Raw genomic sequence first — 44,902 nt, forward strand, 5'->3', positions numbered from 1 at the left:
GTCGGCGACGGCGGACCGGGGGTCGCGGCCGGTGACCAGGGACTCGCCGACCAGCACCGCGTCGGCACCCGCGTTGGCGTACGCGATCAGGTCGTGCGGGCCGCGGACACCGGATTCGGCCACCTTGACGATGTGGTTCGGGATCTCGGGGGCGACGCGCTCGAAGGTGGAGCGGTCGACCTTGAGGTCCTTGAGGTTGCGCGCGTTGACACCGATGATCTTCGCCCCGGCGTCCACGGCGCGCTCCGCCTCCTCCTCGTCGTGCACCTCGACCAGCGGCGTCAGGCCGATGGACTCGGCGCGCTCGATCAGGGAGACCAGGGCCTCCTGGTCGAGGGCGGCGACGATCAGCAGGGCGAGGTCGGCGCCGTAGGCGCGGGCCTCCCAGAGCTGGTACGAGGTGACGATGAAGTCCTTGCGCAGGACCGGGATGTCGACCTTGGCGCGGACGGCCTCCAGGTCGGCGAGCGAACCGCCGAAGCGGCGCTCCTCGGTGAGGACCGAGATGACGGACGCGCCGCCCGCCTCGTAGTCCGCGGCGAGCGCGGCCGGGTCGGCGATCGCGGCCAGGGCCCCCTTGGAGGGGCTGGAACGCTTGACCTCGCAGATGACGGTGACGCCCTCGCCGCGCAGTGCGGCGACTCCGTCCTTGGCCCCGGGAGCGCGCGCGGCGCGTTCCTTCAGCTCGTCGAGGCTGACACGCGCCTGCCGCTCCGCGAGGTCGGCGCGCACGCCGTCGATGATCTCGTCGAGCACACTCACGCGAGCGGCCCCCTTCCGGGACGGTGATGAGGTAAACAGCAGAACAGGATCAGCCATATCAATGCTATCCGCAGGAGGGCCGTCGGCCCGAATCCGGTCGGCAGATGTCCCACTACCTGGGCATTCAGGGTGCCAGAGCGGAACCGATCGGTAGGTTCCGCACCACCGAGAAGATCAGCAGCACTGACCCGATCCCCCACCAGACGGCCGGTTTCGCCGCGATGCTCATGGGCCTGCCCCGCCAGGCGCGGACCGCCCAGACCGCCCACAGGACGGCGAAGGCGGCGTAGCCGACGACGGCGAGCGCGTTGGAGCCGAGGGCGGCGGCGATGTCGCCGTGCGCGACGGCGTGGGCGCTGCGCAGTCCGCCGCAGCCCGGGCAGTAGAGCCCGGTGAACCGGAGCAGCGGGCAGAGCGGGTAGTGGCCCGGCTGGTTGGGGTCGACGGCGCCGACGTAGCCGAACGCCCCGACGACGACGGCCAGCACGCCCGCCGGGGTGGCCAGCCGCCGGATGCGCGAGGGGGGTACGGGGGCCGGGGGGAAGACCGGCGGGGACGGGCGGCCGGGAGCGGGCCCGGAGGCCGGGGCCGGCACTGCGGCGGCGGGGGTAGGCGATGCGTCCACCCGGTGATTGTCCCCGTTGACGCGTGAAGGCGCAGCCCGGGCCGGGCTGCGCCTCGTGTGCGTACGGGTCGCCCCGTGGTGTCAGGAGACCTGGGCCTGTGCGGCGCGGGCCCTGGCCCGGGCCATCTCCGCCGACTCCTTCGGCATGCCGAGGCCCGCGGCCTTCATCGCGAGGCCGACGACGCCGCCGAGGAGGACGACGGCGATTCCGGCCCAGAAGCCGACGGGGTTGGCCGCGACCATGAAGACGCCTGCGACGCAGAAGCCGATGAAGGAGATGATGACACCGGTCCAGGCGGCCGGGGTGTGTCCGTGGCTGCTGCCCGCCATGAGTTGCTCCTTGTTGGTGATGCGCTGTTGGTATCGCTGTACGCAAAGCTGGTGGCGCTGTTGGTGCCGCCGTGCTGAAAGCTCGGCTTCATTGTCCCGTACGTACGGGTAGGACGTGAGTTGGGGGTCACGTCTCGCGCGTCGGGTCCTCACCGCGGTCCAGGGCCTTCCAGAGGTCCTCGGGCCGGTCCGGGTCCGGGGTGGTGCGGGCGGCCTTGCGGGGGCGGGGGGTGCCGTCCCTTTCGTACCGTCCCGACATGGTGGGCCAGAGCTTCCCGTAGCGCAGGGCGAGCAGCCCGGCGAGCAGGATCAGCAGGCCGCCGGCCGCGGTGACGTAGGGCCACGGTGTGTGGGTGAGCGCGCCGATGGTCGCCGAGGTGTCGCCGGTCGTCTGTGCCGCCTTCTCGTCGAGCGCGGCGCTGTCGGCGGCACCGAGGCAGGCGCTCAGTCCGGCGCCGAAGCCGCTGAGGGCGAGGAGCCCGGCGACCAGCAGCCGGCCGGCGCCGCGGACCGCGAAGACGGCGACGAGGGCGGCCAGGCCGACTATGGCGAGGGCCGCCGGGAGGCCGGTGACGTCCTGGCCGTCGGCGGTCAGGGGCAGCGAGCCGCCGCCGACGGACGCCCGGCCCTCGGCCCAGGTCTGGCCGGAGGCGAGCAGGACGACGGTGGCGCCCGCCGCCCCGAGGAGCAGGCCGGCGGCCAGGCTGCGGCGGCTTCCCGAGGCGTCGGACGCGGTGGCGACTCGGGCACGGGGCTGGGGTACGGGGACAGCACTCACGTACTCCACTATCCCCTACCGCCTCAGACGCCGTGGAGCCGGTTGGCGGTATGCACCGCGCGGAGCACCGCGGCGGCCTTGTTGCGGCACTCGTTGTCCTCGGCGACCGGGTCGGAATCGGCGACCACGCCCGCTCCGGCCTGGACGTACGCCGTGCCGTCGCGGAGCAGGGCGGTGCGGATCGCGATGGCGGTGTCGGAGTCCCCGGCGAAGTCGAGATAGCCGACACAGCCCCCGTACAGGCCCCGGCGGGTCGGTTCGAGCTCCTCGATGATCTGCATCGCGCGGGGCTTGGGGGCGCCGGAGAGGGTGCCGGCGGGGAAGCAGGCGGTGAGGACGTCGAAGGCGGTGCGGCCCTCGGCGACGCGGCCGGTGACGGTGGAGACGATGTGCATCACGTGCGAGTACCGCTCGATCGACATGAAGTCCACGACCTCGACGGTGCCGGGTGCGCAGACCCGTCCCAGGTCGTTGCGGCCGAGGTCGACCAGCATCAGGTGCTCGGCGCGTTCCTTCGGGTCGGCGAGGAGTTCGTCGGCGAGCGCCTGGTCCTCCTGCGGGGTGGCGCCGCGGTGCCGGGTTCCGGCGATCGGGTGGACCATCGCGCGTCCGTCCTCGACCTTGACCAGGGCCTCCGGGCTGGAGCCGGCGACGTCGAAGCCGTCGAAGCGGAAGAGGTACATGTACGGCGACGGGTTGGTGGCGCGCAGCACCCGGTAGACGTCCAGCGCGCTTGCCGTGCACGGGGTTTCGAAGCGCTGTGAGGGGACGACCTGGAAGGCCTCGCCGGCCCGGACGCGCTCCTTCACGTCCTCGACGGCGTCCTGGTACGCCGGGCCGCCCCACAGCGCGGTGTACGGGGGCAGCTCGGAGGGCGGAAGGGCGGCGGGAGTGTTCTCGACGGGGCGGGAGAGGTCCCGTTCCATGGCGTCGAGGCGCGCGACGGCGTCCGCGTACGCCTCGTCGACGCCGGTCGTCAGGTCGTTGTGGTTGATCGCGTTGGCGATCAGCAGGACGCTGCCGTCCCAGTGGTCGAGCACCGCCAGGTCGGAGGTGAGCAGCATGGTCAGCTCGGGGACGTGCAGGTCGTCCTCGGCGCTGTCGCCGATCTTCTCCAGGCGGCGCACGATGTCGTAGCCGAGATAGCCGACCATGCCGCCGGTGAACGGGGGCAGTGCGTCGTCGACGACCAGGTCGCGCGGGGTGTGCAGGGTCTCGATGGTGGCGCGCAGGGCCTGGAGCGGGTCGCCGTCGACGGGGACGCCGACGGGTGGGACGCCCAGCCAGTGGGCCTGCCCGTCGCGTGCGGTGAGGGTGGCGGCGCTGCGTACCCCGATGAAGGAGTAGCGCGACCAGGTGCGGCCGTTCTCCGCGGACTCCAGGAGGAAGGTGCCGGTGCGCTCGCCCGCGAGTTTGCGGTAGAGCCCGACCGGGGTGTCGCCGTCCGCGAGGAGCCTGCGGCTGACGGGGATGACGCGCCGGTCGACGGCAAGCTTGCGGAAGGTGTCGAGATCCATGGCGGCTGGCCCTTTACTGCGCGAGCGGGAGGACGTCGGCGTCGAAGCAGGTGCGGTCGCCGGTGTGGCAGGCGGCACCCGTCTGGTCGACCCGGACGAGGACGGTGTCGGCGTCACAGTCGAGCGCCACGGACTTGACCTGCTGGATGTGGCCCGAGGTGTCGCCCTTGACCCAGTACTCCTGGCGGCTGCGGGACCAGTAGGTGCAGCGGCCGGTGGTGAGGGTGCGGTGCAGGGCCTCGTCGTCCATCCAGCCGAGCATCAGCACCTCGCCGGTGTCGTACTGCTGGGCGATGGCCGGGACGAGTCCGTCGGCACCGCGCTTGAGTCGGGCCGCGATGGCCGGGTCGAGGTTGCCGGACGGCGGCGGGGTGCTGGGCGTGGGCGCGCTGGTCATGCGCCCATTGTGCCGTGGCCGCGGAGCCGGTTCCGTGCGGCGTCCACTGGGCGGACCGGGTGCGGCGGTCGTACGCTGGCGACCATGTCGACCCATGCGAAGCGTGAACGACTCCTGCTCGCCGATCTGTTGGAGGCGGCGGGACCGGAGGCCCCGACCCTGTGCCACGGCTGGACGACCCGGGACCTGGCCGCCCATGTGGTGGTCCGGGAGCGCCGGCCGGACGCGGCGGGCGGGGTGGTGCTGGGCGTTCTGAAGAACCGCCTCGACCGGGTGCAGGCGGAGTACGCGGCGAAGCCGTACGAGGAGCTGATCCAGCTGATCCGTACCGGACCGCCGAGGATGTCCCCGTTCGGCCTGAAGCAGATCGACGAGGCCGCCAACACCGTCGAGTTCTACATCCATACGGAGGACGTCCGCCGGGCCCAGCCGGACTGGTCGCGGCGGGAGCTGGACCCGGTGTTCGCCGATGTGCTGTGGGCGCGCGCCGAGCGGACGGCCCGGCTGCTGGGCCGCAGGTCCCCGGTGGGTCTGGTGCTGCGCCGCCCGGACGGCCAGACGGCGGTGGCGCACAAGGGCACCCCGGTGGTGACGGTGACCGGCGAGCCGGGCGAGCTGCTGCTCTTCGCGTTCGGGCGGCAGGACGCGGCCACGGTGGGCATCGAGGGCGACAAGGAGGCGGTGGACCGGCTGCACACGGCGGAGCTGGGGATGTAGGGCGTACGGGACGGGCGTCAGCGCGGGAGCTCCGCGCGGCGCAGCCCGGTGATGGCCAGCCCCGTGACCGCCCCCGCGGCGCACACCCCGGCGCTGACGACGAAGACCGGACCCGTCCCCCAGGCGGCGACGGCCGCTCCGGTGACCGGGTAGCTGAGCGGCGCGATCGCGTGGGTGAAGAGGGTGGAGACCGAGGTGACCCGGCCGAGGTAGGCGGGCTCGGTGACGGTCTGGATCAGGGCGCCGCACAGCGTGCCGCCGAGGCCGGCGAAGAGCCCGACGCAGAAGGCCGCGACGACGGCGAGGCCCAGCGACGGGAAGTGGGCCAGGGCCCCGATGGCGACCGCGCCGGCCAGTACCGTCAGGCACATCACCAGCCCGGCGCGCGGTACCCGGCCGCGCACGGTGAGCAGCAGGGCCGACGCACCGGCCCCGATGCCGAACGCGGCGATGACCCAGCCCATGCCGGAGGCGCCCCAGCCGCGCTCCTCGGCGAGCAGGATCATCCCGAGGTTGAGCGGCCCGACGAAGCCCAGCTCGCTGAGGGCGACGACCAGCATCAGCGGACCGAGCAGCGGATGGCGGCGGATGTGGCGCAGCCCGTCGGCCAGGTCGTGCCGGGCGGTACCGGAGGGTCCTGCGGTCTCCCGGTGGGGCAGCGGGCTGATCCGCAGCGTGAGCAGCAGCGGCAGCGACACGGCGAAGAGCACTCCGGCCGCGGCGAAGGCGAGCGTCGGCCCGCCGAGGGCCACCGCGACGCCGCCGAGCGGGGCGCCGACGACATTGGCGGTACGGGTGGCCAGTCCGCGCAGTCCCTGGACCCGGGCCAGCTCTCCGGCGGCGGTGATCCGGGGCGGCAGGGCGCCGACGGCGGGCAGGAAGAGGGCGTCGACCACGCCGAAGACGAGCGCGACGGCGATCAGCATCCACAGCGCGGGCGAGGTGAACAGCAGCGCACCGGCCAGGCCGAGGACGACCAGGCAGCGGGCGGTGTCGCTGCCGATGACGACGCGGCGCGGCCCGACCCGGTCGGCGAGCACTCCCCCGCCGAGCATCAGGGCGGCCCTGGGTATGGAGCCGGCGGCGAGGACGAGGCCGGTCTGGGTGGGGCTGCCGGAGCGGGCGGCGGCCCAGGCCAGCGCCATGTAGTAGATGCTGTCGCCGATCATCGACGCGGTGTAGGCGCCGAGCCAGCGCAGGACGTTGGCGTCGCGGTGGGCGGGGCGTTCGGCGTTCCGCGCGGGTATTGCGGCGTCGGTGACGGTCATGGGTGTCGGCCTCCCGGGACGGCGGGTCAGGGGCGGAACGGGAATGTGTACAGATGTACGGCGACGTTCTCGCGGCCTTCCGTGTCCCCGGCCTCCTCGCGGGCGCGGCCGAGTTCCTCGTACCGGTCGACCACCTCGTGCATCTCGCGGCTGAGTGCGGAGAGCTCCTCGGCGGTGAGCCGGGCCAGGTACTCGGAGCTGGAGGCGGCGCTGCGCCACTGGAGCGGCCAGGTCGGGGCCGAGTCGAGGTAGCGGCGGTACAGCTCGACGTGCTGGTCGAAGGAGAGCCGGCCGACGGCGGCGTGCGTGGCGGCCTTCTCGGGGGCGTCGGTGAAGTCCTCCTCGTGGAAGTTCAGCCCCTTCGATGCGGGCTGCCACCAACGTTCACGGCCGTCCGCGCCCTGCTGCTCGGCCTCCTCGATCAGGCCGTGGTCGGCGAGCTTGCGCAGGTGGTAGCTGACGAGCGAGACCGCCTCGTCGACCTGGTCGGCCAGTTGGGACGCGGTGGCCGTGCGGGCGATGTAGAGCGCCCGGTAGAGCCGCATCCGCAGGGGGTGCCCGAACGCCTTCAGGGTCTCCAGGTCCGAGACCCGGCGTGATTCCTTGCTTGCCATGCCCCGACGGTAGATGGAAAAGAAAACTTGCGCAATCTTTATTGCGCAATAAAAGCTGCGGGATCGGGAAGGGTGGAAAAGCCCGACGCCGGGCGGGGCCGATTCCTCGGCTCCGCCCGGCGTCGGGCTCGTACGTACGGCTGCTCAGCGGACCGGGTGGCCGGCCTCCCTGAGCGCGTCCTTGACCTCGGAGATCCGCAGATCGCCGAAGTGGAAGACGGACGCGGCGAGCACCGCGTCGGCGCCCCCCGCGATTGGGGGCGGGAAGTGGGCGAGCCGGCCGGCGCCGCCCGAGGCGATGAGGGGGTCGGGGACGTGTTTCCGTACCGCCGTGATCATCTCGGTGTCGTAGCCGTCCTTGGTGCCGTCCGCGTCCATCGAGTTGAGCAGGATCTCGCCCGCGCCCAGCTCGGCGGCCCGGTGCGCCCATTCGACGGCGTCGATGCCGGTGCCCTTGCGGCCGCCGTGCGTGGTGACCTCGAAGGTGCCGGCGGGGGTGCGCCGGGCGTCCACGGAGAGCACCAGGACCTGGCGGCCGAAGCGCTCGGCGATCTCCCGGATGAGGTCGGGGCGGGCGATGGCGGCGGTGTTGACGCCGACCTTGTCCGCGCCGGCCCGCAGCAGCTTGTCGACGTCGTCGGCGGTACGGACGCCGCCGCCGACCGTGAGCGGGATGAAGACCTGCTCGGCGGTGCGGCGTACCACGTCGTAGGTGGTCTCCCGGTCGCCGCTGGACGCGGTGATGTCCAGGAAGGTCAGCTCGTCGGCGCCCTCGGCGTCGTACAGCTTCGCCATCTCGACGGGGTCGCCCGCGTCGCGCAGGTTCTGGAAGTTGACGCCCTTGACGACCCGGCCGTTGTCGACGTCCAGGCAGGGGATGACGCGTACCGCGAGGCTCACCGCGCACCTGCCAGGTAGGCCTCGACCTCGACCTCGACGACCAGGCTCGGATCCACGAAACCGGACACGATGATCATCGACGCGGCGGGGCGGATGTCGTCGAAGAGCTCTTTGTGGGCGCGGCCGACCTCGTCCACGTCCCGGGCGTGCGTGAGGTACATCCGGGTGCGGACGACGTGCTCGCGGCCCAGGCCGAACTGCTTCAGCGCGTCGAAGGCGACCTTGAAGGAGGTGACGGTCTGCTCGTACGGGCCGCCCGCGGAGATCTGTCCGTTCTCCACCGAGGTGCAGCCGGAGACCAGGACGAGCCCGTTCGGCAGCTGCACCGCGCGGGAGTAGCCGAACTTCTCCTCCCACGGGGCGCCGGAGGAGACACGGTTGACGGAGTCGCTCATCCGGAGACCACCCGCAGCGCCTCTTCGAGGGTGAACGCCTTCGCGTACAGCGCCTTGCCGACGATCGCGCCCTCGACACCGTCCGGTACGAGCGAGGCGATGGCCCGCAGATCGTCCAGCGAGGAGACGCCGCCGGAGGCGACGACGGGCTTGTCGGTGGCGGCGCAGACGTTCTTCAGGAGCTCCAGGTTGGGGCCCTGGAGCGTGCCGTCCTTCGCGATGTCGGTGACGACGTAGCGGGCGCAGCCCTCGGAGTCGAGGCGGGCGAGCGTCTCGTAGAGGTCGCCGCCGTCGCGGGTCCAGCCGCGGCCGCGCAGAGTCGTACCGCGGACGTCGAGGCCGACGGCGATCTGGTCGCCGTGCTCGGCGATGACCTTGGCGACCCACTCCGGCGTCTCCAGGGCGGCGGTGCCGAGGTTGACCCGGCGGCAGCCGGTGGCGAGGGCGGCGGCGAGCGAGGCGTCGTCGCGGATGCCGCCGGACAGCTCGACCTTGATGTCCATGGCGCCGGCCACCTCGGCGATCAGCGCCCGGTTGTCCCCGGTGCCGAAGGCGGCGTCCAGGTCGACGAGGTGCAGCCACTCGGCGCCGGCGCGCTGCCAGGCGAGGGCGGCCTCCAGCGGGGAGCCGTAGGAGGTCTCGGAGCCGGACTCGCCGTGGACGAGGCGGACGGCCTGGCCGTCGCGGACGTCGACGGCGGGGAGCAGTTCAAGCTTCGGCATTACAGCGTCTCGATCCAGTTGGTCAGCAGCTGGGCGCCGGCATCGCCGGACTTCTCGGGGTGGAACTGGGTGGCCCACAGGGCGCCGTTCTCCACGGCGGCGACGAACGGCTCGCCATGGGTGGCCCAGGTGACCCGGGGGGCGCGGATCTTGGGGTTGGTGACTTCCAGGCTCCAGTCGTGCACGGCGTAGGAGTGCACGAAGTAGAACCGGGCCTCGGGGTCGAGACCGGCGAAGAGCTGGGAGTCCTCGGGGGCCCGCACGGTGTTCCAGCCCATGTGCGGGACGACCGGGGCCTTCAGCGGGGCGACGGTGCCGGGCCATTCGTCCAGGCCCTCCGTCTCCACACCGTGCTCGATGCCCCGCTCGAAGAGGATCTGCATACCGACGCAGATGCCCATGACGGGGCGGCCTCCGGAGAGCCTGCGGCCGATGATCCATTCGCCGCGGGCCTTCTTCAGCCCGTCCATGCAGGCGGAGAACGCGCCGACGCCGGGCACCAGCAGCCCGTCGGCGTTCATCGCCTTCTCGAAGTCGCGGGTGATCTCGACGTCCGCGCCGACGTGGGCGAGCGCCCGCTCGGCGGAGCGGACGTTGCCGAAGCCGTAGTCGAGGACGACGACCTTCTTGTTGTCGCTCACAGCTCGTTCCCTCAGTCCCAGAGTCCCTGGATCCGCAGAATGCCCGCCAGCAGGCACATCACGGAGGCGAGCGAGAGCAGGACGATGACGCCCTTGGGCATCCCCTGCTTCGCGAAGGAGTAGACGCCGCCGGCCAGGAAGAGGCCGACGACGATCAGGATGGTGTTGAGGCCGGTCACAGCGCGCCCTTCGTGGAGGGAAGGATCCCGGCGGCGCGCGGGTCGTGTTCGCTGGCGTAGCGCAGGGCGCGGGCGAGCGCCTTGAACTGGCATTCCACGATGTGGTGGGCGTTGCGCCCGTACGGCACGTGGACGTGCAGGGCGATCTGCGCCTGCGCGACGAAGGACTCCAGGATGTGCCGGGTCATCGTCGTGTCGTACGCGCCGATCATCGGCGCCATGTTCTCCGGCTCGGTGTGCACCAGGTAGGGGCGGCCGGACAGGTCGACGGTGACCTGGGCGAGCGACTCGTCCAGCGGGACGGTGCAGTTGCCGAAGCGGTAGATGCCGACCTTGTCGCCGAGCGCCTGCTTGAACGCGGCGCCGAGGGCGAGTGCGGTGTCCTCGATGGTGTGGTGCGAGTCGATGTGCAGATCGCCGTCGGTCTTGACCGTCAGGTCGAAGAGTCCGTGCCTGCCGAGCTGGTCGAGCATGTGGTCGTAGAACCCGACCCCGGTCGACACATCGACCTTCCCGGTGCCGTCGAGGTTTATCTCGACCAGCACCGATGTTTCCTTCGTGGTGCGTTCCACGCGGCCTACGCGGGGGCTCATGCGTCGTGCTCCTTCTTGGCGTTCTCATTGGCAAGCGTGCGTACCGCATCGAGGAACGCGTCGTTCTCCGCCGGGGTGCCCGCGGAGACCCGCAGCCATCCCGGTACGCCGTTGTCCCGGACCAGGACGCCCCGGTCGAGGATCCGCTGCCAGGCGGTGTGGCTGTCGGCGAAGCGGCCGAACTGCACGAAGTTGGCGTCCGAGTCGGTGACGTCGAAGCCGAGGTCGCGCAGCCCGGTGACGATCCGGTCGCGCTCGTCCTTGAGCTGCGCGACGTATCCGAGCAGCGTATCGGTGTGCTCCAGGGCGGCGAGCGCGGTGGCCTGGGTGACGGAGGACAGGTGGTACGGCAGCCGCACCAGCTGGACCGCGTCGACCACGGCCGGGTCGGCGGCGAGGTAGCCCAGGCGCAGCCCGGCGGCGCCGAACGCCTTCGACATGGTGCGCGAGAGCACCATGTTCGGCCGGCCCTCGATCAGCGGGAGCAGCGATGCGTGGTGGCTGAACTCGCCGTATGCCTCGTCGACCACGACCATCGACGGCCCGGCCGCCTGCGCGGCGTCGTACAGCGCGAGCACGGTCCCGGCGTCGACGGCGGTGCCGGTGGGGTTGTTGGGGGAGGTGATGAAGACGACGTCGGGACGGTGCTCGGCGATGACCTTCTCGGCGGCGGCGACATCGATGGTGAAGTCCTCGTTGCGCGGTCCGGAGATCCATCCGGTGCCGGTGCCGCGGGCGATGAGGGCGTGCATGGAGTACGAGGGCTCGAAGCCGATCGCGGTGCGGCCGGGGCCGCCGAAGGTCTGCAGCAGCTGCTGGAGCACCTCGTTGGAGCCGTTGGCCGCCCAGACGTTGGCGAGCGAGACCTCGTGCCCGGCGGTGCGGCTGAGGTAGCGGGCCAGTTCGGTACGGAGTTCGACGGCGTCCCGGTCGGGGTAGCGGTTGAGGTCGCGGGCGGCCTCGCGGACCCGCTCGGCGATCCGGTCGACCAGCGCCTCGGGCAGCGGGTACGGGTTCTCGTTGGTGTTCAGCCGCACGGGCACGTCGAGCTGCGGCGCCCCGTAGGGGGACTTGCCGCGCAGCTCGTCGCGGATCGGGAGGTCGTCGATGCGGGTGGTCTTGCGAGGGGTGTCGCTGTTCGTCACTGCTGCGGGACCTTCCAGCCGAACCTGGCCTTGAGCGCTGCGCCGTGGGCGGGGAGGTCCTCCGCCTCGGCGAGGGTCACCACGTGGTGGGTGACCTCGGCCAGGGCGTCGCGCGTGTAGTCGACGATGTGGATGCCGCGCAGGAAGGACTGCACGGAGAGGCCCGAGGAGTGGCAGGCGCAGCCGCCGGTGGGCAGGACGTGGTTGGAGCCGGCGCAGTAGTCGCCGAGCGAGACCGGGGCCCAGGGGCCGACGAAGATCGCGCCGGCGTTGCGGACCCGGTCGGCGACGGCCGCGGCGTCGGCGGTCTGGATCTCCAGGTGCTCGGCGGCGTACGCGTCGACGACCTTGAGGCCGTCCGCCAGGTCGTTGACCAGGACGATCGCGGACTGGCGGCCGGCCAGCGCGGGCTCGATCCGGTCGGTGACGTGCTTGGTCGCGGCGATCTGCGGCTTCAGCTCGGCCTCGGTGGCCGCGGCCAGCTCCTCGGAGTCGGTGACCAGGACGGCGGCGGCCATCGGGTCGTGCTCGGCCTGGCTGATCAGGTCGGCGGCGACGTGCACCGGGTCGGCGGTGGAGTCGGCGAGGATCGCGATCTCGGTGGGGCCCGCCTCCGCGTCGATGCCGACGCGGCCCTTGAGCAGGCGCTTGGCGGCGGCGACATAGATGTTGCCGGGGCCGGTGACGAGGTCGACCGGAAGGCATTCGGCCGTTCCGTACGCGAACATCGCGATGGCCTGGGCGCCGCCGGCCGCGTACACCTCGTCGACGCCGAGCAGGGCGCAGGCGGCGAGGATCGTGGGGTGCGGCAGGCCGTCGAAGTCCTTCTGCGGCGGGGAGGCGACGGCGATGCCCTCGACGCCCGCCTCCTGGGCCGGTACGACGTTCATGACCACGGACGACGGGTAGACGGAGCGCCCGCCCGGCACGTACAGCCCGACGCGCTCGACCGGCACCCACTTCTCGGTGACGGTGCCGCCGGGGACGACCTGGGTGGTGTGCGTGGTGCGGCGCTGCTCGCGGTGGACGAGGCGGGCGCGGCGGATCGACTCCTCAAGGGCGGCCCGCACGGCCGGGTCGAGCCGCTCGACGGCCTCGGCGATCGCCTCGGCCGGAACCCGGATCGATTCGAGCCGTACGCCGTCGAATTTCTCTCCCCACTCGATCACTGCCGCGGAGCCGCGATGGCGTACGTCCTCGCAGATGGGCCGCACCGTCTCCAGGGCGGCTTCCACGTCGAACTCGGCACGGGGCAGCAGGTCGCGCAGGGCTCCACCCTCGGGGAGGGCATCGCCGCGCAGATCGATTCGAGAGATCACACCGCAATTCTCGCAGACCGGCTCCGGCGACCGGTCGCCCGTATCACTGGCTGATACATGTCCCGGATGTCACTGCTGACCAATAGCGTTCACGTCGTCACTCAGGGGGAAGAACAGCTCCGAGCGGAAGGGGCACCCGTGACCGAACCGCACGACGGCGATTTTCCGGACGGTCTGAGCGCGGCCGAGCTGGGTATGTGGCAGGCCTTCCGGAACGGCAGCACCTACGATCTGCGCGCCCGCGATCCCGCGCGCGACGATCCGTTCGCGCCGCGCGTCTGGGGACCGGAGCGCAGTGTGGACGGGCGCGTCGTCGCCCGGCTGCTGCTCTCGGGGCCGCCGCCGCGTCCCGGCCGGGTCGCGGCACTGAAGCTCCGGGGGGTGCGGATCACCGGCACACTCGATCTGGCGGGCGGGCGCGTCGCGCCGTACGTCGAGATGACCGGCTGCCGCTTCGAGAACGAGGTGGTGCTGCCGGAATGCCACTTCACGACGTTGCGGATCGTCGGCTGCGCGATGCCGCGGCTGGAGGCGGCCCGGCTGCGCACCGAGGGCGATCTGCATCTGCCGCGCTGCCGGATCCCGCGCGGGATCCGGCTCACCGACGCCCAGATCGGCACCGATCTGCTGATCAACCAGATCGAGATCGGCCCGGACCGGGGCGGGCGCGCGCTCGCCGGGGACGGGCTGGCGGTCGCCCAGGACCTGCAGGCCGAGCTGATCGAGGCGCGTGGCGAGTTGAGCCTGCGCGGGGCGAAGGTCGGTGGTTCGCTGAGCCTGCGCGGCAGCCGGCTGCGCGGCAGGGAGGGGCGGCGCGCGCTGAACGCCCCGCAGCTGACGGTGGAGCGGACGCTGTACATGAGCGAGGCGTGGGTGAGCGTCGAGACCGGAATCCAGGGCACCACTCCCCCGTACGGCATCGTCATGGCGTCGACCCCGGCGAACGGCACCCGCTCGCAGTTCTTCGACTGCCGCGGCGGGGTGCGGCTGGACGACGGACGGTTCGGCGACGCGGTCGATCTGCACAAGGCACGGTTCGTGATGGCCCGGCACGAGGAGCTGTCGCTGCGCCGGATCGTCACCCCGGAGCTGCGGTTCAACGCGGAACGGCTGGAGGAGGGCCGGGTCGTGCTGAACGGCGCGAAGGTCGTCACGCTGATCGACGTGTCGTCGAGCTGGCCGGGGCCCGGCGGTCTGGCGATGGGCGGTTTCGTGTACGAGAACCTCGTCCCGTACGGGCACTTCCCGCTCTCCCGGCGCCTGGAGTGGGTGGCGGCGGCGACCCCGGAGTACGTGCCGGAGCCGTACGAGCGCCTCGCGACGGTGCTGCGCAACTGCGGGGAGGACGCGGACGCCCGGGAGGTGCTGCTGGCCAAGCAGCGGCGGCGGCGCGAGACGCTGCCGGCGGCCGGGAAGCTCTGGGGCTTCATCCAGGACTGGACGGTGGCGTACGGCTACCGGCCGGGGCGGGCCGCGGTGTGGATGGCCCTGCTGTGGGCGGCGGGCGCGATGGCCTTCGCCCAGCACGTCCCGGCGGCGATCAAGCCGGACGAGCATCCGCAGTGGAACCCGGCGCTGTACGCGCTGGATCTGCTGATCCCGGTGATCAATCTGGGCCAGGACGGTTACTGGCGGATGGAGGACGGCTGGCAGTGGGCGGCGGCCGTGCTCGTCCTGCTGGGCTGGATATTGGCCACGACCGTGGCGGCGGGCGCCTCACGGCTGCTCCGCCGGGGCTGATCGGATCCGGCCACGGTGGACCGGGCAGCGGGCCGTTCGGCGGCTCGCGGCCCGGTCCGCCGAACGGCCGGTACGACGCCCGTACACCGTGGTCGAACGACCGCCCGAGCTGCGTCCGAAGTGCCGTACACCATCGGCCGAAACCGCAGGAACAAGCCAGATTCCGCATTTTCCTTTACTTCTTCTTGACCCGGTCCGATACAACCCATTCACTCGGCACCAAAGCTTCACAGCGAGCCTCTGGCGCCGCTCCGACCAGGGCTTTTCAATGGTCTGCACCATGCCAATCCTTCGTGCTCTGCTCCGCGCCGCGCGCACGGTCCGGCGCCCCTCGCTGGGGCCCGCCGGACTGCCCGCCGCCGACGAGGTGCTGCTCGACGCACCCGACGAGCGGCTCTCCCCGGCACTCGTCGCCGCCGCCCTCGGGGAGTACGGACCGGCCGCGAAACTCATGGCCACCACCCGGGACGGCGCCGAGTGGGAGAACCGCGACCGCTATCTCGGCCGGCTCGTCACCTTCGCCCGCAGCCGCGACGGCTGGCTGACCGACTGGCTCGCCGCCGCCCCGCACGACCCGGACGCGCTGCTCGTCAAGGCCCAGCTGGCGGTCCGCCGGGCCTGGGAGTCGCCCGCCCGGGCCGAGCAGCTGCGCGAGGTGGGGCCGCTGATCTCGGCGGCGGCCGAGAGCGATCCGCGCGACCCGGTGCCCTGGCGCCTCGCGCTCGACCACGCCCGCGGCACCCATGCCACGCACACCACGTTCGAGGCGCTGTGGGAGCAGGCGATCCAGCGCTCCTCGCACCACTACGGCTGTCATGTCGCGGCGCTGCGGTACCTCTCCGCTGCCTGGTACGGCTCGCACCGCGAGTGCTTCGACTTCGCGGAGCGGGCCGCCGAGGACTCGCTGCCCGGCTCGCTGGTGCAGGCGCTGCCGCTGCGGGCGGCCTTCGCCCTGCTGATCGAGGGGCCCGGCGCCCGGACCACCTCGGTGCAGGAGGAGCGGATCGACGCGGCGGCGGATCTGGCCATCGCGCTGTCCGCCTCGTTCGAGCCGGGCGACCCGTGGTCCGCCGAGGTCCGCAATCTGCTGGCGTTCGTGCTGGTCGGCCGGGGGCGCTGGGACGAGGCCCTGGAACAGTTCCGGCGGATCGGACCGCATGCGGCGTCGTTCCCGTGGTCGTCGGTCTCCGAGGATCCGCTCGGCCGGTTCCTGGAGGCGCGGGACGACACGCGGCTCCGGGTGGCCTGTGCGGCACCGTTCGCGGGACGGGCCGACCGGGGCGGGCCCGGCGGCCATTACGCTTGACCGTTGTGACCACCGCTCGCCTGCCTCTGTTCCCGCTGAACGCGGTGCTGTTCCCCGGCCTCGTGCTGCCGCTGAACGTCTTCGAGGAGCGATATCGCGCCATGATGCGCGAGCTCCTGAAGACCGACGAGGACGAACCCCGCCGGTTCGCCGTGGTCGCGATCCGCGACGGCCGCGAGACCGCCCCGACGGGTGCCGGAATGCCCGACGCGGTGACCGTCCCCGCCGAGCGGGGCCCCGCGGACGGCTTCGGCCCCGATCCGGTGCAGACCTTCCACCGGGTCGGCTGCGTCGCCGACGCGGCGAAGATCCGGGAACGGCCGGACGGCAGCTTCGAGGTCCTGGCGACCGGTACCACCCGGGTCAAGCTGCTCTCCGTGGAGGCGAGCGGCCCCTATCTGACGGCCGAGCTCGAAGAGCTGGACGAGGAGACCGGCGAGGAGGCGGGGGCGCTGGCCGAGGGCGTACTGCGGGCCTTCCGCAGCTACCAGAAGCGGCTGGCCGGGGCGAGCGAACGGTCCCTGACGACCGGCGCGGACCTTCCCGACGACCCCTCCGTCATCTCGTACCTGGTCGCGGCGGCGGCCGTCCTGGACGTCCCGACCAGGCAACGGCTGCTCCAGGCACCCGACACCGCGACCCGGCTGCGCGAGGAACTGACGCTGCTGCGCGCCGAGACCGCGGTCATCCGCCATCTGCCTTCGCTGCCCGCGGTGGATCTGACCCGCTCCCCGACCCACCCCAACTGATCCGACCACCGATCGACCGAGGACCCGTCCCCGTGGCGAAGAAGCCCAAGAAACAGCAACAGTCCGGCGGCACACCGGCCACGGTCGCCCTGACCGCGGCCGGCACGGCGTTCACCGTCCACGCCTACGACCACGACCCGGCCTCCGCCTCCTACGGCGAGGAGGCGGCCGAGGCCCTGGGCGTCTCGCCCGACCGGGTCTTCAAGACCCTTGTGGCGGACGTCGACGGCACGCTGACCGTGGCGGTGGTCCCGGTGGCCGGCTCACTGGACCTCAAGGCCCTGGCCGCCGCGGTGAACGGCAAACGGGCCACCATGGCCGACCCGACGGCCGCGGAACGCACCACCGGCTACGTGCGCGGCGGCATCTCCCCCCTGGGCCAGCGGAAGCGGCTGCGCACGGTGCTGGACGCGTCGGCACGGTCCCACGACACGATCTGCGTCTCGGCGGGCCGCCGCGGCCTGGAAGTGGAACTCTCCCCGACGGACCTGGCCTCATTGACGAACGCGGTATTCGCGGACATCGGCCGCGCCTGAACCCACCCGGGCCACTCCTCACGGAGCCCGGCGGGGGGGGCGCCGCCCGGCCTCCAGCTCCCTTCCACCGGTCGCTCCTCACGGAGACTGGCCGGGGGGGCACTTCCCGGCCTTCAAGCCCCCCATCCCTCGGTCGCCGCCGGCGCAGACCGGCCCGGCGGGGCGCAGCTGCCCGCACTTCTGAGCCCGTCCGGCGATTGAGGACCGGGGTCCGGGGCAGAGCCCCGGTTCGGGAAGGGGCGGGTAGGGGACAGGCCCCGCGCAGCGGCACCCCACCCACCCGCAGGCCAACCACACCCACCCACCGACCCTACGACTACGTCTGCGGCTACGAACGGCTACGGCTTCGCGGGCGGCACGGGCGGCACGGGCGGCGCACCCTCCCCCGCAGACCCCCCGGCCCCGTTCCCCGGCGCCCCAGGCGCCCCCGGCGCACCAGGAAACGGAAACGCGCCCCACTCCGGCTCCGGATCCCGCGGCCCGAACAGCGCCGTCAGCCCGAGATGCACCGCCATCGCCCCCAGCGGCCAGGCCAGCAGCGCCCCCTTCGCCCGCAGCTGGAGCGGCGCGTCGAAGACCACGCCCTTGCCGACCGCCCGCGCGTGCGCGACCACGTCCTGGGTCGGCCCGAGCCACACCCCGAGCCGCCAGGCCAGCAGCGAACCGAGCAGCCCGCCCAGCGCGAGCCCCACCACCAGCGCGATGCCGCCGCGCCGCTGGAACCAGAAGACCAGCGCCGCGGAGAGCGCCCCGAAGGCCAGCCCCAGCAGCACGAACGTACCGTCGGCGCCGATCGCCTCCTCGCCCTCGCTGTCGTTCAGGAAGACGGCGGTGCTGTCGGAGATCAGCGGAACCCTGGGCGCCAGCCACAGCCACAGGAGCCCGAGCGCGATGCCCGAGACGGTCACCAGAGCGGTGACGATCGCGGCCCGCCGCAGATCCGGCCCGAGGTCCTTCTCCTCCTGCGACTCCAGCAAGGTCCCCGGGTGGTACCCACCGGCTCCACCCGGACCACCGGGCCGACCGGGCCCGCCGGATCCCCCCGGGCCACCCCAGTTCGGCGGGGTCTGCCAGGGATCGTTGGACGAGGGCTGGTGAGGCGGCGTCAGAGGTGCGGTCACCGTGCCATCGTGCCAGGCGCCCCCGCACCGCGCCTCACCGGACCGCTGCCCTGCGGTACGCCCAGGTCGCCACGGCCAGCGAGAGGACGCCGACCACCGCGCAGACGGCGAGGTCCAGCGCGACGACCACCCAGTCCGGGTGCGCGTCGAAGGAGCGCGCGAGCGCCTCGACGCCGTAGGTGGAGGGCAGCAGATCTCGCGCCCAGCCGACCGGCGTCGGCAGCCGGTCGGCGGGCAGCACACCGAGCAGCAGCGCCGCCGACATGCCCAGCTGGCCGAGCAGCGTGGCCAGCTCCTGCCGGGGCGCGAGCAGCCCCAGCGCCGCGCCCAGCCCGGAGAGCGCCGCCCCGGAGAGCGGGATGACGGCGACGAGCACCCACAGATGCGTCAGCGGCAGCCCGAACATCACGCTGCCGGTCACGGCCGTGACGATCGTGCCGGGCACGGTGAAGGAGGCGTACGCCCCGGCCGCGCCGAGCACCACCGAGGCGGGCGGCACCGGCAGGGTCGCGTAGTGGTCGAGCCCGCCGCCGGCCCGCAGCTGCCCGAAGTACTGGGCGAGGAGATTGAGCGCCACGAAGGCCACGACGAGGACGCTGGAACCGGCGACGACGGCCCGCGCCTCGGAGCCGCCGTCGACCACCCCGCGCATCAGCACCATGATCCCGACGGACTGGAAGGTCGCGACGAAGAGCAGCGGGATACGGGCGACCCTCGCCCTGGACAGCTGCGCGCGGTAGACCGCCGCGAGCGAGGGGAACAGCCTGGCCCGCGGGGCGAGCGGCGCCGGCGCCGCCACCTCGTGGCCGGAGCCGTCGCCGAGGAGACCCGCGGGGCCGTCCTGCGCGGTCCGGACGGGTCCGGTCACCGCCTGCGCGGGAACGATGCTCGTCACCTGGCGCTGCTCCTGTTCGCTCCCTGCCCGGCCGCGCACCCGCACCCGGTCGTCCCGCTCGCCCCGGCTGCCCCGCTCGCCCCGGTCATGACTTCACCAGCCCCTTGGTCGCGTCCCCGCCGAGCGCGAGATAGACGTCCTCCAGGCTGGGCGTCGCCAGCGTGAAGTCGTCCAGTGCGGCGAAGGCCGCGCCGCCGGTCACCGCGGCGACCGCCGCCCGCGCCTCGTCGGGGCCGAGCCGCAGCACCCAGCGCCGCCCGGACTCCTGGGCGGAGCCGCGCAGCGCGGCCACCTCGGGTACGTCGAGGGGCGCCCGGTCGCGCCACACCAGCTCCACCCGGACCTCGCCCGCGACACGTTCCTTGAGCCCGGTCGGGGTGTCGCAGGCGATGACCCGGCCGCGTTCGATCACGGCGACCCGGTCGAGGACCGTCTCGGCCTCGATGACGTTGTGGGTGACGAGCAGCACCGTCGTACCCCGCTCGGCCCGGCGCCGGTCCACGGCGGCCCAGACGGCCCGCCGGGCCACGGGGTCCATGCCGGTGGTCGGCTCGTCCAGCACCAGCACCGGCCGCTCCCCGACCAGCGCGGCGGCGAAGCAGGCGAGCCGTCGCTGTCCGCCGGAAAGCTTCTTCAGGGGGCGTCCGGCGATCTCGGTGAGGCCGAGTTCGCCGAGCACGGTGTCGCGTTCGGCGCGGGCGTCCGCCGCGGTGAGGCCGCGCAGCCGTCCGGTGGTCTCGGCGGCGAGCGACACGGTCAGCTCGTCGAGGGCGGTGGACTCCTGCCCGAGGTAGCCGATCAGCCGGGAGGCGCGCTCCGGGTGGCGTACGAGGTCGTGGCCCAGCACGGTGACGCTGCCGGAGTCGGGGCGCATCAGCCCGGTGAGCTGCCGTACCAGGGTGGATTTCCCGGCGCCGTTGGGGCCGAGGAGCCCGAAGATCTCGCCACGCCGCACGTCCAGGCTGATCCCGTCGGTGGCACGCACCTCGGGTGTGGCGGGGGTACCGCGGCGGCCGCGGGCTGCGGGATAGGTCTTGACCAGATCACGCACCGCGCACACGGTCCCGGTCGCCGGCTGCGCCTGTGCTGTGCCCGTACTCACGAGGTACGAGGGTACGGGGTCGGATGCCCCGTATTGCGCCCGGGGCCACGCCGGAGGGGCCCCGGGACGGTGATCCGCGGCCGGTCGGCCCGCCCGCGGCCCAGCCCGGCCGTCAGCCGGCGGACGGGGTCGTCCGCTCCGCCGCGGGGGTGTGCTCGGCCGCGGCCCGTACATCGATCTCCCGCCAGAATCCCGCTCGGATCGCATAGCGGTCGTGTTCGTCGATCTGGTCGTCCTTGTGGGCGAGCAGGCCGAACCGGGCCGCGTAACGCAGCAGTTCGCCGTCGATGCGGTGCGGGATGCGCGGATACATGGTCGAGAGCTTCTGCAGATGGACGGTCTCCGGGAGTCGCTCCATCCAGCGACGGGCGAAGACCTGGCCGACCTCGAAGGGGTCACCGCCGACGGTGGTGATGTCCTCCTCGCGGTCCGCCCAGCGCTGCTCGGCGCTGGTGAGCTGGGCCAGTGTCGGCAGCGAGGCGGTCTCGGCGGGCTCGCCCAGCGGTCCGCCGCGCTCCGCCCAGCTCTTGTCGGAGGACCAGCGCAGGGTCGCGCCGGCGGGCGAGGGCTGCGGGAGGTGCCGGTCGGGCTGGGCGCCGGGGCCGCGCAGGCTGCCCGCCAGGTCCTTGGGGGTGGGGACGCCCCGGCCGCCGTGCCCGGGGCGGTCGGTGGCGGTGTCCTCCTCGGGCCGGGCCGAGGCGCCGCCCGCGGCGGCCGCGGCCTGGGCCTCCGAGGCACGCTCGGCGGAGGCGGCGAGGGCGGCCTCGGGCAGCGGCGCGGAGAGGATCGCGGCGATCTCCGGACGGGGCACGGGGGGCGGTGCGCAGACGCCGCCGGTCTCCTTGGCCCGTACCGCCTGGGTGATCCAGGCCCGGTCGAGCACCCTTCGTTCGTCGGCCTCGGCCACCAGGTCCTCGGACTGGTTGTAGTCGCCGTCGGCGGCCTGGACGGCCCACAGATGCACGGCGACGCCGTGTTCCTTGGCGGACATCAGGCCGGGCAGCAGATCGCCGTCGCCGGTCACCAGCACCACGTCGGAACAGGCCCGGTTCCTGGCCAGTTCGGTGAGCTCGGCGTGCATCGCGGCGTCGACGCCCTTCTGCGCCCAGCGCCCGTCACTGCGGGTGAGAGCGCCCAGCCGGACGGTGACCCGGGGCATCACGCGCAGTCTGCGGTGCTCGGGCTGCGGCACCCGGTCGGGGGCGCCGTCGAACCAGTAGATCCGCAGCAGCGGCTGCTCCGTGTCGGCCTCGGCCCGCTCGCGCAGACCCCGGATGAGGGCCGCGTGGTCGACCGTGATGCGGGAACGGGCGGGCTCTCCGGCCAGCAGGCTCGCGGCTGCGCCCAGCAAGTAGCCGGCGTCCACCAGGACGACGCAACGGTCCACGCGATCCACCCTCTTCCAGAAGTTCGGGTGCGGTCTTTGCCCAGGGTTTCCTTCGAGTCTGCCCGACCGCGCAGGGCTTGACGGCCGGAACTCGATCATCGGCGTGGCGGATCCGGAAAACGGCGCGTCACGCACCCCCGCTACGCACGGTAATGATCCAAAATGCACGCTTCATCCCGCTATGTGAATCTGAACGCGGTCCTGGCCCCGAGAGTCCCCACAGGAGGAACACCATGGCCAAGAACAAGAACCGCAAGCAGGGCAGCCAGCAGAACCGCGCGTCCGGTCCGGAGCGCGGTGCGGAAGAGGCGAAGACGACCGCGTACGAGTCCCAGATACAGCCTCAGTCGCAAGCCCAGGGCAGCCCTGCTGATGTTGCCCGTAAGCACCAGCGGCGCTTCGGTCACAACTGACCGGAGACCTTTCCGGTCCGGTCGCGGGCCGGGTGGCCGAGAGGGGCGCTCCCGCTTTCGCGGGGCGCCCCTCTCGTACGTCTGATCCCGTGCCTCAGCCGGCCAGGCAGGACGGGCCGAGCAGCACCTTCAGGTCACCGAAGAGCGCCGGGTCGGGCTTGACCCGGTGCCGGTCGAGCCGGAGCACCGTGGTCTTGCGGGGGCCCTGGAGCTTGATCCGTACCTCGGTGTCGCCGCGGTGGCTGCTGAGGACCTCGCCGAGGCGGCTGACCATGGGCGGGGTGATCTTGACGGTGGGGATGGTCAGCACCACGGGGGCATTGGTGCCGGCCGACGAGATGTCGGGCACCTGCATCTCCATGGCGACCAGCCGGGGCACGTCCTCCCGCTTGTCGAGGCGTCCCTTGACGAAGACGACGGTGTCCTCGACGAGCTGGGTGGAGACCAGCTGGTAGGTGGCCGGGAAGAACATGCACTCGATGGAACCGGCCAGGTCCTCGACGGTGGCGATGGCCCAGGCGTTGCCCTGCTTGGTCATCTTGCGCTGGAGGCCGGAGATGATGCCGCCGACGGTGACGATGGCGCCGTCGGCGTGCTCACCGCCGGTCAGCTGGGAGATCGAGGAGTCCGCCTTGTCGGACAGCACGTGCTCCAGGCCGAAGAGCGGGTGGTCGGAGACGTACAGCCCGAGCATCTCGCGCTCCTGGGCCAGCAGGTAGGACTTCTCCCACTCGATGTCGGAGAACTCCACGTCGAGCCCGAAGCCCGGCTCGTCGCTCTCCTCCTCGCCCATGCCGCCGAAGAGGTCGAACTGCCCCTCGGCTTCCTTGCGCTTGACCTGCACCACGTTGTCGATCATGGGTTCGTGGTGGGCGACCAGGCCCTTGCGGGTGTGGCCCATCTCGTCGAAGGCGCCGGCCTTGATCAGCGATTCGACGGTGCGCTTGTTGCAGACGACCGCCTCGACCTTGTCCAGGAAGTCGGGGAACGTGCTGTACTTCCCCTTCGCCTTGCGGCACCGGATGATCGAGTCGACGACGTTCTGGCCGACGTTGCGCACGGCGGTGAGGCCGAAGAGGATCACGTCGTCGCCCTGGGCGGCGAAGTTCGACAGGGACTCGTTCACATTGGGCGGCAGCACCTTGATGCCCATGCGGCGGCACTCATTGAGGTAGACCGCCGACTTGTCCTTGTCGTCCTTGACCGAGGTCAGCAGCGCCGCCATGTACTCGGCGGGGTAGTTCGCCTTGAGGTACGCGGTCCAGTAGGTGACCAGGCCGTACGCGGAGGAGTGCGCCTTGTTGAACGCGTAGCCGGCGAACGGGACCAGCACGTCCCACAGGGCCTTGATCGCGGCGTCGGAGAAGCCCTTCTCCTTGGCACCCGCCTCGAAGAGGACGAAGTTCTTCGCCAGCTCCTCGGGCTTCTTCTTGCCCATCACGCGGCGCAGGATGTCGGCCTCGCCGAGCGAGTAGCCGGCGACGATCTGGGCGGCCTTCTGCACCTGCTCCTGGTACACGATCAGGCCGTAGGTGAGGCCGAGAACCTCCTTGAGCGGCTCCTCCAGCTCCGGGTGGATCGGGGTGATCTCCTGGCGGCCGTTCTTGCGCTCGGCGTAGTTCGTGTGCGAGTTCATGCCCATCGGGCCCGGCCGGTACAGGGCCGAGACGGCGGAAATGTCCTCGAAGTTGTCGGGCTGCATCTGACGCAGCAGGGAGCGCATCGGGCCGCCGTCGAACTGGAACACGCCGAGCGTGTCACCGCGGCAGAGCATTTCGTAGGTCTTGGGGTCGTCCAGCGGGAGGCCGAGCAGGTCCAGCTTGACGCCCTTGTTGGACTCCACCATCTTCACGGCGTCGTCCATGATGGTGAGGTTTCGCAGGCCCAGGAAGTCCATCTTCAGCAGGCCGAGCGACTCGCACTGCGGGTAGTCCCACTGCGTGATGGTGACGCCGTCGGTGTGCCGCACCCAGATCGGGGCGTGGTCGACGATCGGCTCGCTGGACATGATGACGCCGGCGGCGTGCACGCCCATCTGCCGGACCAGGCCCTCGACGCCCTTCGCGGTGTCGATGACCTTCTTGACGTCCGGCTCGTTCTCGTACATCCCCCGGATCTCGCCCGCCTCGCTGTAGCGCGGGTGCTTGGGGTCGGTGATGCCGTTGAGGTCGATGCCCTTGCCGAGGACGTCGGCGGGCATGGCCTTGGTGAGCCGGTCGCCCATCGCGTACGGGTAGCCGAGGACCCGGGCGGAGTCCTTGATGGCGTTCTTCGCCTTGATCTTTCCGTACGTGCCGATCATGGCGACCTTGTCGGCGCCGTACTTCTCCGTCACGTACCTGATCACTTCGACGCGCCGACGCTCGTCGAAGTCGATGTCGACGTCGGGCATGGAGACGCGCTCGGGGTTGAGGAACCGCTCGAAGATCAGTCCGTGCTCGATCGGGTCGAGGTCGGTGATGCCCATCGCGTACGCCACGATCGAACCGGCGGCGGAGCCTCGGCCGGGGCCGACCGCGATGCCGTTGTTCTTCGCCCACATGATGAAGTCGGCGACGACCAGGAAGTACCCCGGGAACCCCATCTGGATGATGATGTCCATCTCGTACTCGACCTGCTTCTGCCGGTCCTCGGGGACACCGCCCGGGAAGCGCCGGTTCATGCCGACGCGGACCTCTTCCTGGAACCAGGTGATCTCCGTGAAGCCGTCCGGGATGTCGAACTTCGGCATCAGGTCGCGCTTCTCGAACATGCCGGTGGTGTCGATCTGCTGCGCGACCAGCAGGGTGTTGGCGCAGCCCTCCTGCCAGGCGTCGGAGGAGTCGACGGCGTACATCTCGTCGGTCGTCTTGAGGTAGTAGCCGGTGCCGTCGAAGCGGAAGCGGTCCGGGTCGGAGAGGTTCTTGCCGGTCTGGATGCAGAGCAGGGCGTCGTGCGCGGTGGCCTCGTGCGCGTAGGTGTAGTGCGAGTCGTTGGTCACCAGCGGCGGGATGTTCAGCTTCTTGCCGATTTCGAGGAGCCCGTCACGGACCCGTCGCTCGATCTCGATGCCGTGGTCCATCAGCTCCAGGAAATACTTGCCCTCGCCGAAGATGTCCTTGTAGTCGGAGGCGGCCTGGACCGCCTCGTCGAACTGGCCGAGCCGCAGCCGGGTCTGCACCTCGCCCGAGGGGCAGCCGGTGGACGCGATCAGGCCCTCGGACCACTGGGCGATGGTCTCCTTGTCCATGCGCGGCCACTTCTGCAGCCAGCCCTCGGCGTACGCGTCCGAGGACAGCTTGAAGAGGTTGTGCAGGCCCTTCGCGTTGGACGCCCAGATCGTCTTGTGGGTGTAACCGCCGGAACCCGAGACGTCGTCGCGCTTCTGGTGCGGCTGGCCCCACTGGATCTTCCGCTTGTGCTTGCGCGACTCGGGGGCGACGTACGCCTCGATGCCGATGATCGGCGTGACGCCCGCCTTCTGCGCCGAGTGGAAGAAGTCGTAGGCGCCGTGCAGGTTGCCGTGGTCCGTCATCGCGATGTGCGACATGCCCATTTCATTACAGGCAGCGAACATGTCCTTGAGCCGCGCGGCACCGTCCAGCAGCGAGTACTGGGTGTGGACGTGAAGGTGCGTGAATGGCGGCTTGGTCACGGCGCTGTGCCTCCGGGAAACGGGCGATGACGGGCTGGGGGGACAGCGTGGAAGTCTACGTCTTCGAGGTGCCGAACGACGGGCACTCCCGGGTACGGTCACGCGTTGTAGGGCTGAGACGCCCGTCCCATTTGTCATGCACGTCTGTCATTCACGTCAGGTACCAGGAGGCACCCAGAGATGTCGGAAGCGCAGACCGGCGCAGCACAGCGCGGGGAGCAGATTCTTGAGGTTTTCGACACCGCTTTCGGGGAGCTTCTGGCCGCCGATCCGGCTGCCTTCCGGGTCAAGTTCCGCAAGATGGCGGGCTCGGCCTTCGCCTTCTACCGGGGCACGGCGTGCCTGTTCTACAACGACCTGGAGCGGGAGCGGCACGGCGGCCCGTACCTGGACGAGAGGACCGGCCGGGTGTGGATCCACGGCGATCTGCACGCGGAGAATTTCGGCACCTACATGGACGCCAACGGCCGGCTGATCTTCAACGTGAACGACTTCGACGAGGCGTACGTCGGCCCGTTCACCTGGGACCTCAAGCGGTTCGCCGCCTCCGTCGCCCTGATCGGGTACGCGAAGGCACTGGGCGACGAGCAGATCAGCGAGCTGGTGCGGGTCTACGCCGCCGCCTACCGGGAGCGGATCCACGCGCTGGCGACGGGCGCGAAGAACGACGAGCTGCCGCCGTTCACGCTGGACACCGCCGAGGGTCCGCTGCTGGACGCGCTGCGTGACGCCCGCTCGCTGACCCGGTTCTCCCTGCTGGACTCGATGACGGAGATCCGGGACTTCGAGCGCCGGTTCGCCCCGGGCGGCGGCTCCATCGATCTGGACGCGGCGACGCGCTACAAGGTGCTGGCCGCCTTCGACGGCTATCTGGAGACGCTGCCGGAGTCGAGCCTGACCCGCCCGGACTCCTACCGGGTGAAGGATGTCGTCGGCCGTCGCGGCATCGGCATCGGTTCGGCCGGGCTGCCCTCGTACAACATCCTCCTGGAGGGCAACAGCGACGCCCTGGAGAACGATGTGGTGATCTACCTCAAGCAGGCGCAGACGCCCGCCGTCTCCCGGCACATCACCGACGCGGCGGTGCGCGGCTACTTCCAGCACGAGGGCCACCGAACCGTGATCTCGCAGCGTGCCCTGCAGGCGCACGCCGACCCGTGGCTGGGCTGGACCGAGCTGGACGGGGCGGGGCAGCTGGTCGCCGAGGTGTCCCCGTACGCGGTCGATCTGAACTGGTCCGACATCGACGAGCCGGAGGAGATCGCGGCGGTCGTCGCCGATCTCGGCCGGGCGACGGCGACGATGCACTCCGCGGCGGACGACGAGAGCGGTCACTCGCTGGTGCCGTTCTCCACCGAGCGGGCGATCGACGCGGCGATCGCGGCCGACGAGGAGGGCTTCGCCGACCTGCTGGTGGACTTCGCCCACAGCTACGGCGCCCGGGCCCGCGCCGACCACCAGATCTTCGTGGATCTCTTCCGCAACGGCCGCATTCCGGGCCTCTAGACCCCGCGGTCCCGTCCCTTTAGGGGTCACTTACAGGTTCGCATGCGACACTCCTCGGCGATGGACATATCCGGGACGCAGCTCAGAGTCGTTCGCGCGGCGCTTTTCACGGCGCTCGTCGTGACGCTCTCCGCTGCGTCCCATGTGCTGCTCTCCCAGGTCCCGCTGCCGCTGACCGCCGTCGCCCTGCCGGCCGGTGTGGTCTTCGCCGTGGCGTACGCGCTGGCCGGCCGGGAGCGCGGCTTCGGGGCGATCGCCGGGCTGCTGGTCCCGCTGGAGCTGGCCGCCGACACCGTCTTCACCACCGGTCAGCACGTCTGTTACGGCGCGGCCGGCGGGCCGATCGCGGGGCCGCTGCGCTCGGTCGGCGTCGATGTGCTGTGCGGCGGCATGGTCGGCACCGGCGCGGCTCGGGCCGGTGCCGAGGTCGACCCGCTCGCCTCGGTGACCGATGCCGGACACACCACGGCCGCGCTGCTGGCCTCGCCCGGTCCCGCGGTGCCGTGGCTGCTGCTCGCCGCCCATGTGTCGGTCGGCCTGCTCGCCGCGGCCTGGCTCCGGCGGGGCGAGTCCGCGCTGGCCGGTCTGCTGGAGGCGGCCGCACTCCTGGCGTTCCGGCCGCTGCTGATCGCGGTCGCCGTGGTCGGTACGGCCCGCCCGGCCCGCCGCCGGACGCGGCCCGCCGGGCACGGCCCGCATCTGCTCGTACACATCCGTCTGCTCGTGCACTCCGTGGGACGCAGGGGACCACCGCGCTCGGCCTTCGCCATCGCCTGAGCACGCACGTCCCCTACGACAGACCCCTCACACCATGGAGATACGGACATGAGCAAGCGCAACACCCAGGCCAACAAGGCGGCGGCCCGCGAGCGGCTGCGCGCCGAGCGCGAGCGCCAGGCCAAGAAGGACAAGGCCCGCCGCCAGATCATCGTCGGCGTCTCGATCGTCGGCGTGCTGGCCGTCGTGGGTGGCGTCACCTGGGGCATCATGCAGCTGAACAAGCCGTCCCACTGGGAGGCGGCCAAGGACGCGAAGAACGTGACCGCGCCGAAGAACACCTCGGGCGAGGACGGCACCACGGTCGTCATCGGCAAGTCGACCGCCAAGAAGACCCTGGAGCTGTACGAGGACTCGCGCTGCCCGGTCTGCGCCACGTTCGAGCAGACCGTCGGCGAGACGGTGCACAAGGACGTCGACGCCGGCAAGTACAAGATCAAGTACATCGGCGCCACGTTCATCGACAACGCGGCCAACGGCGAGGGCTCGAAGAACGCCCTGAGCGCGCTCGGCGCGGCGCTCGATGTCAGCCCGGAGGCCTTCCTCGACTACAAGTACGCGCTCTACTCCGCGAAGTACCACCCGGAGGAGACCGTCGACAAGTTCAAGGACGACTCCTACCTGATCAAGGTCGCCGACTCGGTGGACGCGCTGAAGGGCAACGCGGCCTTCCAGAAGAACGTCAAGGACGGCACGTTCGACAGCTGGGCGATGAAGATGTCCGAGGCGTTCGACAAGAGCGGCGTGCGGGGCACCCCGACGCTGAAGATGAACGGCAAGGCGCTCACCGACGGCCAGAGCGAGAACGCCCCGATGACGGTGGAGGCCTACAACTCCGCGATCACGGCCGCGCTGAAGGGCTGACCGGCCGGCGACATCCCGGCAGCGACTCCCCGACGGGCAGGCGAACTTCCTTCGTTCGCCTGCCCGTTCGGCTTACCGGTCAGTAGGGTGCTGCCCCGTGACCAGTCGACGCGATTCCTCGCCGTTCTCCGCCCCCAGCCGCCGCACAGTCGTCAAGGCCGCCGCCGCCACCGCCGTCGCGGCCCCGGTGCTGGGCTCCGCCACCGCCGCCCGCGCCGCGGACGGCCCCGCCTTCCTGCACGGCGTCGCCTCCGGCGATCCCCTCCCCGACGGCATCCTGCTCTGGACCCGCGTCACCCCGTCCCCCGACGCGATACCCGGTTCGGGCCGCGGCGCCGATACGGCGGTGCGCTGGGAGGTCGCCGAGGACAAGGACTTCACCCGGATCGTCGCCCACGGCACGACCGTCGCGAAGGCCGCGTCCGACCACACGGTCAAGGCCGATGTGCGGGGCCTGGCCCCCGCCACCGCGTACTGGTTCCGCTTCTCGGCGGGCGAGTTCCCGGCGGGCGAGGGCACGCGGACCGTCTCCCCGGCCGGCCGCACCCGGACGGCGCCGGCGGCCGGTGCCGCCACGCCCGGCGTGCGCTTCGGCGTGGTGTCCTGCGCCAACTGGGAGGCCGGGTACTTCTCCCCGTACCGCCACCTCGCCGCCCGCGCCGACCTGGACGCGGTGCTCCACCTCGGGGACTACATCTACGAGTACGCGTCGGGCAGCTACCCGGACGCGAGGTACGTCGTACGGCAGCACGCGCCGATCCACGAGATCCTCACGCTCGCCGACTACCGCACCCGGCACGCCACGTACAAGACGGACCCCGACCTCCAGACGCTGCACGCCACGCATCCGGTGATCGCGATCTGGGACGACCACGAGTTCGCCAACGACGCCTGGTCGGGCGGGGCCGAGAACCACACGCCGGGCACCGAGGGCGTCTGGGCGGACCGGGTCGCGGGCGCCAAGCAGGCGTACTTCGAGTGGATGCCGGTCCGCGCCTCCACCGAGGGCACCGTCTACCGCCGGCTGCGCTTCGGCAACCTGGCCGATCTCCACCTCCTCGACCTGCGCAGCTTCCGCTCCCAGCAGGCGGGGATCGGCAGCGGCGCGGTCGACGACCCGGAGCGCAGCATCACCGGGCGGGCACAGCTGGACTGGCTGAAGTCGGGACTGGCCGGCTCGGACGCCGCCTGGAAGCTGGTCGGCACGTCGGTGATGATCTCGCCGGTCGCGTTCGGCTCCGTGCCGGCCCATCTGCTGGAGCCGCTGGCCGAGTTGCTGGGGCTGCCCAAGGAGGGCCTGGCCGTCAACGTCGACCAGTGGGACGGCTACACGGACGACCGCAAGGAGCTGATCACCCACCTGCGGGACCGGTCGATCACCAACACGGTCTTCCTGACCGGTGACATCCACATGGCCTGGGCCAACGACGTTCCGGTGAAGGCGGCGACGTATCCGCTCTCCGAGTCGGCCGCCACGGAGTTCGTGGTGACGTCGGTGACCTCGGACAACATCGACGACATCCTGCATGTGGCACCGCAGACGGTCTCGGTGGTCGCGGCCGCCGCGGTGAAGGCCGCCAACCGTCATGTGAAGTGGGTGGACATGGACTCGCACGGCTACGGCGTCCTGGACGTGACCGCCGAACGCTCGCAGATGGACTACTACGCCGTCTCCGACCGGACGAAGCGGGACGCGACCTCCGCCTGGACGCGTTCGTACCGGACGCTGAGCGGGACACAGAAGATCGAGCGGGTGGACCGCCCGGTGCACTGAGGCACTATTTTCGGCCACTCCCTCATATGTTGACGGCGCATTACGTCGCTACGGCGGGTGGTGTGTCCCATGGACCGAATGGGGACACACCGCCCGCCGGGGTAACGCCTACGGTTACGTCGCCGTCCCAAACTCTGGAACACGAAGAAGATTCCGCCCGGTTTCCACCCTTTGGCGAATAGCCGATTGGGCCTGATCATTCCTCCTCGGGACCTGACATGCGCACGTAACCTCCCGGCGGCGGGTGAGGAAATGCCTCCCCCCACACATCCGCGAGGAGTCCCCCGTGCGCGCTCTTGTCCGTATATCGCCGCGTATGCGAAACCGTGCGATCGGCACCGCCGTCCTGGCCGGAACCCTGGCCCTGGCACCGCTCTCCGCCCCCTCCGGCTCCACCGCCTCGGCCGCCCCCAAGAGCTCCGCGTCCGCCGCCCAGAAGTGCGGGGACGAGGCCGGCACCAGCGCCACGGCGCGCGAGGCCCGCCCCGCGGGCGCCGCCCACACCGACGACCCCAATGAGCTGACCGCGAGCCAGGCCAAGGCCATGGACGCGCAGTTGAAGCAGAGACTCGCGGACCGCCGGGTCAGCGGTCCCTCGCTCGCCGCGGGCGCGACCATCCCGGTCTACTTCCACGTCGTGCACTCGGGGACGACCGGCAAGCTCAGCGCCTCCGCGATCAGCAGCCAGATGAACGTCCTGAACGCCGCCTACGGCGGACAGGGTTCGGGCAACACGAACTCCGGCTTCCAGTTCACGCTGGCCGGCACGGACTACACGGACAACAGCTCCTGGTACAACGGCGTCTCCCCGGGCTCCGCCGCCGAGACGGCCATGAAGTCCTCGCTGCGCAAGGGCGGCGCGAACGCCCTCAACATCTACACCGCCGACCTCGGCGGCGGTCTGCTGGGCTGGGCCACCTTCCCCAGCTCGTACAAGTCCAACCCCTCGGACGACGGCGTGGTCATGCTCGACGCCTCGCTGCCCGGTGGCTCCGCCACCAACTACAACGAGGGCGACACCGCCACCCACGAGGTCGGCCACTGGATGGGGCTCTACCACACCTTCCAGGGCGGCTGTAACGGCAACGGCGACTACGTCGCCGACACCCCGGCCGAGAAGAGCGCCGCGTACGAGTGCCCGACCGGGCGCGACACCTGCACCAACAAGACCGGGGTCGACCCGATCCACAACTTCATGGACTACACGTACGACTCGTGCATGACCCAGTTCACCGCGGGCCAGGTCCAGCGGATGAGCGACAGCTGGACCGCGTACCGGGGCTGACCCGTCCGAGGGGCCCCGCGCGATGCGGGGCCCCTCGCTCCGTCACAGCGTGGCGAGGAAACCGAGCGCGACCTTCCAGGCCAGCTCTGCCGACGCCTGGTCGAAGTCGGGCAGTTCGGGGTCCGTGAAGAGGTGGCCGGCGCCCGGGTAGCGGTAGATCTCGACATCGGCGCCGGTCCGCTGCATCTGCAGGTACCAGGAGTTCAGCCAGTCGTGCGTCTCGAACGGGTCCGGGTCGGCGACGTGCAGCTGCACGGGCAGCTCGTCCACGGACGCGTTCTCGGCGATGTCCGAGGTGCCGTGGAACATCAGCAGACCGCGGGCCTTCTCGTCGCCGAGCGCCAGGGTCTGCGCGGTGGAGGCGCCGAACGAGAAACCGGCGTACACCAGGCCCCGGTCGGAGTAGGGCGCAGCGGCCAGCACGGCCCGCCTGAGCAGTTCGTCCTTGCCCACCTCTTCCTTGAAGGCCAGGCCCTCCTCGACGGTCTCGAACGTGTGCCCCTCGAAGAGATCGGGCACCTGCACTTCGTGCCCGGCGGCACGAAGCCGGTCGGCCGCCGCGTGCACCGCGGGGCGCAGACCGTACGTCGAGTGGAAAAGCATGATGTTCATGAGTCCCATGGTGCCAGCTACGGTCGAGGGCATGGAGAACGACGGGATGGAGAACGTGCTGCGCCCGCTGATCGTCGTCGGCGGCTCGGCCCTGATCACACTGCTGGTCGGCTGGCTGGTCGATCTGCTGCTCAGACGGGCCGACGGCAGGCACCCCGACACCCCGTTGTGGGGGCTGCTGCGGCGCTGCCGGATACCGCTCCAGCTGACGCTGTGCGCGGCGCTGCTGCGGGGCTCGTACACCCACACCCGGCTCGAACTGGTCGAGGACCACCGGGCGGGGATCGGCCAGGTCCTGTCGCTGGTGCTGATCGGGGCGTCGGCCTGGCTGGTGGTGCGGATCGCGACGGCCGTCGTCGACTCCCTCTACGCGAGGTACGCCGCGAACACCCCCGATCCGGCGCGGGTGCGGCGGGTCCGGACCCAGGTGACCCTGATCCAGCGGGTGGTCACCGCGATCGTGGCGACGGTCGCCATCGGCGCGATGCTGCTGACGTTCCCGGCGATGCGGACGTTCGGCACCTCGATGCTGGCCTCGGCCGGTGTGCTCGGGATCGTCGCGGGCGTGGCCGCCCAGTCGACGCTCGGCAATCTCTTCGCGGGGCTGCAGATCGCCTTCGGCGACATGGTGCGCATCGGTGACACGGTGGTGGTGGACGGCGAGTGGGGCACGATCGAGGAGATCACGCTGACCTTCCTCGCGGTACGGACCTGGGACGAGCGGCGGATCACGATGCCGGTCTCGTACTTCACCAGCAAGCCGTTCGAGAACTGGTCGCGCGGCGGCGCGCAGATGACCGGCTCGGTCTTCCTCCACCTGGACCACTCGGCCCCGATCGAGGCGATGCGCGAGCAGCTGCGGGACATCCTGGGCGAGTGCGCCGCCTGGGACGGCCGTGACTGGTCCCTGGCCGTCACCGACACCACACCGTCGACGATCCTGGTCCGCGCGGTGGTCACGGCGAAGGACTCGGGCGACATCTGGACGGTGCGCTGTGCCGTACGGGAACAGCTCATCGGCTGGCTGCGCGACCACCATCCGTACGCGCTGCCGAGGATCGCGACGGCGCCCGCGGCGCCGCCGCCCGAGGAGTGGCCGGATCCGCACCGCCCGGCGCTCGGGAAGCCGTCGGACCGGGACAGATCGCCGCGCACGGGACTCGGCTGACCGGCCGGGGGCCAGGCCGGTCACCGCTTCACCGCAGGCTTCGGACGTCCAGTTGTCGCAGTACCCGGTCGACGATCTCCGGGTCCGCCCCGGCCTCGTTGCGGGCCGACAACACCGCGTGGCGGGCGGCCGACATCATCTCGCGCTGGACCCGGCTGACCGCCTTGAAGCGCTCGGCGCGCTTCGCGTACGCCTCGCGGCGCTCGTCGTCGACCATGTCGGGACTGATCCGCGCCCCCACGTCGTACGCCAGCCGCTGGAGCCGCTCGGTGACCTCGTCCGGGAACTCCTCGACCTCCTGGATCTCCTTGAGGCGCTGCTTCGCGGCCTTCGCGGCGCGGATCGCGAGCTCCTTCTCCAGTACCTCCTCGGCGTCCGTGTCCGCCCTGACCCGGAGCTTGCGGACCAGCCACGGCAGGGTGAGCCCCTGGACGACGAGCGTGGCCATGATCACCGCGAAGGCGATGAAGACGATCTCGTCGCGGCCCGGGAACGGCTTCCCGTCGTCCGTCTCCAGCGGGATCGCCAGCGCCAGCGCGACCGAGGCCACACCGCGCATCCCGGCCCACCACATGACGACGGTCTCCCGCCAGCTGGTGGGGATCTCCTCGCTGACGTCGCGCCGGGTGTGCAGCCGCTTGGCGAGCCAGGTGGCCGGCAGCAGATACAGCAGCCGCACACCGACGACGACCACGACCACGGCGAGTCCCCAGCCCAGCATCCGGAGTTCGCGCCCGTCCGCCGTGCCGAAGACGTTGTGCAGTTCGAGGCCGATCAGCCCGAAGGCGACCCCGGTGACCAGCGTGTCGACGATCTCCCAGAAGGTCCGGCCGGTGAGCCGGCCGAGGACGTCGTCGGCGTCGGCGGTGTGCTCGGCGAGGAAGAGCGCGGTGGTCAGGACGGCGAGGACGCCCGAGCCCATCAGCTCCTCCGCGAGCACGTAACTCACGAACGGCACCAGCAGGGTGAGGCCGACCTGGAGCGTGGCGTCACCGAGCAGCCCCATGAGCTTGATGGTCAGCCAGCCGAGCACCAGACCCACCACCACGGCCACCACCGCGGAGAGGATCAGCAGCCCGAAGGCCTCCGGCAGCGAGAAGCTCCCGCTCACCGCGGCGGCGATCGCCACGTGGTACAGCACGATCGCGGTCACGTCGTTGAACAGGCCCTCGCCCTCCAGGATGGAGACGAGCCTGCGCGGCAGCCCGACCGAGCCGGCGACGGCCGTGGCCGCGACCGGGTCGGGCGGGGCGACGAGCGCGCCGAGCGCCACGGCCGCGGCGATGGGCAGCCCGGGGACGATCGCGTTGGCGACCGCGGCGACCGCTGCCGTAGTGACGAAGACCAGCGCCACGGCCAGCAGAAAGATCGGTCGTTTATTGGCGGCGAACTGCCGCCAGGAGGTTCGCTGCACGGAGGCGTAGAGCAGCGGCGGCAGCAGCGCCGGAAGGATGATCTCGGGTGGGATGTCCACGTTCGGCACGAAGCTGAGGAAGGCCATGCCGACCCCGGCGAGCGTCATCAGCACCGGCGCGGGCAACCCGAGACGCTCCCCCAGTGGCACCGTGACCACAGCCCCGAGCAACAGCAGGAGGAGCAGTGCCATTTGGTCCACGGGGTGCCTTCCGGAGTTCGGTGCGCCGATCTCCGTGATCGGCGGATCTGGGGTCAAAGCCTGCCACGCAGGGCCCGCAATCCGGACAACACCCCTGATCCCCGCCCCCCTGGACCAGCATTCATCCGATGTATCTGCGGTCGAACCTCTTCCGCTGCCTCCTCGGGGCGGGCAGTATGCGGCGTGCGTGATTCAAGGACAAGAACTCTCACCACGTACATGACTGGCAGGAGAGACCCCGTGACCGCGTTCTCCCGAAGGCATTTCGTCTCCGCCGCCGCTGCCGGAACATCCGCGCTCTGGCTGGCCGGCTCCCGCACCGCGTGGGCGGCGGCCGGTCCCGCACCGACGGAGCATCCGGAAATAGGCATCCACGAGAAGACCGTCCGCGACGCCGCCATGACCTGGCACACGCTCCCCACCGGCTGGCAGGAGGCCCCGTTCCTGGCCAACGGCCGCCTGGGCGCGCAGCTCTACGCGGGAACGTCCCCAGGCACCCTGAAACTGATGATCAGTCACAGCCAGGTGCAGGACCAGCGCGGCCAGTGGCGCGGCGGCATCGGCTTCTCCCGCCTGCCCATCGGGTACTTCACCCTGACCCTCGCCGGGGAGATCACCGCCGTCGACTGGACGCTGGACCTGTACGACGCCGAGCTGCACGGCACCGTCACCACCACCCGGGGCTCGCTGGCCTTCGCCGCCCTGGTCCACAACGACACCGGCGCCCTGCTGGTCTCCACCCGCCCCACCCCCGGCGAGGAGTCCGCGGCCTGGAGCTTCCAGTGGCTGCGGGCCGCCACCACCCGTACCAGCGGCAGGCCCGAGGACTACACGCCCAATCCGGACCCCCGCACCGGAGACGGCTTCGTCGAGCAGCCGCTGCTGGCCGGCGGCGGCTGGACCACGGCCTGGCGCGAGCGACGCGAGGGAACCGGCCGGCTGCTCGCCGCGCACCTCGTGTACCGCTTCCCCGGCCGGGTGTCCGAGGTGACGGCCGACGCGCTGCGGGCCGTGGACCGCACCCTCGCCACCGAACCGGACCGGCTGGTGGACCGTCACCGCCGCTGGTGGCACACGTACTACCGGCGCAGCTTCCTCTCCGTGCCGGACAAGCGGCTGCAGAGCTTCTACCTCATCCAGCTCTACAAGCTCGCCGCGTCGACCAGGGCCGACGGCCCGACGATCTCCGAATGGGGCCCCTGGTTCCCCGAGGTCGGCAACAACTGGACCGCGGTCTGGTGGAACCTCAACGTCCAGATCGGCATGGCCCCGATCCACGGTTCCAACCACCCCGAACTCGACTCGGTGACGGGCGCGTTCCGCCGCTTCGAGCACAACCTCCCGACCTCCGTCCCGGCCGACTTCCGCGACGGCGAGAGCTACGCGCTGGGCCACCCCTCCGACTGGCAGCTGCGCGCGGGCGACACCTACGACGTCGGTGCCCCCGGCTCGTCCCACGTCTCCGACAACTTCGGCAATCTCACCTGGGCCCTGCACAACGTCTGGCAGTCCTACCGGCACTCCATGGACCTGTCGGTGCTGCGCGACGTGGTGTACCCGATCCTCGCGAAGGCCATCAACTTCTACGCGCACTTCCTGCACGAGGGCCCGGACGGCGGACTGCACCTGCTGGAGACCCGCTCACCCGAGTACGCCAACGCCGCGGACTGCACCTACGACCTCTCGCTCGTCCGCTGGGGAGTGCGCACCCTGATCGCGTCGGCGAAACTGCTGCGCAACGGCGATCCGAGGCTGAAGCGCTGGCAGGACATCGAGCGGCGCCTCACCCCGTACGCCGAGGACCCGGCGGCCGGCGTCATGATCGGCAAGGACGTCCCGCTGGCCGACTCGCACCGGCACCACTCGCACCTGCTGTGGCTGTACCCGCTGCGCGAACGGAGCTGGGACCGGGCCCAGGACCGCGAGGTGATGCGGCGCTCCATGGACCACTGGGTCTCCATGCAGCAGCTGTGGCACGGCTACAGCTACGCCACCGCCTCGTCCATGTACTCGGTGATGGACGAGCCGGAGAAGGCCCTCGACTTCCTGACCTTCTTCACCGGTCTGAACGTGGTCGCGGACTGCGCGATGACGGTCAACACGATGTACCGGGAGGGCAGGAACCTCGCTCTGGAGAGCCCGCTGTCCGCCGCCCAGTCGATGCTCGACATGGTGGTGCAGAGCCACGAGGGGGTGGTGAAGGTCTTCCCGTCCGTCTCGGAGCGCTGGGCGGACGCCTCGATCGCGTCGCTGCGCACCCAGGGCGCCTTCCTGGTGGACGCGGACCGCTCGGGCGGTGCCACGCGCTGGGTACGGGTGCACAGCGAGGCGGGCGCACCGCTGACCCTGGACCACTCGGTCAAGGGCCGGATCGAGGTACGGGACGCGCACGGCCGCCCCCTGCGCTGGCGGGAGACCGGGCCGGGCCGGATCACGCTCGCCCTGCCGCGCGGCTCCACGGCGGTGATCACTCCGCACGGCGCTCCCCGCCCGCGGACGGTCCCGCGCGATGTGCCGTCGAACGGCGCCTGGACCCGCTGGGGCCTGCCCGGCTAGAACCGGCGGACTCCCGGTCCTCAGTCCCGCAGGGTGCGGCGCATCGCCCGGTGGGGGATGCCCGCGTCCGGGAACTCGGGGCCGTACGCGACATAGCCGAGGCGTTCGTAGAAGCCGAGCGCATGGGTCTGGGCGTGCAGGTCGACGGCGTCCAGACCGAGGTCCCGGGCCGCGTCCTCGATGGCCCGGACCAGCGCGGCGCCGACCCCGAGGCCGCGTGCCTCCCTGGTCACCGCGAGCCTGCCGAGCGATCCGACGGCCGGGTCGCCGCCGGTCCGGCCGACGGCCGCCGGACCGTGCAGCAGCCGCCCGGTGCCCAGCGCCGAGCCGTCCGCCGCGACGGCGACGACGTGCAGGGCGACCGCGTCGAGCTCGTCGTACTCGATCTCCTCGGGCACGTTCTGCTCACCGACGAAGACGGCCTTGCGGACCAGGAAGCAGGCCGCGAGGTCCTGCTCGTCGACGACGGTGCGCGTGGTGTACGGGGCGGGCCTGCCGGTCATTCGCTCTCAGCCGCGATCTTGTCCAGGGCCTGCTGGAGGTCGTCCGGGTAGCCGCTGGTGAACTCCACCCAGCTGCCGTCGGACGGGTGCTCGAAGCCGAGCCGGACGGCGTGCAGCCACTGCCGGGTCAGGCCGAGGCGCTTGGCCATCGTCGGGTCGGCGCCGTAGGTGAGGTCACCGACGCAGGGGTGGCGGTGGGCGGACATGTGCACCCGGATCTGGTGCGTACGGCCCGTCTCCAGCTTGATGTCCAGGAGGCTGGCGGAGCGGTAGGCCTCGATGAGGTCGTAGTGCGTCACGGAGGGCTTGCCCTCGGCCGTGACGGCCCACTTGTAGTCGTGGTTGGGGTGGCGCCCGATGGGGGCGTCGATGGTGCCGCTCATCGGGTCCGGGTGGCCCTGCACCAGCGCGTTGTACTTCTTCTCCACGACCCGGTCGCGGAACTGCGCCTTCAGCAGGGTGTAGGCCCGCTCGGACTTGGCGACGACCATCAGGCCGGAGGTGCCGACGTCGAGGCGGTGGACGATGCCCTGGCGCTCGGCGGCGCCGGACGTCGAGATCCGGTACCCGGCGGCGGCGAGACCGCCGATGACGGTCGTGCCGGTCCAGCCGGGGCTCGGATGGGCGGCGACGCCGACCGGCTTCACGATCACGACGATGTCGTCGTCGTCGTGCACGATCTCCATGCCCTCGACGGGCTCGGCGACGATCTGCACCGGAGCGGGCGCCTGCGGCATCTCCACTTCCAGCCAGGCCCCGCCCCGGACCCGCTCGGACTTCCCGACCACCGAACCGTCCACCTGCACCTTCCCGGCGGCCGCCAGCTCGGCGGCCTTGGTGCGGGAGAAACCGAACATCCGGGAGATGGCGGCGTCGACACGCTCGCCCTCCAGACCGTCGGGTACGGGCAGGGTTCGGACCTCGGGATACGTACTCACCTGTCGAGTATGCCTTGCCGGCACTAGTCCTTGTGCACGGTGCCGTCGGGGTCCAGGCCCTTGAAGGAAAGGATCACGATGAGGATGCCGCCGCAGACGATCGCGGAGTCCGCGAGGTTGAAAACGGCGAAGTGAGCAGGGGCGATGAAGTCCACCACCGCGCCCTGGAAGGTGCCGGGGGCGCGGAAGATCCGGTCGGTGAGGTTGCCGAGCGCACCGCCGAGCAGCAGGCCGAGCGCGATGGCCCACGGCAGGCTGTAGAGCTTGCGCGCGAGCCGCGCGATCACCACGATGACGGTCGCCGCGATGAACGTGAAGATGATGGTGAACGCCTCACCGATACCGAACGCGGCACCGGCGTTGCGGATCGCGCTGAGCTGGAGCCAGTCACCGATGAGCTCGATCGGCTCGTGGTGCTCCAGCTTCGCGACCACGAGCATCTTGCTGCTCAGGTCGATGAGGTAGGCGAACACGGCCACGGCGAAGAGCACCATGATCTTGCGCTTGCCCCTGCTCGGGGTGGCCTCATCGACCTGTCCCCCGGCCCGGTCCGCGGCCTCGTCCCCTTCGGTCCCCTCAGCATCGGGGATGTCCGGCGTACCGATGATGCGCTCCGCCTCTGCCACGTGAATCCCTCAACCTAGGTTCCTGACTGAGGACGAGGGTACGACACACCGCCGGGGATCAGCCGCGTCGCTCCTGCTTCTGCTTGTCCTCGACACAGAGCGTGGCGCGCGGGAACGCCTGCATCCGCGCCTTGCCGATCGGATTGCCGCAGATCTCGCACAGTCCGTACGTCCCGGCGTCGAGCCGGGCCAGCGCCCGCTCGGTCTGCTCCAGCATCTCCTGGGCGTTGGCTGCGAGCGACATCTCGTGCTCGCGGGTGATGTTCTTGGTGCCGGTGTCCGCCTCGTCGTCACCCGCGCCGTCGCCGGAGTCGCGCATCAGCCCGGCGAGCGCGGCGCTCGCGGCCTCCAGCTCACTGCGCAGCCGCAGGGTCTCGCTGCTCAGCTCGGCCCGCGCCTCGGCGACCTCCTCCGGGGTCCAGGGGTCCTCGCCCGGCCGGACCGCCAGCTCGCCGGGGGCTGTCGCGGCGGCCCCACGGGCCGGGGGCACGGGCGCCGCGCCCGTGCCGGCCGTGCGGGTCCGGGCAGTGCTCTTCTTGGCTACCACCGTGTGGGCTCCCGTCTTCCCGGCGGCCTCGGCCGCCCCCTCGGCCGCGTCGGCGGCCTTCTTCGACGCCTTCTTGGCTGCGCTCTTCTTCGCAGGTGCCTTCTTGAGCGGCGCCCCGTGCCCGGCATCCGCCTGCTCGACGGCCGCTGCCTTCTTGGACGCCGTTCTCCCCGCGGCGGTTTTCCCCGCCGCGATCTTCTTCGCGGCGGCCTTCTTCACCGCGGCCTTCGTCGCACCGGCCTCCGGGACGGTCTCCATGCCGGCGTCGCCACCCGTCTCCACGGCCGCCGCGCCCGTGGATCCGGCCGACGCCGTCTTCTTTGCGGCGGTCTTCTTCGCCACCATGGCCGCGGCCCCTTCACATATTGTGATCTTGCACGCGAATCGTTCTGGGACGATAAATCGACCCCAGCCGCGCGGCAACGGGGGACGCCGCCGAATCGCTCCTCCCCGCGTCCGGATCCGGACCTGCCTGCATCCGTTGTGCCCAGCTCACGGCCGGGTAATCCGTCCCCGGACCGCCCGCCCGGACTCCGCGCAGCCCCGTCTGGCCATTCGGGTCACGCCCCGTCCTCCGGGTTAAACCGGTCGGCCGTCCCCCGTACGGGCCCGTACACTGGCCTCAGCGAGAGGCGTGGATGGGACGAGTAGCGTCGTACGCAGCCAGGAGCGACCCGGGGACGGTGGAAGCCCGGGGGCGAGCGCGTCGTGAAGATCACCCGGAGCCGTCGGAAGAAAGCCGCCAGGCGAGTAGAACCGGCATCGCGCCCCAATGAGGGGGCCACGGGCGCACACCCGGGGCCAAGGAGGGTGGTACCGCGGGAGCCGATGAGGCCCTCGTCCCTCCGACGGAAGTGGAAAACGTCCGCCGGAGGAAGTCCGCCCATGACATCGCCGCAGTACCACCAGGTACCCGCCCAGGTCGACCTGCCCGCGCTGGAGCACGCCGTGCTCGATTTCTGGCGCGACAGCAAGGTCTTCGCCAAGAGCCTCGAACAGTCCGAGGGACGCCCCGAGTGGGTCTTCTACGAGGGCCCGCCCACCGCCAACGGCATGCCCGGCGCCCACCACATCGAGGCCCGCGTCTTCAAGGACGTCTTCCCCCGCTTCCGGACCATGCAGGGCTACCACGTCGGCCGCAAGGCCGGCTGGGACTGCCACGGGCTGCCGGTCGAGCTCGCGGTCGAGAAGGAGCTGGGCTTCAACGGCAAGAAGGACATCGAGGCGTACGGCATCGCCGAGTTCAACGCCAAGTGCCGTGAGTCCGTGACCCGCCACACCGACGCGTTCACCGACCTCACGACCCGCATGGGCTACTGGGTCGACCTCGACGACGCGTACCGCACGATGGATCCCGAGTACGTCGAGTCGGTCTGGTGGTCGCTGAAGGAGATCTTCGGCAAGGGCCTGCTGGTCCAGGACCACCGTGTCGCCCCCTGGTGCCCCCGCTGCGGAACCGGCCTCTCCGACCACGAGCTGGCGCAGGGGTACGAGACGGTCGTCGACCCGTCGGTCTTCGTCCGCTTCCCCCTCACCTCCGGCCCGCTGGCCGGCGAAGCCTCCCTGCTCATCTGGACGACCACTCCCTGGACCCTGGTCTCCAACACCGCCGTCGCCGCGCACCCCGACGTCACCTATGTCGTCGCGACCGACGGCGAGGAGAAGCTCGTCGTCGCGCAGCCGCTGGTCGAGAAGGCGCTGGGCGAGGGCTGGGAGACCACCGGCGAGAGCTTCACCGGCCGCGAGATGGAGCGCTGGGCCTACGAGCGCCCCTTCACCCTCGTCGACTTCCCGGCCGAGGCGCACTACGTCGTCAATGCCGAGTACGTGACGACCGAGGACGGTACGGGTCTGGTCCACCAGTCCCCCGCCTTCGGCGCCGACGACCTCCTGGTCTGCAAGGCGTACGGCCTGCCGGTCGTGAACCCGGTCCGCCCGGACGGCACCTTCGAGGAGGGCCTGCCGCTGGTCGGCGGGGTCTTCTTCAAGAAGGCCGACGAGGCGCTCACCGAGGACCTGGCCGCCCGCGGCAAGCTCTTCCGGCACGTCCCGTACGAGCACAGCTACCCGCACTGCTGGCGCTGCCACACCGCGCTGCTCTACTACGCGCAGCCGTCCTGGTACATCCGCACGACCGCCATCAAGGACCGGCTGCTCCAGGAGAACGAGAAGACCAACTGGTTCCCGGACTCCGTCAAGAACGGCCGCTTCGGCGACTGGCTGAACAACAACGTCGACTGGGCGCTGTCCCGCAACCGCTACTGGGGCACCCCGCTGCCGATCTGGCGCTGCGAGGACGGCCACCTGACCTGCGTGGGCTCCCGCACCGAGCTCGGCGAGCTGGCCGGCACCGACCTCTCGGGCCTCGACCCGCACCGCCCGTTCATCGACGAGATCACGTTCACCTGCACGCACGAGAACTGCCAGCTGGAGGCGTACCGCGTCCCCGAGGTCATCGACGCCTGGTACGACTCGGGCTCGATGCCGTTCGCGCAGTGGGGCTACCCGTACAAGAACAAGGAGCTCTTCGAGAGCTGCTACCCGGCGCAGTTCATCTCGGAGGCCATCGACCAGACCCGCGGCTGGTTCTACACGCTGATGGCGGTCGGCACCCTGGTCTTCGACAAGTCGTCCTACGAGAACGTGGTCTGCCTCGGCCACATCCTCGCCGAGGACGGCCGCAAGATGTCCAAGCACCTGGGCAACACCCTCGAACCGATCCCGCTCATGGATCAGCACGGCGCCGACGCGGTCCGCTGGTTCATGGCGGCCGGCGGCTCCCCGTGGGCGGCGCGGCGCGTCGGTCACGGCACCATCCAGGAGGTCGTCCGCAAGACGCTCCTCACGTACTGGAACACGGTCGCCTTCCAGGCCCTGTACGCCCGTACGTCCAACTGGGCGCCGTCCGCGGCCGACCCGGCCCCGGCGGACCGCACGGTCCTGGACCGCTGGCTGCTGAGCGAGCTGAACGCGCTGGTGGACCAGGTCACGCAGGCCTTGGAGGGTTACGACACCCAGCGCGCCGGCAAGCTGCTGTCCGCCTTCGTCGACGACCTGTCCAACTGGTACGTGCGCCGTTCGCGCCGCCGCTTCTGGCAGGGCGACAAGGCGGCGCTGCGCACCCTGCACGAGGTCGTCGAGACGGTGACCCGGCTGATGGCCCCGCTCACCCCGTTCATCACCGAGCGGGTCTGGCAGGACCTGGTCGTCCCGGTCACGCCGGGCGCCCCCGAGTCGGTGCACCTCTCCACCTGGCCGAAGGCGGACCTGGCGGCGATCGACCCCACCCTCTCCACACAGATGGCGCTGGTCCGCCGCCTGGTCGAGCTGGGCCGGGCCACCCGTGCCGAGTCCGGTGTGAAGACCCGTCAGCCGCTGTCCCGGGCCCTGGTCGCGGCGTCCGGCTTCGACACGCTCTCCCCCGAGCTGCACGCCCAGATCACGGAGGAGCTGAACGTCTCCTCGCTGGCCTCGCTCTCGGAGGTCGGCGGCTCGCTGGTCGACACGACCGCGAAGGCGAACTTCCGGGCGCTCGGCAAGCGGTTCGGCAAGGGCGTACAGGCGGTGGCCAAGGCGGTCGCGAACGCCGACGCGGCGGCCCTCTCGCTGGCCCTGCGCGAGGGCACGGCCTCGGTCGAGGTCGACGGCGAGACGGTCACCCTCTCCCCGGACGAGGTGATCATCACCGAGACCCCGCGCGAGGGCTGGTCGGTGGCGTCCGACTCGGGCGCGACGGTCGCCCTGGACCTGGAGATCACCCCGGAGCTGCGGCGCGCGGGCCTCGCCCGTGACGCGATCCGTCTCATCCAGGAGGCCCGCAAGAACAGTGGCCTGGACGTCGCCGACCGCATCGCCGTCCGCTGGACGTCGGCCTCGCCCGCCACGGTGGAGGCCCTGACCGAGCACGCGGCCCTGATCGCGGACGAGGTCCTGGCCCTGGACTACGCCCAGGGCGAGGCCGACCCCGCGTACGGCGAGCCGTTCGAGGACGAGGGCCTGGCCCTGACGTTCCGCCTCCGCAAGACGGAGCAGTAACAAGACGGAGCAGTAACCCGCGACAGGGGGAGGGCCCGGCCGGACACCAGTCCGGCCGGGCCCTCCTTTTGCTCTCCGGCCTCCCGGCGTCGCTTCCGTCCCCTCCGGCGCTTGAGGAGCGGGGTCCGGGACAGAGCCCCGGCTTCGGGAAGGGGCGGGCAGGGGAACAGCCCCGTGGGGCGACCCGGCACCGCCGCACACGGCAAAAGGGCCGGGCCCCCGGGAATACCCCGGGCCCCGCCCCGGGCGCTTAAAAACAACTCCGAACCCACGAGACAAAGTGCCATGTCGTATTGCGTCATTAGCATGTA

The 44,902-nt window shown here is 71.2% G+C and carries 41 protein-coding genes (1 of these 41 cut by a window edge); 14 read left to right on the plus strand and 27 right to left on the minus strand.

Annotation, left to right across the window (positions count from 1 at the left end; all coding sequences use genetic code 11):
• From trpC to hisI, 6 genes are all read right to left on the minus strand, one after another.
• Positions 1-762 carry the 5' portion of an indole-3-glycerol phosphate synthase TrpC gene (gene trpC / locus ACFVH0_RS11215; protein WP_385819312.1) on the minus strand. It extends 48 nt beyond the left edge of the window, so only the first 762 of its 810 coding nucleotides appear in the window; its start codon is at positions 760-762; its stop codon lies beyond the left edge, outside the window.
• Positions 763-886: 124 nt separating this feature from the next.
• Entirely contained in the window at positions 887-1,387 is a 501-nt protein-coding gene (locus ACFVH0_RS11220) for a DUF2752 domain-containing protein (RefSeq protein WP_385819313.1), read from the minus strand.
• A gap of 81 nt (positions 1,388-1,468) precedes the next feature.
• Positions 1,469-1,717: an HGxxPAAW family protein gene (locus ACFVH0_RS11225; protein WP_385819314.1), complete on the minus strand. Its 249-nt coding sequence runs from the start codon at positions 1,715-1,717 to the stop codon at positions 1,469-1,471.
• Positions 1,718-1,844: 127 nt separating this feature from the next.
• Positions 1,845-2,504 (minus strand): TIGR02234 family membrane protein, encoded by a 660-nt coding sequence (locus ACFVH0_RS11230; protein WP_385819315.1) that lies wholly within the window; start codon positions 2,502-2,504, stop codon positions 1,845-1,847.
• Positions 2,505-2,518: 14 nt separating this feature from the next.
• Entirely contained in the window at positions 2,519-4,129 is a 1,611-nt protein-coding gene (locus tag ACFVH0_RS11235) for an anthranilate synthase component I (RefSeq protein ID WP_385819316.1), read from the minus strand.
• Positions 4,026-4,409: a phosphoribosyl-AMP cyclohydrolase gene (gene hisI / locus ACFVH0_RS11240; protein WP_093543499.1), complete on the minus strand. Its 384-nt coding sequence runs from the start codon at positions 4,407-4,409 to the stop codon at positions 4,026-4,028. Before hisI ends, ACFVH0_RS11235 begins: the two co-directional genes overlap by 104 nt.
• An 84-nt stretch (positions 4,410-4,493) precedes the next feature.
• Here hisI and ACFVH0_RS11245 point away from each other — a divergent pair, with 84 nt between their 5' ends.
• Positions 4,494-5,126, plus strand: a complete 633-nt coding sequence (locus ACFVH0_RS11245; protein ID WP_385819317.1) for a TIGR03085 family metal-binding protein — start codon at positions 4,494-4,496, stop codon at positions 5,124-5,126.
• 17 nt (positions 5,127-5,143) lie between these two features.
• Here ACFVH0_RS11245 and ACFVH0_RS11250 read toward each other — a convergent pair whose 3' ends face one another.
• From ACFVH0_RS11250 to hisD, 10 genes are all read right to left on the minus strand, one after another.
• Positions 5,144-6,394: an MFS transporter gene (locus ACFVH0_RS11250; RefSeq protein ID WP_385819318.1), complete on the minus strand. Its 1,251-nt coding sequence runs from the start codon at positions 6,392-6,394 to the stop codon at positions 5,144-5,146.
• Between the two features lie 26 nt (positions 6,395-6,420).
• A complete protein-coding gene (locus tag ACFVH0_RS11255) occupies positions 6,421-7,008 on the minus strand; it encodes an ArsR/SmtB family transcription factor (RefSeq protein WP_385819319.1) in 588 nt (195 codons plus the stop codon).
• Positions 7,009-7,152: 144 nt separating this feature from the next.
• A complete protein-coding gene (hisF, locus tag ACFVH0_RS11260) occupies positions 7,153-7,908 on the minus strand; it encodes an imidazole glycerol phosphate synthase subunit HisF (RefSeq protein ID WP_385819320.1) in 756 nt (251 codons plus the stop codon).
• Complete coding sequence (locus tag ACFVH0_RS11265; RefSeq protein WP_385819321.1) at positions 7,905-8,303, minus strand: RidA family protein; 399 nt, start codon at positions 8,301-8,303, stop codon at positions 7,905-7,907. Before ACFVH0_RS11265 ends, hisF begins: the two co-directional genes overlap by 4 nt.
• Entirely contained in the window at positions 8,300-9,025 is a 726-nt protein-coding gene (gene priA, locus ACFVH0_RS11270; protein ID WP_124718208.1) for a bifunctional 1-(5-phosphoribosyl)-5-((5-phosphoribosylamino)methylideneamino)imidazole-4-carboxamide isomerase/phosphoribosylanthranilate isomerase PriA, read from the minus strand. Before priA ends, ACFVH0_RS11265 begins: the two co-directional genes overlap by 4 nt.
• On the minus strand, positions 9,025-9,666 hold the full coding sequence (hisH, locus tag ACFVH0_RS11275) for an imidazole glycerol phosphate synthase subunit HisH (RefSeq protein ID WP_385819322.1): 642 nt from the start codon (positions 9,664-9,666) through the stop codon (positions 9,025-9,027). The genes priA and hisH overlap by 1 nt, the downstream gene beginning before the upstream one ends.
• A gap of 11 nt (positions 9,667-9,677) precedes the next feature.
• Positions 9,678-9,845 carry a hypothetical protein gene (locus tag ACFVH0_RS11280; protein ID WP_164495228.1) on the minus strand — a complete coding sequence of 56 codons (168 nt, stop codon included), beginning with the start codon at positions 9,843-9,845 and terminating at the stop codon, positions 9,678-9,680.
• Entirely contained in the window at positions 9,842-10,438 is a 597-nt protein-coding gene (gene hisB, locus ACFVH0_RS11285) for an imidazoleglycerol-phosphate dehydratase HisB (RefSeq protein ID WP_072483182.1), read from the minus strand. The genes ACFVH0_RS11280 and hisB overlap by 4 nt, the downstream gene beginning before the upstream one ends.
• The gene (locus tag ACFVH0_RS11290) at positions 10,435-11,583 is read right to left on the minus strand and encodes a histidinol-phosphate transaminase (protein ID WP_385819323.1); all 1,149 of its coding nucleotides are present in this window, start codon (positions 11,581-11,583) and stop codon (positions 10,435-10,437) included. Before ACFVH0_RS11290 ends, hisB begins: the two co-directional genes overlap by 4 nt.
• On the minus strand, positions 11,580-12,902 hold the full coding sequence (hisD, locus tag ACFVH0_RS11295) for a histidinol dehydrogenase (protein WP_385819324.1): 1,323 nt from the start codon (positions 12,900-12,902) through the stop codon (positions 11,580-11,582). The genes ACFVH0_RS11290 and hisD overlap by 4 nt, the downstream gene beginning before the upstream one ends.
• Before the next feature lie 138 nt (positions 12,903-13,040).
• On the opposite strand from hisD, the gene ACFVH0_RS11300 reads away from it, so the two are divergent.
• From ACFVH0_RS11300 to ybaK, 4 genes are all read left to right on the plus strand, one after another.
• Positions 13,041-14,642, plus strand: coding sequence for an oxidoreductase (locus ACFVH0_RS11300; RefSeq protein WP_385819325.1), 1,602 nt, complete (start codon positions 13,041-13,043; stop codon positions 14,640-14,642).
• Positions 14,643-14,910: 268 nt separating this feature from the next.
• Positions 14,911-15,948 carry a hypothetical protein gene (locus ACFVH0_RS11305; protein WP_385819326.1) on the plus strand — a complete coding sequence of 346 codons (1,038 nt, stop codon included), beginning with the start codon at positions 14,911-14,913 and terminating at the stop codon, positions 15,946-15,948.
• Between the two features lie 5 nt (positions 15,949-15,953).
• On the plus strand, positions 15,954-16,697 hold the full coding sequence (locus ACFVH0_RS11310; protein ID WP_385819327.1) for an LON peptidase substrate-binding domain-containing protein: 744 nt from the start codon (positions 15,954-15,956) through the stop codon (positions 16,695-16,697).
• Positions 16,698-16,729: 32 nt separating this feature from the next.
• Positions 16,730-17,233: a Cys-tRNA(Pro) deacylase gene (gene ybaK, locus ACFVH0_RS11315; RefSeq protein WP_385819328.1), complete on the plus strand. Its 504-nt coding sequence runs from the start codon at positions 16,730-16,732 to the stop codon at positions 17,231-17,233.
• Between the two features lie 338 nt (positions 17,234-17,571).
• Here ybaK and ACFVH0_RS11320 read toward each other — a convergent pair whose 3' ends face one another.
• From ACFVH0_RS11320 to ACFVH0_RS11335, 4 genes are all read right to left on the minus strand, one after another.
• Positions 17,572-18,354, minus strand: coding sequence for an ABC transporter permease (locus ACFVH0_RS11320; protein WP_385819329.1), 783 nt, complete (start codon positions 18,352-18,354; stop codon positions 17,572-17,574).
• Between the two features lie 34 nt (positions 18,355-18,388).
• Entirely contained in the window at positions 18,389-19,153 is a 765-nt protein-coding gene (locus tag ACFVH0_RS11325) for an ABC transporter permease (protein WP_385819351.1), read from the minus strand.
• 181 nt (positions 19,154-19,334) lie between these two features.
• On the minus strand, positions 19,335-20,309 hold the full coding sequence (locus ACFVH0_RS11330; RefSeq protein WP_385819352.1) for an ABC transporter ATP-binding protein: 975 nt from the start codon (positions 20,307-20,309) through the stop codon (positions 19,335-19,337).
• Between the two features lie 154 nt (positions 20,310-20,463).
• Complete coding sequence (locus tag ACFVH0_RS11335; protein WP_385819330.1) at positions 20,464-21,747, minus strand: NYN domain-containing protein; 1,284 nt, start codon at positions 21,745-21,747, stop codon at positions 20,464-20,466.
• Between the two features lie 224 nt (positions 21,748-21,971).
• Here ACFVH0_RS11335 and ACFVH0_RS11340 point away from each other — a divergent pair, with 224 nt between their 5' ends.
• Positions 21,972-22,151, plus strand: a complete 180-nt coding sequence (locus ACFVH0_RS11340; protein WP_072483193.1) for a hypothetical protein — start codon at positions 21,972-21,974, stop codon at positions 22,149-22,151.
• Positions 22,152-22,245: 94 nt separating this feature from the next.
• Here ACFVH0_RS11340 and dnaE read toward each other — a convergent pair whose 3' ends face one another.
• Entirely contained in the window at positions 22,246-25,785 is a 3,540-nt protein-coding gene (dnaE, locus tag ACFVH0_RS11345; protein ID WP_385819331.1) for a DNA polymerase III subunit alpha, read from the minus strand.
• A 180-nt stretch (positions 25,786-25,965) separates the two neighbouring features.
• Here dnaE and ACFVH0_RS11350 point away from each other — a divergent pair, with 180 nt between their 5' ends.
• The 5 genes from ACFVH0_RS11350 to ACFVH0_RS11370 all read left to right on the plus strand — a co-directional run bounded on the left by ACFVH0_RS11350 (position 25,966) and on the right by ACFVH0_RS11370 (position 31,991).
• A complete protein-coding gene (locus ACFVH0_RS11350) occupies positions 25,966-27,291 on the plus strand; it encodes a DUF2252 domain-containing protein (protein ID WP_385819332.1) in 1,326 nt (441 codons plus the stop codon).
• Between the two features lie 60 nt (positions 27,292-27,351).
• Positions 27,352-28,068: a hypothetical protein gene (locus tag ACFVH0_RS11355; protein WP_385819333.1), complete on the plus strand. Its 717-nt coding sequence runs from the start codon at positions 27,352-27,354 to the stop codon at positions 28,066-28,068.
• A 48-nt stretch (positions 28,069-28,116) separates the two neighbouring features.
• On the plus strand, positions 28,117-28,932 hold the full coding sequence (locus tag ACFVH0_RS11360) for a DsbA family protein (protein ID WP_385819334.1): 816 nt from the start codon (positions 28,117-28,119) through the stop codon (positions 28,930-28,932).
• A 97-nt stretch (positions 28,933-29,029) separates the two neighbouring features.
• Positions 29,030-30,706, plus strand: coding sequence for an alkaline phosphatase D family protein (locus ACFVH0_RS11365; protein ID WP_385819335.1), 1,677 nt, complete (start codon positions 29,030-29,032; stop codon positions 30,704-30,706).
• 316 nt (positions 30,707-31,022) lie between these two features.
• A complete protein-coding gene (locus tag ACFVH0_RS11370; protein ID WP_385819336.1) occupies positions 31,023-31,991 on the plus strand; it encodes a zinc metalloprotease in 969 nt (322 codons plus the stop codon).
• 42 nt (positions 31,992-32,033) lie between these two features.
• On the opposite strand, the gene ACFVH0_RS11375 is transcribed toward ACFVH0_RS11370, so the two are convergent.
• On the minus strand, positions 32,034-32,612 hold the full coding sequence (locus ACFVH0_RS11375; RefSeq protein ID WP_385819337.1) for a dienelactone hydrolase family protein: 579 nt from the start codon (positions 32,610-32,612) through the stop codon (positions 32,034-32,036).
• A gap of 37 nt (positions 32,613-32,649) precedes the next feature.
• Here ACFVH0_RS11375 and ACFVH0_RS11380 point away from each other — a divergent pair, with 37 nt between their 5' ends.
• On the plus strand, positions 32,650-33,771 hold the full coding sequence (locus ACFVH0_RS11380) for a mechanosensitive ion channel family protein (RefSeq protein WP_385819353.1): 1,122 nt from the start codon (positions 32,650-32,652) through the stop codon (positions 33,769-33,771).
• A 28-nt stretch (positions 33,772-33,799) separates the two neighbouring features.
• Here the strand turns inward: ACFVH0_RS11380 and ACFVH0_RS11385 are convergent, their stop codons facing one another.
• Complete coding sequence (locus ACFVH0_RS11385) at positions 33,800-35,386, minus strand: Na+/H+ antiporter (RefSeq protein WP_385819338.1); 1,587 nt, start codon at positions 35,384-35,386, stop codon at positions 33,800-33,802.
• A gap of 240 nt (positions 35,387-35,626) precedes the next feature.
• On the opposite strand from ACFVH0_RS11385, the gene ACFVH0_RS11390 reads away from it, so the two are divergent.
• A complete protein-coding gene (locus ACFVH0_RS11390; protein WP_385819339.1) occupies positions 35,627-37,942 on the plus strand; it encodes a glycoside hydrolase family 95-like protein in 2,316 nt (771 codons plus the stop codon).
• Between the two features lie 20 nt (positions 37,943-37,962).
• Here the strand turns inward: ACFVH0_RS11390 and ACFVH0_RS11395 are convergent, their stop codons facing one another.
• From ACFVH0_RS11395 to ACFVH0_RS11410, 4 genes are read right to left on the minus strand one after another with little or no spacing between them, the layout of a single operon-like run.
• On the minus strand, positions 37,963-38,445 hold the full coding sequence (locus ACFVH0_RS11395) for a GNAT family N-acetyltransferase (RefSeq protein WP_385819340.1): 483 nt from the start codon (positions 38,443-38,445) through the stop codon (positions 37,963-37,965).
• Positions 38,442-39,383: an RluA family pseudouridine synthase gene (locus ACFVH0_RS11400; protein WP_329199513.1), complete on the minus strand. Its 942-nt coding sequence runs from the start codon at positions 39,381-39,383 to the stop codon at positions 38,442-38,444. Before ACFVH0_RS11400 ends, ACFVH0_RS11395 begins: the two co-directional genes overlap by 4 nt.
• A 23-nt stretch (positions 39,384-39,406) precedes the next feature.
• Positions 39,407-40,009, minus strand: coding sequence for a signal peptidase II (lspA, locus tag ACFVH0_RS11405; RefSeq protein ID WP_385819341.1), 603 nt, complete (start codon positions 40,007-40,009; stop codon positions 39,407-39,409).
• A gap of 58 nt (positions 40,010-40,067) precedes the next feature.
• Entirely contained in the window at positions 40,068-40,901 is an 834-nt protein-coding gene (locus tag ACFVH0_RS11410; protein ID WP_385819342.1) for a TraR/DksA family transcriptional regulator, read from the minus strand.
• A 540-nt stretch (positions 40,902-41,441) separates the two neighbouring features.
• On the opposite strand from ACFVH0_RS11410, the gene ileS reads away from it, so the two are divergent.
• Positions 41,442-44,591: an isoleucine--tRNA ligase gene (gene ileS / locus ACFVH0_RS11415; protein WP_385819343.1), complete on the plus strand. Its 3,150-nt coding sequence runs from the start codon at positions 41,442-41,444 to the stop codon at positions 44,589-44,591.
• Positions 44,592-44,902: the final 311 nt, after the last annotated feature.

The organism is Streptomyces sp. NPDC127117, assembly GCF_042677325.1.
Taxonomy (GTDB): domain Bacteria; phylum Actinomycetota; class Actinomycetes; order Streptomycetales; family Streptomycetaceae; genus Streptomyces.

What these genes read in the sequence shown, in the direction of transcription:
- ACFVH0_RS11225 (WP_385819314.1), bottom strand. Translation starts at nt 1,717, where the DNA reads ATGGCGGGCAGCAGCCACGGACACACCCCGGCCGCCTGGACCGGTGTC.
- hisI (WP_093543499.1), bottom strand. Translation starts at nt 4,409, where the DNA reads ATGACCAGCGCGCCCACGCCCAGCACCCCGCCGCCGTCCGGCAACCTC.
- ACFVH0_RS11245 (WP_385819317.1), top strand. Translation starts at nt 4,494, where the DNA reads ATGTCGACCCATGCGAAGCGTGAACGACTCCTGCTCGCCGATCTGTTG.
- ACFVH0_RS11250 (WP_385819318.1), bottom strand. Translation starts at nt 6,394, where the DNA reads ATGACCGTCACCGACGCCGCAATACCCGCGCGGAACGCCGAACGCCCC.
- ACFVH0_RS11255 (WP_385819319.1), bottom strand. Translation starts at nt 7,008, where the DNA reads ATGGCAAGCAAGGAATCACGCCGGGTCTCGGACCTGGAGACCCTGAAG.
- ACFVH0_RS11265 (WP_385819321.1), bottom strand. Translation starts at nt 8,303, where the DNA reads ATGAGCGACTCCGTCAACCGTGTCTCCTCCGGCGCCCCGTGGGAGGAG.
- priA (WP_124718208.1), bottom strand. Translation starts at nt 9,025, where the DNA reads ATGCCGAAGCTTGAACTGCTCCCCGCCGTCGACGTCCGCGACGGCCAG.
- hisB (WP_072483182.1), bottom strand. Translation starts at nt 10,438, where the DNA reads ATGAGCCCCCGCGTAGGCCGCGTGGAACGCACCACGAAGGAAACATCG.
- ACFVH0_RS11305 (WP_385819326.1), top strand. Translation starts at nt 14,911, where the DNA reads ATGGTCTGCACCATGCCAATCCTTCGTGCTCTGCTCCGCGCCGCGCGC.
- ACFVH0_RS11340 (WP_072483193.1), top strand. Translation starts at nt 21,972, where the DNA reads ATGGCCAAGAACAAGAACCGCAAGCAGGGCAGCCAGCAGAACCGCGCG.
- ACFVH0_RS11350 (WP_385819332.1), top strand. Translation starts at nt 25,966, where the DNA reads ATGTCGGAAGCGCAGACCGGCGCAGCACAGCGCGGGGAGCAGATTCTT.
- ACFVH0_RS11355 (WP_385819333.1), top strand. Translation starts at nt 27,352, where the DNA reads ATGGACATATCCGGGACGCAGCTCAGAGTCGTTCGCGCGGCGCTTTTC.
- ACFVH0_RS11360 (WP_385819334.1), top strand. Translation starts at nt 28,117, where the DNA reads ATGAGCAAGCGCAACACCCAGGCCAACAAGGCGGCGGCCCGCGAGCGG.
- ACFVH0_RS11370 (WP_385819336.1), top strand. Translation starts at nt 31,023, where the DNA reads ATGCGAAACCGTGCGATCGGCACCGCCGTCCTGGCCGGAACCCTGGCC.
- ACFVH0_RS11375 (WP_385819337.1), bottom strand. Translation starts at nt 32,612, where the DNA reads ATGGGACTCATGAACATCATGCTTTTCCACTCGACGTACGGTCTGCGC.
- ACFVH0_RS11380 (WP_385819353.1), top strand. Translation starts at nt 32,650, where the DNA reads ATGGAGAACGTGCTGCGCCCGCTGATCGTCGTCGGCGGCTCGGCCCTG.
- ACFVH0_RS11395 (WP_385819340.1), bottom strand. Translation starts at nt 38,445, where the DNA reads ATGACCGGCAGGCCCGCCCCGTACACCACGCGCACCGTCGTCGACGAG.
- ACFVH0_RS11410 (WP_385819342.1), bottom strand. Translation starts at nt 40,901, where the DNA reads ATGGTGGCGAAGAAGACCGCCGCAAAGAAGACGGCGTCGGCCGGATCC.
- ileS (WP_385819343.1), top strand. Translation starts at nt 41,442, where the DNA reads ATGACATCGCCGCAGTACCACCAGGTACCCGCCCAGGTCGACCTGCCC.